This window comes from Salimicrobium jeotgali, from assembly GCF_001685435.2.
Classification (GTDB): domain Bacteria; phylum Bacillota; class Bacilli; order Bacillales; family Halobacillaceae; genus Salimicrobium; species Salimicrobium album.
The window spans coordinates 285,410-343,080 of sequence record NZ_CP011361.2; the positions used below are offsets into that span (position 1 = coordinate 285,410).

The 57,671-nt window shown below is 48.8% G+C and carries 51 protein-coding genes (1 of these 51 cut by a window edge); 35 read left to right on the plus strand and 16 right to left on the minus strand.

Annotation, left to right across the window (positions count from 1 at the left end; genetic code table 11):
• Positions 1-50: 50 nt before the first annotated feature.
• The 16 genes from AAV35_RS01515 (at position 51) to AAV35_RS01590 (ending at position 21,048) form a co-directional block, all read left to right on the plus strand.
• Positions 51-650 (plus strand): hypothetical protein, encoded by a 600-nt coding sequence (locus AAV35_RS01515; RefSeq protein ID WP_008589219.1) that lies wholly within the window; start codon positions 51-53, stop codon positions 648-650.
• On the plus strand, positions 635-1,399 hold the full coding sequence (locus tag AAV35_RS01520) for a cytochrome c biogenesis CcdA family protein (RefSeq protein WP_008589221.1): 765 nt from the start codon (positions 635-637) through the stop codon (positions 1,397-1,399). The genes AAV35_RS01515 and AAV35_RS01520 overlap by 16 nt, the downstream gene beginning before the upstream one ends.
• On the plus strand, positions 1,399-1,971 hold the full coding sequence (locus tag AAV35_RS01525) for a redoxin domain-containing protein (protein WP_008589223.1): 573 nt from the start codon (positions 1,399-1,401) through the stop codon (positions 1,969-1,971). The genes AAV35_RS01520 and AAV35_RS01525 overlap by 1 nt, the downstream gene beginning before the upstream one ends.
• An 80-nt stretch (positions 1,972-2,051) precedes the next feature.
• Positions 2,052-3,461 carry an MBL fold metallo-hydrolase gene (locus tag AAV35_RS01530; RefSeq protein WP_008589225.1) on the plus strand — a complete coding sequence of 470 codons (1,410 nt, stop codon included), beginning with the start codon at positions 2,052-2,054 and terminating at the stop codon, positions 3,459-3,461.
• Positions 3,462-3,580: 119 nt separating this feature from the next.
• Positions 3,581-4,336: a Cof-type HAD-IIB family hydrolase gene (locus AAV35_RS01535; RefSeq protein ID WP_008589227.1), complete on the plus strand. Its 756-nt coding sequence runs from the start codon at positions 3,581-3,583 to the stop codon at positions 4,334-4,336.
• Positions 4,337-4,429: 93 nt separating this feature from the next.
• A complete protein-coding gene (locus AAV35_RS01540) occupies positions 4,430-5,974 on the plus strand; it encodes a fatty acid--CoA ligase (protein ID WP_008589229.1) in 1,545 nt (514 codons plus the stop codon).
• Positions 5,975-6,108: 134 nt separating this feature from the next.
• Positions 6,109-7,236, plus strand: coding sequence for a peptide-methionine (S)-S-oxide reductase MsrA (gene msrA / locus AAV35_RS01545; protein WP_008589232.1), 1,128 nt, complete (start codon positions 6,109-6,111; stop codon positions 7,234-7,236).
• A 136-nt stretch (positions 7,237-7,372) separates the two neighbouring features.
• Positions 7,373-8,356 (plus strand): Gfo/Idh/MocA family protein, encoded by a 984-nt coding sequence (locus AAV35_RS01550; RefSeq protein WP_008589234.1) that lies wholly within the window; start codon positions 7,373-7,375, stop codon positions 8,354-8,356.
• A gap of 18 nt (positions 8,357-8,374) precedes the next feature.
• Positions 8,375-10,084 (plus strand): ABC transporter ATP-binding protein, encoded by a 1,710-nt coding sequence (locus AAV35_RS01555; RefSeq protein WP_008589236.1) that lies wholly within the window; start codon positions 8,375-8,377, stop codon positions 10,082-10,084.
• Positions 10,084-11,868 (plus strand): ABC transporter ATP-binding protein, encoded by a 1,785-nt coding sequence (locus AAV35_RS01560; RefSeq protein ID WP_008589238.1) that lies wholly within the window; start codon positions 10,084-10,086, stop codon positions 11,866-11,868. The genes AAV35_RS01555 and AAV35_RS01560 overlap by 1 nt, the downstream gene beginning before the upstream one ends.
• 104 nt (positions 11,869-11,972) lie before the next feature.
• The gene (locus AAV35_RS01565) at positions 11,973-13,265 is read left to right on the plus strand and encodes a lysine N(6)-hydroxylase/L-ornithine N(5)-oxygenase family protein (protein WP_008589240.1); all 1,293 of its coding nucleotides are present in this window, start codon (positions 11,973-11,975) and stop codon (positions 13,263-13,265) included.
• Positions 13,266-13,578: 313 nt separating this feature from the next.
• Positions 13,579-14,640, plus strand: a complete 1,062-nt coding sequence (locus AAV35_RS01570; protein ID WP_008589242.1) for a carbamoyl phosphate synthase small subunit — start codon at positions 13,579-13,581, stop codon at positions 14,638-14,640.
• Positions 14,633-17,620 carry a carbamoyl-phosphate synthase (glutamine-hydrolyzing) large subunit gene (locus tag AAV35_RS01575; protein ID WP_008589244.1) on the plus strand — a complete coding sequence of 996 codons (2,988 nt, stop codon included), beginning with the start codon at positions 14,633-14,635 and terminating at the stop codon, positions 17,618-17,620. The genes AAV35_RS01570 and AAV35_RS01575 overlap by 8 nt, the downstream gene beginning before the upstream one ends.
• A complete protein-coding gene (gene argF, locus AAV35_RS01580; protein ID WP_008589246.1) occupies positions 17,617-18,564 on the plus strand; it encodes an ornithine carbamoyltransferase in 948 nt (315 codons plus the stop codon). The genes AAV35_RS01575 and argF overlap by 4 nt, the downstream gene beginning before the upstream one ends.
• A 244-nt stretch (positions 18,565-18,808) precedes the next feature.
• Positions 18,809-19,555 carry a CAP domain-containing protein gene (locus tag AAV35_RS01585; protein ID WP_008589248.1) on the plus strand — a complete coding sequence of 249 codons (747 nt, stop codon included), beginning with the start codon at positions 18,809-18,811 and terminating at the stop codon, positions 19,553-19,555.
• Between the two features lie 95 nt (positions 19,556-19,650).
• Positions 19,651-21,048 carry an amidase gene (locus AAV35_RS01590; RefSeq protein ID WP_008589251.1) on the plus strand — a complete coding sequence of 466 codons (1,398 nt, stop codon included), beginning with the start codon at positions 19,651-19,653 and terminating at the stop codon, positions 21,046-21,048.
• 66 nt (positions 21,049-21,114) lie between these two features.
• Here the strand turns inward: AAV35_RS01590 and AAV35_RS01595 are convergent, their stop codons facing one another.
• From AAV35_RS01595 to exaC, 4 genes are all read right to left on the minus strand, one after another.
• A complete protein-coding gene (locus AAV35_RS01595) occupies positions 21,115-21,735 on the minus strand; it encodes a response regulator (RefSeq protein WP_008589253.1) in 621 nt (206 codons plus the stop codon).
• Positions 21,713-23,047 carry a sensor histidine kinase gene (locus tag AAV35_RS01600; RefSeq protein WP_008589255.1) on the minus strand — a complete coding sequence of 445 codons (1,335 nt, stop codon included), beginning with the start codon at positions 23,045-23,047 and terminating at the stop codon, positions 21,713-21,715. Before AAV35_RS01600 ends, AAV35_RS01595 begins: the two co-directional genes overlap by 23 nt.
• 168 nt (positions 23,048-23,215) lie before the next feature.
• Entirely contained in the window at positions 23,216-23,581 is a 366-nt protein-coding gene (locus AAV35_RS01605) for a DUF779 domain-containing protein (RefSeq protein WP_008589257.1), read from the minus strand.
• Between the two features lie 341 nt (positions 23,582-23,922).
• Positions 23,923-25,443 (minus strand): acetaldehyde dehydrogenase ExaC, encoded by a 1,521-nt coding sequence (gene exaC, locus AAV35_RS01615; protein ID WP_008589261.1) that lies wholly within the window; start codon positions 25,441-25,443, stop codon positions 23,923-23,925.
• A 140-nt stretch (positions 25,444-25,583) separates the two neighbouring features.
• Here exaC and AAV35_RS01620 point away from each other — a divergent pair, with 140 nt between their 5' ends.
• Positions 25,584-26,447, plus strand: a complete 864-nt coding sequence (locus AAV35_RS01620) for a 5'-3' exonuclease (protein WP_008589264.1) — start codon at positions 25,584-25,586, stop codon at positions 26,445-26,447.
• Positions 26,448-26,555: 108 nt separating this feature from the next.
• Here AAV35_RS01620 and AAV35_RS01625 read toward each other — a convergent pair whose 3' ends face one another.
• Both AAV35_RS01625 and AAV35_RS01630 read right to left on the minus strand, forming a co-directional pair.
• On the minus strand, positions 26,556-27,191 hold the full coding sequence (locus tag AAV35_RS01625) for an SDR family oxidoreductase (protein WP_008589297.1): 636 nt from the start codon (positions 27,189-27,191) through the stop codon (positions 26,556-26,558).
• A 66-nt stretch (positions 27,192-27,257) separates the two neighbouring features.
• Positions 27,258-28,190: a PD-(D/E)XK nuclease family protein gene (locus AAV35_RS01630; RefSeq protein ID WP_008589300.1), complete on the minus strand. Its 933-nt coding sequence runs from the start codon at positions 28,188-28,190 to the stop codon at positions 27,258-27,260.
• Between the two features lie 54 nt (positions 28,191-28,244).
• On the opposite strand from AAV35_RS01630, the gene thiD reads away from it, so the two are divergent.
• Entirely contained in the window at positions 28,245-29,051 is an 807-nt protein-coding gene (gene thiD / locus AAV35_RS01635) for a bifunctional hydroxymethylpyrimidine kinase/phosphomethylpyrimidine kinase (protein WP_008589304.1), read from the plus strand.
• 83 nt (positions 29,052-29,134) lie between these two features.
• Here the strand turns inward: thiD and trhO are convergent, their stop codons facing one another.
• Both trhO and AAV35_RS01645 read right to left on the minus strand, forming a co-directional pair.
• Positions 29,135-30,094: an oxygen-dependent tRNA uridine(34) hydroxylase TrhO gene (trhO, locus tag AAV35_RS01640; protein WP_008589305.1), complete on the minus strand. Its 960-nt coding sequence runs from the start codon at positions 30,092-30,094 to the stop codon at positions 29,135-29,137.
• Between the two features lie 118 nt (positions 30,095-30,212).
• Positions 30,213-30,764, minus strand: coding sequence for a cysteine hydrolase family protein (locus AAV35_RS01645; protein WP_008589307.1), 552 nt, complete (start codon positions 30,762-30,764; stop codon positions 30,213-30,215).
• Positions 30,765-30,948: 184 nt separating this feature from the next.
• Here AAV35_RS01645 and treP point away from each other — a divergent pair, with 184 nt between their 5' ends.
• The 5 genes from treP (at position 30,949) to AAV35_RS01670 (ending at position 37,524) form a co-directional block, all read left to right on the plus strand.
• Positions 30,949-32,358, plus strand: coding sequence for a PTS system trehalose-specific EIIBC component (treP, locus tag AAV35_RS01650; protein ID WP_008589310.1), 1,410 nt, complete (start codon positions 30,949-30,951; stop codon positions 32,356-32,358).
• Positions 32,359-32,434: 76 nt separating this feature from the next.
• Positions 32,435-34,102, plus strand: coding sequence for an alpha,alpha-phosphotrehalase (treC, locus tag AAV35_RS01655; protein ID WP_008589312.1), 1,668 nt, complete (start codon positions 32,435-32,437; stop codon positions 34,100-34,102).
• 23 nt (positions 34,103-34,125) lie between these two features.
• On the plus strand, positions 34,126-34,839 hold the full coding sequence (treR, locus tag AAV35_RS01660) for a trehalose operon repressor (RefSeq protein WP_008589314.1): 714 nt from the start codon (positions 34,126-34,128) through the stop codon (positions 34,837-34,839).
• A gap of 69 nt (positions 34,840-34,908) precedes the next feature.
• On the plus strand, positions 34,909-35,424 hold the full coding sequence (locus tag AAV35_RS01665) for a DUF6933 domain-containing protein (RefSeq protein WP_008589316.1): 516 nt from the start codon (positions 34,909-34,911) through the stop codon (positions 35,422-35,424).
• Between the two features lie 150 nt (positions 35,425-35,574).
• The gene (locus AAV35_RS01670) at positions 35,575-37,524 is read left to right on the plus strand and encodes an aconitate hydratase (protein WP_008589318.1); all 1,950 of its coding nucleotides are present in this window, start codon (positions 35,575-35,577) and stop codon (positions 37,522-37,524) included.
• A 49-nt stretch (positions 37,525-37,573) separates the two neighbouring features.
• Here AAV35_RS01670 and AAV35_RS01675 read toward each other — a convergent pair whose 3' ends face one another.
• Positions 37,574-38,422 carry a GAF domain-containing protein gene (locus tag AAV35_RS01675; RefSeq protein WP_008589321.1) on the minus strand — a complete coding sequence of 283 codons (849 nt, stop codon included), beginning with the start codon at positions 38,420-38,422 and terminating at the stop codon, positions 37,574-37,576.
• Between the two features lie 259 nt (positions 38,423-38,681).
• A complete protein-coding gene (locus AAV35_RS01680; RefSeq protein WP_008589323.1) occupies positions 38,682-39,635 on the minus strand; it encodes a ring-cleaving dioxygenase in 954 nt (317 codons plus the stop codon).
• 127 nt (positions 39,636-39,762) lie between these two features.
• Between AAV35_RS01680 and AAV35_RS01685 the strand changes: the two genes are divergently transcribed.
• On the plus strand, positions 39,763-40,374 hold the full coding sequence (locus AAV35_RS01685; protein ID WP_008589325.1) for a trimeric intracellular cation channel family protein: 612 nt from the start codon (positions 39,763-39,765) through the stop codon (positions 40,372-40,374).
• A gap of 54 nt (positions 40,375-40,428) precedes the next feature.
• Here AAV35_RS01685 and cysK read toward each other — a convergent pair whose 3' ends face one another.
• Genes cysK through AAV35_RS01700 form a run of 3 tightly spaced genes read right to left on the minus strand, consistent with a single transcriptional unit; the run spans position 40,429 to position 42,964 of the window.
• Positions 40,429-41,358: a cysteine synthase A gene (cysK, locus tag AAV35_RS01690; protein WP_008589328.1), complete on the minus strand. Its 930-nt coding sequence runs from the start codon at positions 41,356-41,358 to the stop codon at positions 40,429-40,431.
• Between the two features lie 23 nt (positions 41,359-41,381).
• Positions 41,382-42,038, minus strand: a complete 657-nt coding sequence (locus tag AAV35_RS01695; RefSeq protein ID WP_008589330.1) for a YpmS family protein — start codon at positions 42,036-42,038, stop codon at positions 41,382-41,384.
• Between the two features lie 20 nt (positions 42,039-42,058).
• Positions 42,059-42,964, minus strand: coding sequence for an SGNH/GDSL hydrolase family protein (locus AAV35_RS01700; RefSeq protein ID WP_008589332.1), 906 nt, complete (start codon positions 42,962-42,964; stop codon positions 42,059-42,061).
• A gap of 430 nt (positions 42,965-43,394) precedes the next feature.
• On the opposite strand from AAV35_RS01700, the gene AAV35_RS01705 reads away from it, so the two are divergent.
• Both AAV35_RS01705 and AAV35_RS01710 read left to right on the plus strand, forming a co-directional pair.
• Positions 43,395-45,638 carry an ATP-dependent DNA helicase gene (locus AAV35_RS01705; RefSeq protein WP_008589334.1) on the plus strand — a complete coding sequence of 748 codons (2,244 nt, stop codon included), beginning with the start codon at positions 43,395-43,397 and terminating at the stop codon, positions 45,636-45,638.
• A gap of 77 nt (positions 45,639-45,715) precedes the next feature.
• Positions 45,716-46,309, plus strand: coding sequence for a biotin transporter BioY (locus AAV35_RS01710; protein ID WP_008589335.1), 594 nt, complete (start codon positions 45,716-45,718; stop codon positions 46,307-46,309).
• Positions 46,310-46,320: 11 nt separating this feature from the next.
• Here AAV35_RS01710 and AAV35_RS01715 read toward each other — a convergent pair whose 3' ends face one another.
• Positions 46,321-46,983, minus strand: coding sequence for a TetR/AcrR family transcriptional regulator (locus AAV35_RS01715; protein WP_008589337.1), 663 nt, complete (start codon positions 46,981-46,983; stop codon positions 46,321-46,323).
• A gap of 128 nt (positions 46,984-47,111) precedes the next feature.
• On the opposite strand from AAV35_RS01715, the gene AAV35_RS01720 reads away from it, so the two are divergent.
• A complete protein-coding gene (locus tag AAV35_RS01720) occupies positions 47,112-49,316 on the plus strand; it encodes an MMPL family transporter (protein WP_008589339.1) in 2,205 nt (734 codons plus the stop codon).
• A 74-nt stretch (positions 49,317-49,390) separates the two neighbouring features.
• Here the strand turns inward: AAV35_RS01720 and AAV35_RS01725 are convergent, their stop codons facing one another.
• A complete protein-coding gene (locus AAV35_RS01725) occupies positions 49,391-49,789 on the minus strand; it encodes a hypothetical protein (protein WP_008589341.1) in 399 nt (132 codons plus the stop codon).
• 137 nt (positions 49,790-49,926) lie between these two features.
• On the opposite strand from AAV35_RS01725, the gene AAV35_RS01730 reads away from it, so the two are divergent.
• The 8 genes from AAV35_RS01730 to AAV35_RS01765 all read left to right on the plus strand — a co-directional run bounded on the left by AAV35_RS01730 (position 49,927) and on the right by AAV35_RS01765 (position 56,693).
• Positions 49,927-51,009, plus strand: coding sequence for a M24 family metallopeptidase (locus AAV35_RS01730; RefSeq protein WP_008589342.1), 1,083 nt, complete (start codon positions 49,927-49,929; stop codon positions 51,007-51,009).
• A 254-nt stretch (positions 51,010-51,263) separates the two neighbouring features.
• On the plus strand, positions 51,264-51,596 hold the full coding sequence (locus AAV35_RS01735; protein WP_008589343.1) for a lmo0954 family membrane protein: 333 nt from the start codon (positions 51,264-51,266) through the stop codon (positions 51,594-51,596).
• Between the two features lie 12 nt (positions 51,597-51,608).
• On the plus strand, positions 51,609-52,223 hold the full coding sequence (locus AAV35_RS01740) for a PspA/IM30 family protein (protein WP_008589344.1): 615 nt from the start codon (positions 51,609-51,611) through the stop codon (positions 52,221-52,223).
• Positions 52,224-52,283: 60 nt separating this feature from the next.
• Complete coding sequence (liaF, locus tag AAV35_RS01745; protein ID WP_008589345.1) at positions 52,284-52,988, plus strand: cell wall-active antibiotics response protein LiaF; 705 nt, start codon at positions 52,284-52,286, stop codon at positions 52,986-52,988.
• On the plus strand, positions 52,985-53,983 hold the full coding sequence (locus AAV35_RS01750; RefSeq protein WP_008589346.1) for a sensor histidine kinase: 999 nt from the start codon (positions 52,985-52,987) through the stop codon (positions 53,981-53,983). Before liaF ends, AAV35_RS01750 begins: the two co-directional genes overlap by 4 nt.
• Positions 53,980-54,603, plus strand: coding sequence for a response regulator transcription factor (locus tag AAV35_RS01755; RefSeq protein ID WP_008589347.1), 624 nt, complete (start codon positions 53,980-53,982; stop codon positions 54,601-54,603). Before AAV35_RS01750 ends, AAV35_RS01755 begins: the two co-directional genes overlap by 4 nt.
• Before the next feature lie 52 nt (positions 54,604-54,655).
• The gene (gene rpiA, locus AAV35_RS01760; protein ID WP_008589348.1) at positions 54,656-55,357 is read left to right on the plus strand and encodes a ribose 5-phosphate isomerase A; all 702 of its coding nucleotides are present in this window, start codon (positions 54,656-54,658) and stop codon (positions 55,355-55,357) included.
• 73 nt (positions 55,358-55,430) lie between these two features.
• Positions 55,431-56,693 (plus strand): polysaccharide deacetylase family protein, encoded by a 1,263-nt coding sequence (locus tag AAV35_RS01765; RefSeq protein WP_082409511.1) that lies wholly within the window; start codon positions 55,431-55,433, stop codon positions 56,691-56,693.
• Between the two features lie 95 nt (positions 56,694-56,788).
• Here AAV35_RS01765 and metX read toward each other — a convergent pair whose 3' ends face one another.
• On the minus strand, positions 56,789-57,671 hold the 3' portion of the coding sequence (gene metX, locus AAV35_RS01770) for a homoserine O-acetyltransferase MetX (protein WP_040609275.1). It continues 170 nt past the right edge of the window; 883 of the gene's 1,053 nt are visible here — the last part of the coding sequence; its start codon lies beyond the right edge, outside the window; it ends in the stop codon at positions 56,789-56,791.

Genomic DNA, 57,671 nt, shown 5'->3' on the forward strand with positions numbered 1-57,671 from the left:
ATTCACAAAAGGAAAAGAGTATTATGGTATAAAGGAGAGGGAGGGAGATTATGTTTGTGCCTCCATATTTAATTATAAGATTGACTGCTTTACTGGTAAGCGCAGGTGTGTTCCGGTTTGCACGGACAGGTATGGAGGGAAAAAAAGAGGTCTTTTCAAAGGGAACGACCCTGCTGACTACGTTTTTCCTCGTGTTTTTCAGCAGTAAACTGGTTACCACCTTTCCTATGGTACTTGATTACCCGGTGACGGTATTGAGTTATCCGAGCGGTACGCTTGAGTTCTACATAGCGTCGGTCGCCGCGGCTATTCATGCTTTCCGGCTGAAGTTGAGCAAGGACGAACTGTACGGAATGACTGTTCTTCTTTCGGGTTCGTTTTTCTTCTACTATATTGGAAGTATAATAATTATGGAAGATAACGTATTACATGAACTCGTTATATGGTTTATTATCTATGCGGGAAGTCTTTTATGGAAGAATTACTGGTCAGCCCTGTTTGGAAGTGTGATGCTTGCTGCGGGTGCTGTCAGTCTGATCGTCCCGGTACTTGACGTTATGGGAGTGCCGGTGGACGCCGGGTATTATTTTGTAATCGCTGCCGGCGTGTTCATTATGGACAGGGGGGTATTTAAATGGAAGCGGACGTAACGTTTTGGCTGGCTTTCGGGGCAGGCGTTTTATCTTTTCTTTCGCCGTGCACGCTGCCGATTTTTCCGGCCTATTTATCATATATTACAGGTATGAGTGTGAAAGATATACAGGATCAGAACAATCCTCAAATAAGAAAAAAAGTCCTTCTGCATTCGGTTTTCTTCCTGATCGGAGTGGCAACGGTTTTCCTGAGCCTCGGGTTCGGGGCATCGCTTGCCGGACAATGGATGCAGGGAGTGCTGACCGGGGATTCCGGAGTTTTCCTGCAGCGGATCGCCGGCGTTTTCATTATCGTGATGGGGCTGTTTGTAGCAGGATGGATCAATTTCTCCTGGCTGATGCGGGAAAAACGGTTCTCTGTAAAGCCTAAGAGAACCCTGGGGTATACCGGTTCTGTTTTTACAGGTCTCGGATTTGCAGCCGGATGGACGCCGTGTATCGGCCCGATTTTCGGTTCGATTCTCGTACTTGCAGCCAGTAACCCCACGCAGGGGATGGTTTACAGCGTATTTTACGTACTCGGTTTCGCTTTGCCGTTTCTGATTTTCTCATTCTTCGTTGGTTCTGCAAGAGCGGTAGTGCGCTACAGCCAGATATTCATGAAAGTGGGAGGCAGCCTCATGGTTGTGATGGGGATAATGCTATATACGGGTCAGCTCACGAGAATATCCAATATGCTTCTCCGTATGGTGCAGGACACCTGGCTTTCTAACCTGGGTACAATTATATTCAGGGGGATATTGTAGTGAAGAAATGGATTGTAATTGCAGTCGTTGTAGTATTGTTCGGATGGGCTCTTTACGACCTTCTATATGAACCGGAAGAGACGGCGACACAGGAAAGTGGAGATACAGTGATGACAGCCGAAGGACCGGATGGCCAGAACGATTCTTCAAGTTTCGAAAAAGGGGAACCGGCTCCTGACTTTACGCTTCCGACATTAAGTGGAAAAGAGGTGAGTCTCTCCGACTATCGGGGAACCCCGGTAATTGTGAACTTCTGGGGCACGTGGTGCCCGCCGTGTCGTGCAGAAATGCCGGATATGGAAGAAGTGTACAGCTCCAGGGATGATTTTGAAATACTTGCGGTGAACCTTACGGAAACAGAAGCGACAAGAAATGATGTAAGCCAGTTTGCGGGAGAGTTCGACCTTTCATTTCCTGTATTACTTGATCGCAATTCGGACGTGATGGCTAAATACGAAGTAGGGCCTGTACCGACTTCCGTGTTTATAGATAAGGAAGGGAAAGTCCAGTCTGTGATTCTCGGAGGTATGAACAAAGATTTGATGGAACAGAGGCTCGAAGAAATGAAATAGGTTTAATGATTTTCCGGAACGGATATACCTCTAATATACCCCGTACGGTAGTTAAAAATAACAATAGGAGGTCAATTTCTATGTTACTGAAACATTTTTATGATGATAATCTGGCGCAGGCGTCTTATCTCGTCGGTTGTCAGGCAACCGGTGAGGCAGTAGTCATCGACCCTGCACGCGAGATTGAACCTTATATCAAAGAAGCGAACGAAAACGGTTTGACAATCAACGGTGCCCTTGAAACTCACATCCACGCGGATTTCGTTTCCGGAGGCCGTGAAATGGCAGAGCGTCTCGGAGCTGTACTGTACGTCTCCGATGAAGGAGATGACGACTGGAAGTACGAAAATATCGACCACCTTCCCCATCAGCTTCTGAAAGACGGAGACGAAGTGAAAGTGGGAAACGTCACGATAGGCGTTCTTCATACTCCGGGCCACACACCGGAGAGTCTGTCGTTCACTCTGAAAGACGGAGGAACGGATAACGCCATGGGCGTCTTCACCGGTGATTTCCTCTTTGTCGGCGACGTCGGCCGTCCGGATCTTCTGGATAAAGCTGCAGGGGCTGAAGGTACTGCAGAAAAAGGCGGACAGCAGATGTTTGAATCTCTTCAGAAGTTCAGTGAACTTCCGGGTTACCTTCAAATCTGGCCCGGTCACGGAGCAGGCAGTGCCTGCGGTAAGTCTCTCGGTGCCGTGCCACAGTCCACCCTCGGTTATGAAAAGAAAGAAAACTGGGTGTTCAGTCATGCGGACGCCGATGAATTCGTTAAAGAACTGACGGATGGACAGCCGGCGCCTCCGGTATATTTCGCCGAAATGAAGAAGGTGAACAAATCCGGAGCGGAAATCGTACGCGACCTTAATGATCCGAAACGTATCGATAACCCGAAAGAACTTGAAGAAGCGATCGATAACGGTGTCCAGGTTCTTGATACCCGTGACTCCGCCCGTTTTGCGAAGAATCACGTGAAAGGGACATTTAATATCCCGATTAATAAATCCTTCGCCAACTGGGCCGGATGGCTCGTGGATTACGACCGGGATCTTTATATCCTTACCGATGAGAAAGATCACCACGAAGTTCTGACAGCCCTCCGCTCGATCGGAATCGACAATGTCACCCATTATATGGATGCTACTCAGGCAGTCACTATGAGTGACCGTACGGAGCACTATCACAACGTAACTCCGGAAGAGTCGGTATCGATGATCGAGAATGGAGAAGCGAAAGTGCTCGACGTCCGTTCCGAGGAAGAATATGAAGAAGCGCACATTGAAGGTGCCGCTCACATTTATCTCGGAGAATTACCGGATAAGATCGATGAAGTGCCGGCAGACCGGCCGCTCGTTGTTCAGTGCGGCTCCGGCGTGCGCTCGGCTATCGCTGCAAGTGTTCTCCAGGCGAACGGCATCACCGATATCCGTAATATGGATGGGGGTTTCGGTCTATGGAAGAAACAGGTCAATAAACTGATTGAAGCATAATACTGCAAAAAGTCCCCGGACCGGGGACTTTTTTTTGGTCGCCTGGTAGAAGCTCCGTTCCGGTGGACGAAGGGGTGTGTATGTATTAGAATATAGTCGTAGAGAGGACGTGAATAACAATGGAAGATAATATAAGATTGATTGCTCTGGATATGGACGGAACGCTTTTGAAAAATGAGTTCGAAATATCCGAGGAAAATAAAAGAGCTATAGAGCGGGCGAAAGACGCAGGAATCCACGTTATCGTGAGTACCGGGCGTCCGATAGGTCACTGTCGCAGCCTGGTCCGGTCGCTCGGGGATTCCGAGTACATCGTTACTGTCAACGGCGGGGAAATATACGACGGAGATTTTAATCTGGTGACACGTGAAGTACTCGGCATGGAAGAAGTGAAGCGGCTGTGGGAAATACAGAAAGAACACGGCGTACGTCTCTGGACTTCCACGGTGGAAGGAGCTTTTGACTCCGATTATAAATTTGAGAAACCGATCGAAGAGTATGAATGGCTGAAAATCGGTCTGGAAGTGCCGGATGAAGACGTCCGGGACGTCATTCTTAAAGAAGTGACGGCCAACCCTGCGCTTGAAGTGACGAATTCGAGTCCTGTAAATATAGAAATCAACCCGGCCGGAGTGAGTAAGGCGGCTGCTCTTCATAAAATCAGCGGATTACTCGGTTTCTCCCTGAACGAAGTGATGGCAGTGGGAGACAGTCTGAATGACCTTGCCATGATTAAAGAAGCGGGGATCGGTGTAGCGATGGGGAACGCTCAGGAAGAAGTGAAACAGGAAGCGGATCTGGTTACGGAAACGAACGTGGAGAACGGAGTGGCCAGCGTTATAAACCGTGTGGTAGATGCAAAAGCGGGAGTTTAATACTCCTGCTTTTTTTTTGAAGGAAAATGTAACTTACCTGTCGAATAGATACTATATGAAAGAAATCTGAATTTTTAGATAAGGGGTGGAGAGATGGGACCGACACTAAAGTCGATGTTCGATCAGACAGCAGCTAAATTTCCCGAAAGAGAAGGACTGGTGGATGAACGTATCAATGTAAGGTGGACGTATGGAGAATGGAAGGAAGAAGTGAACAGATTTGCCCATACACTGCAGGATAACGGTATATCAAAAGGGGATGTAGTATCCACTGTTCTTTTTAACACGTCGGAGTTTATGACTGTTTTATTTGCCTGTGCCAGGCTGGGCGCGGTGTTTAATCCGATTAACTTCAGACTGACAGAAAAGGAGATCGCATTTATTCTGGCGGATGCAGAACCGAAAGTGGTTCTGTATGAACGGGCGACGAGTCCTCAGGTTGATCCCGTTCAGGCAGATATGACAGATGTTCAATTCTGGTCCATTGATGAGAAAGACGGGAAAGGGGAGTATCTCTACAGCAAACTCTCTTCCGACGTGACGAATGTGGAAACGGAGCTCGACGAAGACGACACGTATGCAATCATGTACACATCGGGCACGACAGGGAAACCGAAAGGCGTACTTCATACGCACAGGGATATGGTGGATCAGGCGATGGCTATGGCTTTGACCATGCGTCTCACTGCAGCCGATAAAGGCCTGTCCATCGGTCCTATGTTTCACTGTGCCGAACTTCACTGTGCGATTTTCCCGAGAATTCTTGTAGGTGCCGGGAATGCGATTCTGCATCACTACGACCCGAAAGAAACGATAAGGCTGGTGAGGGAAGAAGGAATCACCACGATGTTCGGGGCTCCGACTATGTGGCACATGATGATTCAGGAGGAATTTACGAAAGAGGATATAACTACGCTGCGTCAGGGCCTCTACGGCGGAGCACCCATGCCCCCGTCCCTTACGAGAGAGTTGTATGACGTGCTCGGTATCGGTCTTGTACAGGCTTATGGGATGACGGAAATGGGTCCTGCCATTACGGTACAGATGGAGGATGAACAGATAAAGAAAGCCGGTTCGGCCGGTAAACCCCTGGTGAATCAGGAAATCCGTATCATCAGATCGGAAGATGAGGAGAGCGGGACCCCCGACGACATATGCGCCCCCGGCGAACTTGGTGAAATCATCGTGCGCGGGCCGAGTATGATGAAAGGATATTATAAACGACCGGAAGCGACAGAGAAGTCGATACGGGACGGATGGTATTACTCCGGAGATGTAGGGATGATGGACGAGGAAGGCTACCTCTGGGTCCGGGACCGGGTGAAAGATATGATCATTTCCGGAGGAGAGAATATCTATTCCCGGGAAGTGGAAGATGCTCTGAGCGACCACCCGGCTGTCGAAGATGCTGCCGTAGTAGGGGAGCCGGATGCGAAATGGGGAGAACAGGTCGTAGCTTTTATCGTGAAAAAAGAGGAGGTTTCCGCTCAGGAAATCGATGAATTTCTTTTGTCGGGGAATAGGCTTTCCCGGTACAAGCGGCCGAAACGGTACGAGTTTGTTGAAGAGCTGCCGAGAAATGCCAGTGGAAAACTTCAGAAATTCAAATTACGGGAAGAAGCTGTCAAAACGAAATAAGTCGATGCTACAGAACCTGGTGCGGGGAAATTATTCTTTCTGCACCAGATTTTCTAGTCAGAATAGGCGTAATGTTTTTTGTTTTCCTTCTTTTTCCTTATAATTGAGAAAAAGAGACGGAAAAGAGGCGGATTATGAATAAAAGACGCTGGATACTCAGTATAGTAACGTTAACCCTGCTGGCGGGGGGATGGTTTTTATACCAGACGTTCACAGCTAATGAATATGAAGAAGTGCTTGCGACGGAACAGTCGGAACTGCAGGGAGACCTTGAAGGAATGGAGCAGGCGACGTTTGCCGGCGGCTGCTTCTGGTGTATGGAGCCTCCCTTCGAATCAAAACCCGGCGTGATCCGTGCGGTGTCGGGGTACACGGGTGGAGAAACGGAAAATCCTACTTATGAAGAAGTTTCGGGTAAAGAAACAGAGCACCAGGAAGCCGTTCAAATAACGTACGATCCGGACCAGATCAGCTACGAAGATCTTCTGCAGATTTTCTGGCGCCAAATAAACCCGACAGATGACGAAGGGCAGTTCGTGGACAGGGGAGAGCCTTATTTATCGGCGATTTTTTATCACGACGAAGCACAGCGTCAGGCTGCTGAGTCTTCTCTGATGGAAATGGAAGACTCCGGGAGATTCGATGGTGATATCGTGACTTCCGTCGAAGAATACGACACGTTTTATAAAGCAGAAGAATACCATCAGGACTACTACAAGAAAAACCCGGGCCGTTATGAGCATTACAGAGATAACTCAGGGCGTGATGATTATCTGAAGCAGACGTGGGGAGAGGACCGTGAATATGAAATAAGTAAACCCTCTCCGTTTGCGGTGGAAGATAAAGCATCAGCTGTTTCCGAACTGAGCAGTATACAGTATAAAGTGACTCAGGAAGACGGGACGGAGCCTGCGTACGACAACAAATATCATGACAATGAGAGAGACGGTATATACGTGGACATCGTTTCGGGAGAGCCGCTGTTCAGTTCCAGGGACCAGTACGATTCCGGAACAGGATGGCCGAGTTTCACGAAGCCTCTGGAACTCGCGAATATCACCTATGAAGAAGACACAGGGGTTTTCGGTACAAATGTGGAAGTCCGCAGTAAACAGGCGGATTCCCATCTGGGCCACGTCTTCCAGGACGGTCCTGAGCCACACGGCCTCAGATACTGCATGAATTCGGCGGCTATGAAGTTCATACCGGCCGATGAGCTGCCTGGAACAGAGTATGAAGAATATGCAGACGACTTCAAGTAAGAGAGAGACCGTTTCATTACAGACCAAAGACAGGTCATGAAAATCACTTTATACATTCCACCTGAAGAGCGGGGAGAGCACCTCCTGCTCTTCTTTTTGTTATAATGAGGGGAAATCAATGAAGGAGGTTTTTGTTATGCGACTGGGAATTATCGGAACGAATTTTATAACTGACAAGTTGCTGGAGGCAGCGGCACATCTGGAGGAAGTGCAGACGGCGGCCGTATATTCACGTACGCAGGAGAAAGCGGATGAATTTGCCGGGAAACACGGAATCTCCCTTACATATACTGATCTGGAAGCTTTTGCTGCCAGTGACGAAATTGATGCTGTATACATAGCGAGCCCCAATGCCCTGCATTACAGCCAGGCGGTCCTTTGTATGAGGAACGGGAAACACGTGTTGTGCGAGAAGCCTCTGGCTTCCAATTACCGGGAAGCTGCAGAAATGTTCCGTATAGCCGAGGAAGAAGGGGTTGTTCTTCTGGAGGCGATAAAATCGCTGTTTATGCCAGGATTTGAGGAAATCAGGGAAAATCTTCATAAAATCGGGAAAGTACGACGTTATGTCGGGAATTACTGCAAATTCTCCTCCCGCTATGAAGCCTACAGAAAAGGGGAAGTATTGAATGCTTTCAAGAGAGAATTATCAAACGGGGCGCTGATGGACCTCGGTGTATATGGAATTTATCCAATGGTTACGCTATTCGGAACGCCTTCTTCCACCAGGGCGACAGGTGTCCTTCTGGAGACAGGCGTAGACGGTGAAGGCACGGCATTTTTTCAATACGATGATATGGAAGGGGTCGTCTCTTTCTCTAAAATCCACAATTCTTACGCCCCCTCGGAGATTCAGGGGGAGGAAGGTTCTATAGTGATACCCGACATCTCCACACCTGAGGGGATGACGATCAGGTACAGAGACGGGTCCGTTGAAGAACTGCCGGGTACTTTGTCGAAACCTTCGATGTATGGAGAACTGAAAGCTTTTACGAATATGGTCCAGGAAGGGAACTTGTCTGAATCTTCCGCAGCTGCGCCGGAGCACTCCCTGGAAACGGCCTGCCTGATGGAAGAGGTGAGAAAACAGATAGGAGTCGTATTCCCGGCTGATGCGTGACAGAAATGAGTGGGATATATGAGATTATTACTGCAGTATGTATCTATCTATAAACGGGCGGCTCTGATTGCGATTGCCCTTATGTTCGTAGAGCTGACAGTCGAGCTGTTTCAGCCGTTGATCATGGGTAAAATCATAGACGAAGGGATTTTGCAGGAAGATTACCGGACCGTACTTGTTTGGGGGACGGTCCTCATCGTTCTTTCTCTCCTGGCTTTCTCGGCAGGAATCATCAACTCCTTTTTCGCCGGAAAAGCGAGTCAGGGGACAGGGTATGATCTTCGCAGAGATATATTCAACAAAGTCCAGAAATTCACCGGAGAGAACTTCGATCGGTATTCGACTCCCGATCTTGTGACGAGAATCACGACGGACGTCGTACAGATACAAAACTTTCTTTTTCTGTTTACGAGAATCGGGTTAAGAGCCCCATTATTCATCATTTTTTCATTAGTGATGGCTTTTACGGTACATAGAGGGATGGCTCTCATTCTTCTGCTTGCTGCTCCGGTGCTCGTTGTATTTATGGTGGTCGTCAGTCTGAAAGGGGTGAAGCTGTTTCGCTTCGTGCAGAACAAGCTGGACGGGGTGAACAGAATTATCCGGGAGAACCTGACGGCGATTCGGCTGATCAAAGGGTTCAATCGCACCTCCTATGAAGAAAGCCGTTTCCACGATATCAACACTTCACTCCGGCACACGAATAAACAGGCGCTGTGGCTGATGGAGTTCGCGATGCCGGCCCTTATGCTTATGATGAATACAGTCATACTTATCGTATTGTGGTTCGGGGGCGAGGCCATCTTAGCCGGTACTGCGGAACCGGGAGAACTGGTCGCTATCGTCAATTATGCTACCAGAATGCTCGTAAACTTCTCTATGTTCACGTTTCTGATCATGGTTTTCTCGAGAAGTCAGGCATCTTCCGGCCGTATAGCCTGGGTGCTGACAGAGGGTACTCCCGCCTATCTGGAGGAAACGGATAATTTCAAAACGGAACTCGAAGGAAATATAGAATTCCGTAACGTTTCCGTCCGGCGCGCCGGAGATCCGGTGCTCCATAATATATCCTTTCATATCGATGCCGGGGAGATGATAGGAATCCTCGGGGAAACGGGGTCGGGGAAATCGACGCTTTTGCAACTGATACCCCGACTGCTTGAAAAAGAGGAAGGAACTATCCTTTTTGAAAATGAAGAAGTGGAAAACATCGATATCCACCATCTCAGACACCGGGTCAGTATGGTACCGCAGGAGGTCCACCTCTTCTCCGGAACAATCGGGGAAAACATCCGCTTCGGGAAACCGGAGGCTGCCGAAGAGGAAATTGAGAAGGCGGCACGGCAAGCCCGTATTGATGAATTCATTAAGACGCTGCCCGAAGAGTATGATACGAAAATCGGTCAGAAAGGCGTGAATTTTTCCGGAGGACAGAAACAGCGGCTCTCTATCGCCCGGGCACTCGTCCGTAATCCTGCGATTCTTATTCTGGACGACAGTACAAGTGCGCTGGACGCGAACACGGAAGAAGAACTCCTCGACACGCTGCAGTCGGAAAAGCGTACGGTACTTATGACCGCCCAGAAGATCAGTTCGCTTAAACGGGCGGATCGTATTTTCGTTATGCAGGAAGGGCGACTGATCGGGGAAGGGAGTCACGAACGACTGCTGAAAGATAACGATTATTACAGGAGCGTCTATGAGTCACAGAGAGAGGAGGGGAGCTGATGGCTGAAAGGAAACATCCGCACAGTGCTTCTTTTTCGGCACGACCGAAAGTGGATGATATGAAAACGACGGTCGGGCGGGTCTGGTCGTATATGATGAAAGAAAAAAGAAGGTTCTACTTCGTCCTCTTTGCGATTCTCATCAGTTCCGCCCTGTCTCTTGCCGGGCCTTATCTGCTCGGAGTGGTCATCGATACTATAATCGGGGCTTCCGACAAAGGAAGAGTATTTACGCTTCTGCTGCTGCTCGGCACTGTTTATATTTTTCAGTCCGTATTCATGTGGATACAGAGCTACTCGATGATCCAGCTTTCCCAGAATACGGTTTATCGCATGCGGGAACACTTATTCAACCATCTCCAGCATCTTCCCGTTTCCTTTTTTCAAAAATATCAGCAGGGAGAGCTGATGAGCCGTCTTACCAATGATATGGAAAACGTGAGTCGTACACTGAACTCGGCTGTCATCCAGCTTGTGACGAGTGCTCTCACCATTTCGGGGACGCTGATCATTATGTTCGTGCTCAGTCCACTGCTCACGCTGCTGACACTGACAGTCGTCCCTCTTATGTACTACGGGATGAAGTGGATTACGAAGCGGACAGGGCCGTATTTCAAAGCCCAGCAGAAGGACCTCGGCGAAGTCAATGGCTACGCCGAGGAGATGTTTTCCGGCCAGCCGGTCATCGCCCTGTTTTCCAAAGAGGCGGACGTGGAGGAGGACTTTGCCGGAAGGAACCGTGCCCTTTATGAATCGGGTTACTGGGCTCAGGTGTACACCGGATTCATTCCGAAACTGATGAATATGCTTAATAACCTGAGCTTCGCCATCATTGTCGGCGGGGGAGCGGTGCTTGCTCTGAACGGGTTCGTGACGGTCGGTCTGATTGTTACGTTTACGACGTACTCAAGACAGTTCACTCGGCCTCTGAATGATCTCGCCAACCAATTCAATATGATCCTTTCTGCTGTTGCAGGGGCTGAAAGAGTGTTCAGCATCATCGATGAGGATGAGGAAAGGATCGATGAAAAGGGGGCGAAGACGGTGGATTTCATAAACGGAGAAGTGGAATTTGAACGCGTCCATTTTTATTACGATGAAGATGAAAAAGCACTGGATGATGTATCGTTTCACGTGAAACCGGGCGATACCGTAGCATTAGTGGGACCGACAGGAGCCGGCAAAACGACGGTAGTCTCATTATTGTCAAGGTTTTATGATGCGACGGAAGGCCTCGTACTCGTGGACGGCGAGGACATGCGCTCCCTGAAGAGGGAGACGCTCAGAGAACATATGGGTCTCGTGCTGCAGGATGCGATTCTGTTTCACACGACCATCCGTGAAAACATCCGGTACGGGCGACTGGAAGCGACGGACGAGGAAGTGGAAGAAGCTGCAAAAGCAGCCAGAGCCGACGGTTTCATCCGCAATTTCCCGGACGGATACGAGACGATGCTCGATTCCGAAGGGAAAGGGGTGAGCCAGGGGCAGCGCCAGTTGTTATCGATTGCCCGCGCTATACTGAAAAATCCTTCCCTGTTTATTCTTGATGAAGCCACGAGCAGTGTCGATACGGTGACGGAAACGAAAATAAACGAAGCATTGCAGACGCTCATGGAAGGGCGCACCAGTTTCGTAATCGCTCACAGACTCAATACGATCCGTAATGCCGATCTTATTCTCGTTATGGAAGAAGGACGTATTGCTGAACGAGGCAGTCACGATGAACTGGTATCTTTCGGCGGGAAGTATGCGGATCTTGTAACTAAACAGGCCACTTCCTGAATAGTTTTCGGAATTTTCGTCCTGTTCTCCTTTTGATGTGATACCATTAACAAAGGAAAACTTCAGAAATACTTGTCTTTTCTGAAAAAAGGGGTCGAAGTTAATTGAAACAAAATAGGGAAGTTTATGACGTCATAGGGGTCGGCATCGGTCCTTTCAACTTAAGTCTAGCCGCTCTCCTTGATACACAGGAGACGAAGGCGCTGTTTTTTGAGCAAAAACCTGAGTTTGCCTGGCATCCGGGTATGCTGATTGAAGGGACGAAACTTCAGGTTCCTTTTCTTGCGGACCTTGTAACGATGGCGGATCCGACGAACCCGCACAGTTTTTTGAATTATATCAGCCAGCAGGGACGGATGTATCAGTTCTATATTTTACAGCGTCTTGATATTCCGCGGAGAGAATATAACGACTATTGTAAATGGGCCTCCGAACGGATCGGGAGTTGCCGGTTCGGGAAACAGGTTACGGCTGTCCATCGTCTGCAGGACGGGCGCCACCAGGTGGATGTGCAGGATGCAAGCACCGGGGAAGTTGAAACTTTTTATACGAAACACGTAGTGCTCGGAACCGGAAGTACGCCCGCTCTCCCGGAGGCGTTCCAGAACATGCCACGGCAGGATGTATTCCATACAGCCGACTTCGAAATGCAGCGGCAGACGTGCCGGGAAGCGGAAAGTGTGACGGTCGTCGGATCGGGACAAAGCGCCGCGGAGGCTTTCCGGGAGCTGCTGAAAGAACAGAGGACGTGCGGTTTCCGCCTGGACTGGATCACCCGTTCTCCGGGTTTTGCCTCTATGGAAGAATCGAAGCTGAATCTTGAGCACTTTTCGCCCGACTATATTGACTATTTCTATCCCCTTCCGCAGGAGAAGAAAGATGAGATTTTTGCCTCGCAGGGACTGTACTACAAAGGGATCAGCGAACATACTATTACGGATATATATAACCTTATGTATGAATATACAGTAGGCAGGGAAAAGATCGATGTTTCCCTGCTGCCTTTGACGAAGGTGACAGGTATAGAGCGGAAGGAAGGCCGGTATGAACTGAGCTGCCATCATTATCAGAAAGAAGAAGGTTATTCACACCGGACCGATAAAGTGATCGTCGCGACAGGATACCAGCCGAACGTCCCTTCTTTTATAAAAGAGCTTTCGGACGTAATTGAGTTTGATGATTACGGCCGTTACAAAGTAACGAAGGACTACAGACTGGTGAACAAAGGAGAAAATGCTTATAACATTTTTGCCAACAGCTGTATTGCCCATACTCACGGCGTCGGGTCCACCAACCTCGGTCTCGCCGTCTTCCGCAGTAAAGTGATCGTCAACCAGCTGCTTGGTAAAGAGGTGTACCCGGTGCAGGACTCCTATGTGTTCCAGTCCTTCGAGTAAAGCTGTGAAAACCTGAATAGCAACCACTGAACCGGACGTCGATGTCCGGTTTTTTGTTGTATAAAGAAGTGGCGGTAGAGTTGTAATGGTTTTGATACGTGTATATTTTTTCTCTTCCCTTCGGACAGGAAGAACCGGGTGGAAAGAAAGGTGAAATTTACACAAAAGGGAGCTCATTCTCCTTTTTTTAAGCCGTTCTCCAGTATTTTTCGTTCTGACTTTCATGGGCCCCCTTGACAAATTTTATATTTCACCGGATAATAGCATAAATATTCATAAACTATAATAATTATGCAATAGAAGGGATGGTCATATGAAAGGTGTCATTCAGCTCGAAGACGGCCGGTCCTTCGAAGGAACGGCTTCCGGGGAGTGGAACGTGCCGCTCGAAGGAGAGGTCGTATTTTATACCGGGATGACCGGGTACCAGGAAGTTTTGACAGATCCTTCTTACAGGGGACAGATCGTCGTATTCACTTACCCTCTCATCGGTAATTACGGAGTATCGGAAACGGCGAATGAAAGCGCCACACCCCAGGTGAAGGGGGCAGTGATGTGGCAGTGCTCCGACGAGGACAGTCATTATCAGGCGGAACAGTCGTTATCCTCCTATATGAACGATATGAATATTCCATACTTAACGGGAGTTGATACGAGGGCACTGACGAAGGCGATTCGAGCGAAAGGGACGTGTCGGGCGAGTTTAAGTAAGGAAGGATCTACTCCTTCTTCCGTGGAAGCAGTTGGGGAAGTGTACGAAGTAAGTGGTGAGAAAAGTGAAGTATATGGAGAGGGAGACATTCATCTTGCACTTATCGATTTCGGCTGGAAAAGCTCCATTCTTCAGAAACTGCTGGACAGAGGAGCAAAAGTTACTGTTGTACCATTTTCGCAGGCAGCTGACATCCATTCCATTGAACCGGATGGAATTGTATTGTCCAACGGGCCGGGTGATCCGAAAGATGTAAGTGGAAAACTTGCAGAATTCAAGGACCTTTTCGATATATTCCCCGTGTTCGGTATCTGCTATGGCCACCAGGTGATTTCCTTAGCTTACGGAGCGGATACGGAAAAGCTTCCGTTCGGTCACCGGGGCGCCAACCACCCGGTGAAAGACCTGGAGAACGGCCGGGTATTCATTACTTCTCAGAATCACAACTACGTAGTCACCGCGGAAAGCCTTGAATTCACACCTCTAAAAGTGCGGATGGTAAACGTAAATGACGGTTCGGTTGAAGGGGTAGTCCATGATTCCATGCCGATTTTCAGTGCCCAGTTTCATCCGGAGGCGAATCCCGGACCTGAGGATGCCGAGTGGATGTTCGAGGAGTTTTTTGCAATTCTGCGTAAGAAAGAGGTGAAAGCATATGTCTGAAAAAGTGTTGGTTCTCGGTTCCGGGCCCATCATTATCGGTCAGGCGGCGGAATTCGATTATTCCGGTACGCAGGGATGTATCGCCCTGAAGGAAGAAGGTTACGAGGTAGTACTCGTTAATAACAATCCGGCCACGATTATGACGGATCCCGCTATTGCAGACAGCGTCTATTGCGAGCCGCTCACAGTCGAAAGTGTGGAAGCTATTATTAAAAAAGAAAGGCCCGATGCCCTGCTTGCAGGACTGGGAGGGCAGACGGCACTGAACCTTGCGGTGGAACTTCAACAGAAAGGAGTCATGGATGCGCATGAGCTGAAAGTGCTCGGAACCTCCATCGACTCTATTCAAAAAGGGGAAGACCGGGAACAGTTCAGACAGGTGATGCGTGATACGGAGCAGCCGGTCGTGGAAAGCCAGGTGATTACCACCTTCGATGCCGCCCGGGCTTTTACGGAAAAAACAGGCTTTCCGGTTATCAGCCGTCCGGCCTACACGCTTGGCGGGCGCGGGGGAGGCATCGCGCATAACGAGGAAGAGCTTCGCTCCCTCATGAAAGACGGGCTGAAAGCGAGTCCTATTTCCCAGGTAATACTCGAGAAAAGCATCGCGGGGTTCAAGGAACTGGAATACGAAGTGATGCGCGATACAAATGGTACGTGTATATCTGTATGCAACATGGAAAACGTGGATCCGGTAGGGGTGCATACAGGAGATTCGATTGTTACGGCCCCTTCCCAGACACTTACGGATAAAGAATATCAGATGCTGCGTACGTCAGCTCTGAAAATCGTGGACATTCTCGAGGTGATCGGAGGCTGTAACGTGCAGTTCGCTCTCGACCCTGCCAGCCGGCAATATTACGTCATCGAAGTCAATCCGCGGGTAAGCCGCTCTTCCGCTCTCGCCTCGAAAGCTACCGGGTACCCGATTGCAAAACTGGCGGCAAAGCTGGCTCTCGGGTATCGGCTTGATGAACTGCTCAATCCTCTTACCGGTTATACGTACGCAAGCTTCGAACCGGCTCTGGACTATGTCGTTGTGAAGTTTCCCCGCTGGCCTTTCGATAAATTCGCAGGAGCAGATCGTACCCTCGGCACTAAAATGAAGGCGACAGGTGAAGTGATGGCAATCGACCGGACACTGGAAGCGGCTTTTCAGAAAGCGATCGATTCGCTGGATCAGTCAGCGCCGGTGTTCAATGAAGAAAGGGACGCATGGGAACACGTAAAGAAACCGACTGATGCGAGATTTTTCGCCCTCCTTCATCTGATGCGGAAGGGCACGACCACAGAAGAACTGTTTGCAGCTACGCAGATTGATCCTTTCTTCCTGCATACTTTTGAACGTATGCTTTCGTGGGAGCAGCGCCTGGCGGAGGACACCTCCGTACGTACGATAAAGGAAGCGAAACTCTACGGAGTGTCAGATGCGAAAATTGCTGAAGTCACCGGCACTAATGAAAGGGAATGGATAAAATTCAGAGAAGAGAATAGCATAAAACCGTCCTACAAAATTGTTGATACGTGCGCAGGTGAATTCGAAGCCGAAACAAACTACGCCTACAGCACGTATGCAGGCGTGACGGAAATCAGTCCACTCCGGGCGGGCAAGAAAGCCCTGATCGTCGGAGCGGGACCGATACGTATCGGCCAGGGCGTAGAGTTCGATTATAGTTCGGTCAAAGCGATTGAAAGCCTGCAGAAATCAGGGTATACAACGATTATGATCAATAATAATCCGGAAACGGTCAGCACCGATTTCGAAACGGCAGACAGGCTGTACTTTGAACCTTTGAAACTGGAGAATATTCTCGATGTAGCCGCTTTTGAGAAAGTGGATGTCGTTTTCACAGCGTTCGGCGGCCAGACGGCTCTTAACGTAACGGAAGCTGTGGAAAAAGCCGGATATAAGGTGGCCGGAGCATCTTCCGAAACCATCGCTAAACTCGAAGATCGGGAGGCTTTCTATGAATTACTGCAGATGATAGATGTTCCCCACGTCCCCGGCGAGATGTGTCACTCACCGGAAGAAGCACGTGCAGCCGCACATACGTATCAGTATCCGCTTCTCTGTCGTCCCTCCTACGTTATAGGTGGACAGGGGATGGTCGTGATCCATTCGAAGAATGAACTTGAGTCGGCTCTTCAGGAGATGGAGCAGAGACATTACCCGCTGGTGATGGACCAGTTCATCTCCGGAGAGGAAGTAGAAGTGGAACTTGTCAGTAATGGTTCGGAAGTATTCATTCCCGGTCTCATGGCACACATTGAAAAAGCAGGCGTCCATTCGGGGGACAGCATGGCCGTGTTCCCTGCAGAGGTAGAGGGGACGATCCGGCATCAGGTAGAAACATTTGCGAAGAAGATTGCAACTTCCATAAATTATAAAGGAATCATGAATATACAGTTCCTTGTGAGCGGGACGAATGTCTTCGTTTTGGAAGTGAACCCGCGTTCGAGCCGTACGGTCCCGATTGTGAGTAAAACCGCAGCACTTCCGCTCATCGACTGGGCGGTCCGGGCGATGGTCGGGGAATCGATATGTTTCCCGGAAAAAACGCTCCACATACCCTGTGTGGCAGTGAAATTTCCGGTATTCTCCTCTCATGCTCTGGCGGAACTCGATCACAAACTCGGAGCTAACATGATGTCCACCGGAGAGGGGATGTATATCGGTGAAACGAAAGAAGAGGCGCTTGCAAAAGTGTTCGAACACTTACCTCCAGCCGGAAGTCCGGCATGTTTCGATGAAGATCACGACGATGATTTCGATACGTGGCTGAACACGCCGGAAGCTGCGGTCTACCATAACGAAGGTGAAACGGAAGAAGCGAGAGAGAAGAGGGTGAAAGCATTAAAAGCAGGCATCACTATTTTCAGTGACCCGGATGCATACAGAGCTTATAAGGAGAACCGGAAGGATGGCAGCAGGACAAGGATCGCTCTTAGAAAATCCGTAGAGGAAGAGGTGATAGTGTGAGGACGGAAACCACGGATCCAAAGGAAGAAATTTCTTTGAAAGGGAAGCACCTGCTTACCTGGAAAGACTACAGCAGAAAAGAAATCATTCATTTACTTGAAAGAGCGCTGGTATTGAAACAGTCTCCCTACTCTGGTGCGTTATCTCAAAAAACTCTGGCTATGATTTTCGAAAAATCGTCGACCCGGACCCGCGTCTCCTTCGAAGTGGGGATGACGCAGCTCGGAGGGACAGCCATCAATCTGAACAGCCGGGACATGCAGCTTGGACGCGGAGAAACAATCGGGGATACGGCGAAGGTTCTGTCGCGGTACGTGGATGGTATTATGATCCGCACCGATGCGCATCAGAAACTCGAAGAGCTGGCCGGGAACGGGAGTGTCCCCGTTATCAGCGGACTTTGTGATTTGTACCATCCGTGCCAGGCACTGGCCGATATGCTCACTGTTTATGAGCAGAAAGGTCAATTAGCCGGGGTGAAACTCGTTTATACCGGAGATGGAAATAATGTAGCCCACTCTCTTATGACGATAGGAGCAATTCTCGGTCTCGAGGTCGTGGTAGCCTCTCCCTCCGGCTATTGGCCGCTTGATTTTATAACAGGGAATGCAAAGAAGCTGGCGGCAAAACATGGGGGCAGTGTTACAGTAACAGAAAACGTGGAAGAAGCTGCCGCGGGTGCCGATATCCTTTATACCGATGTCTGGACCAGTATGGGACAGGACGGAGAAGAAAAAGAAAGAAAAGAGGCGCTTTTCCCCTATCAGATTAATGAAAGGCTTGTGACAGCAGCAAAGCCGGACGTAAGTGTTCTTCACTGTCTGCCGGCACACCGGGAAGAGGAGATCACTAAAGAGGTGATGGAAGGGGAACATTCTTTTGTCTTTGAACAGGCCGAAAATCGCCTTCATGTACAAAAAGCAATTTTGGAAGCATTACTTTAAAACAGTACTGTCCCGTTTTTTCAAGCGGGGCAGTTTTTTATGTTTAATGTATATAAAGAAAAGGAACCAGTTCTGCAGGCAATCAGTAATTATAAATTGTAAAACTTAGTGATTAAGTAGGAGTTTTGACCCTTGTCTAAAGTTCCCTTATATGGGATTCTTAAAGAAGAATACTTTTATTGTGAACAGTATAAGATCTGGGGAAAATGAACTGTTTTTAACATTACACAGGAGGTCGTTCAGGATGCACAAATACTGGATAAGCGGGTTAATAATGGTGCTGCTTGGAGTAGTCAACCCTATTAAGGGAGAAACGGAAACGTTACCGGGGAAAGAAGTACCGATAGACAAAGCCTGGACGATCGAGTTTACGGAAAATGTGGATGAAGATATTCTTTCAAGCAATAACTACGTGGGTATCAAGAGAGAAGACGGTACATTCGTCCCTCTGGAAAGAACAATCGGGGAAGCTTCAATCAGGCTGGAACCCGAAGAATTCTATAAGGACGGAGAAACCTATGAATTATACCTTTCTCCCGAACTCCGCTCCGAGACAAAAACGGAGACAGCCCGTAATTTCAGGGCTGTGTATGAAGTATCCGCTTTTGAACGGGAAGTGGTGGAACTTACCAACGAAAAAAGAGCAGCGTACGGTCTTCCTCCTCTGGAACTGAACGAAGAGCTCAGTCGTGTAGCGAAACAGAAATCATTTGATATGCATGAGAATTCCTATTTCGCCCACCAGTCACCGACGTATGGGTCTCCGTTCAATATGATGAATATGTTCGGACTCAATTATCAGTATGCCGGGGAAAACATTGCTGCCGGACAGATTTCTCCGGAAGAAGTAGTGGAAGCGTGGATGAACAGTGAAGGTCACCGCGCCAACATTTTAAATGAAAATTATGATGAAATCGGTGTCGGTTACGTCGATAGCGACGGTTATTATGTCACGTACTGGACGCAATTTTTCTATACATCCGGAGAATAATCCAGGTGATGTAAAGGCAATACCCGTCTCCTGCTTTCCCGGTGAGGAAAACAGGAGACGGGTTCTTTTTTTATTTAAGAGAGGAGAATGGACAGATGTACATAAAAGAGCTGAGTGAAATAGATGGAATAGCCCAGGCCCGTATGGTGAAAGAGGGAGCGGTATCGCAAGAAGAGGTGCTGCTTCATTATCGCATGATTCAGGAGGAGAGAAATCCGGAGCTGAATGCGATCGTTCATGAAGTGAAGAATGCCGATTACCGGAAGGACGGTTTCTTCGCAGGGCTGCCGTTCCTCATCAAAGATTTGAATGCGGTCAAAGGAGCACCGTTGACTTACGGTTCCAAAGTGATGGAAGGATTCACGGCACCCGGGGATGAAGAGATCGTCAGGCGCTACAAAAAAGCGGGCCTCAACATTACCGGGAAAACGAACACTCCCGAGTTCGGATTCACTCCTGCTACGGAATCACAGTTTCTCGGGGAGACGATCAATCCGTGGGATCGGACGAGATCTCCGGGCGGATCAAGCGGAGGTGCTGCGGTAGCTGTAGCTGCAGGAATGGTACCTTTCGCTCACGGGAGTGACGGAGGAGGATCCCTTCGTATACCTGCATCAAATACCGGCACGTTCGGTTTTAAACCGACACGGGGCCGCTCTCCGCTTACGATGTATCTTAACAGCCTTTCTGTTCAGCATGCGCTGACGACTTCCGTACGGGACAGTGCCGCCCTGCTTGATGTCATTGAAGGGCCGGTCCCGGGGACGGGTTACGGTTTCCCGGAGAAAGATCTTCCTTTTTTTGACACCATCGGTGAGTCTCCGGGGAAACTGAAAATAGCTTATGCCCCGAACGTACACGGCAATATCGAGATCGACGAAGAAGTACAGGAAGTGGTGCGGGATGCGGCAGAAAAGTGCGCTTCTCTCGGTCATGAAGTGGAAGAAGTATATCCGGATTTTGACCACGACGGTATGATGGAAGCTTATATTTACCTGTGGGTCGTCGGAGGAGCGCTCAGTGTAGATAAAGCAGCCAGTGCGAACAATAAGGCCCCGGCTGACCCTTTTATCGAAAAAATGTTATCTACGCTGAAGGAAAAAGCTGCCGGCTACAGTGCTCTTGAATATGAGAAAGCCAGGGAGAAAGTTTTTCTCGAGACGCAGAAGCTCGATCGTTTCTTTGAAGAATATGACGTGCTGATTAATCCGGTGAATCATAAAAAAGCCCTGCCCCTCGGTCGTTATAACGGAGAAGAGAAAACAATTGATGAAATATTATCCGTTTCGGAAATATACGCCTACTTGACTCCCATAGCAAATATGACGGGACAGCCGGCCATGAGTGTACCGACGTACTGGACGAAAGAAAACCTGCCGATCGGTTCTCATTTCCAGGCCCGATACGGACGCGACAAAGTTCTGTTCCAGCTTGCGCGTCAACTTGAAGAAGCTTTTCCCTGGAAAGAAAAATATAAAGAAATCAGAGGGTAGAACAAAAAAGTGTTCCCGCCAGTCGATTTCTCGGGAAACAAATAATAGCCGGGGGGTGTCCTCCGGCTATTTTGTATACCATTTATACAGTTTCTTCGGCCTTCCTATCTTCTGGTGGCTGATCACCTGTTTTACCTGCCCTTCCTCAAGCAGGTGCATCAGGTATCGATAGACGGTAGGGTAGGCAAGACCGATTTCTTTGGAAACGACATCGACGGACGCAGGTTCTTCTTCTTTTTTCAGGTGCTCCGCAATAATACTTAAAGTATTTTTGCTGATCCCTTTGGCGGAGTAGATTTCCTCACTTTCTTCGTGCACGGAACGCATATTTGCAAGCTTTACGTGCAGCTGGATACGGGAAATCAAATCCGGGGCTTTGACCGGTTTTAAGGCGAAATCCGTCGCGCCTTCTTCGAGAAAGCGATCCGCAATTTCCTGGCGCTCATCCACCGTAAGGACGAGGATGGGTACCTGCTGATTCTGTTTTCTTATTTCTTTGACCGTCTGCAGCCCGTCCATCTCCGGCATATGATAGTCGACCAGAATAATGTCGAATTTCTCCCGCTGAAATAAATCGACTCCCTCGCGACCGTTCACGGCCGTATTTGATTGCCATCCCGCATGGTTACAGAATTCCGTCAGCATATAACGCAAGGATTCGTCATTATCGATGATCAGTATGTTCATAGCGTGTCCTCTCCTTCGGAAAATGTATCCAGAATGTTGTGCCGACCCCCGGTTCGCTTTCGATATCGAGGGAGGCCCCGTGTTCTTCAATTACGTTTTTGACGAATGATAAACCGAGCCCCGGGTGCTCTTTCGTACTGAATCCGGCATTCCAGATTTTTTGGATGTCCCGATTTTTGATGCCGGGCCCGTTGTCTTCGATACCGATCCATATGCCCGCATGGACTTCCGAACGGATGACGACCTGGGCGTTTTTCTGACCTTCGACAGCGTCTCCGGCGTTATCAATCAGGTTGACGATTGCCCTTGTCATCCGGATTTTGTTAATGTAGATCTCTATATCACTCGGAGCCTGGAGTTCGAACTGGTAAATGGTAGAGGATTCGGACAATTTGTTTTGCCTCACGTATTCGATCAGCGTGTGCAGGGAGCACCAGTTCTTCTTTTCATCATATAGTATTTCAGAGACCATGTCGCTCGTAGCCTCTATAGAATCGGATATTTTTCCGGTATATGTCTGGATATCCGGATCGTCCGTTTTCATCTGGATAAGAGAATTCAGCCCCTCCATCAGAGAGAGTGGTGTTTTCAGGTCGTGGACGAGATGAAGGGCTTCCCGGCCGCTTCTTGCTTCCACCATTTCGAGCCGCGCCGACTCCAGATCTTTGCGCATTTTCCACTTCTGTTCGACCACTGTTAAATAGACGGCAAACACGAGGGCATGGACGATGAAGACAGCTGAAAATAAAAGGCTGTAGATAGATAGAGTGTTTTCAAAACCGATAGCGGACGATGTACTTTTAACCAGTACGGAAACTTCTCCGCCGCCGAACCCGAAAGAAGTGAGAGCAGGGACGATATCCAGCCACTGGTAACCGAACAGAAGCTGGGAGAAAACGAAAGACATAAACAGCGGACGCATATTTTGTCTGCCGAACAGCTGAAGAAATAAAATGGATAGTAACAGAAGAATGGCAGGTCCCCCGAAATGATAGTTCATGGAATAATAAGAGTTGATAAGCAGATATACTGCAGGAATAATCACGACCGGAACGGCGATTTTCAGTATGGGACGGTTATATTTTCTTCCAAGAGCATCCCCGAGGAGCAGAGCCCCGAGATAGTGGGGAAGAGCTCTCAATGTATTCAGAAAAACGAGAATAAGTGCGGTAAGCATTAAAGTACTGCCGTCGGGGTTGTTTTTGAGTTTTTCAATCATATGATGCAGCCCGACATGTTCAATGTCGAATAGAAGTGGAAAGAAGACTCCGAAAATGATCAGCAGTATCGGTATCCAGAAGCGTTTTCTCACAGATCCCTTCCCCCCTTATGATGTATATAGCCGGTTTCCTGCATGAATCTTTTCTCTTTATTATAACCGTGATGATCGGGAGGTGCCATATGAAGAATGAAGTGCCGGTTCAAAAACCATAAAAAGCAGCCGGGAGCGCTGCTCCGGCTGCTTTTGAAAAACAGGCAGTTATACTTTCCGTTTGTTCAGTTCATCATTCTCTTCCTTCGTGAAAGCACGCGAGCGAGTCAGGAACCGTTTCCCTTCTACACCTTCAAGAGAAAACATACCTCCGCGTCCATCCACGACATCAATGATCAGCTGGGTGTGCTTCCAGTACTCAAATTGTTTCTTGTGAATATAAAAGGGGACTCCGGCGATTTCACCGAGTTTTATATCCTGAGCCCCGACCATAAGATCACCTTCCGGGTAACACATCGGTGAACTGCCGTCGCAGCAGCCGCCGGACTGGTGGAACATCAGGGCTCCATGTTTTTCCTTCAGGGTGTCGATAAGTGCAAGAGCGTCTTCTGTTGCCGTAACTCGTTCAGCCATAAGGCTCATCCTTTCTGGTGTAGGTAATTCTTGTCCAGATGGCGGGGTTTCCTGCTTACGACAGCGCTTCTAACCGGAAGTTTCCGCTTTTGGTCGTCCAGCTGCACCACCCAGAAGTCCACGGTCCAAGCCATAGCTTCTTTTTCAGGATAATGCACCTGAAAAGCGAACCTCCGACTTAGCCCGGAACTTCTAAACGGGCGGTTCCGCTTTTGTTCATCCAGCTGCAACTTCCAGAAGCTCATGCCGCAAGCAGTACCCTTATTTTCGGGGGAGGGCACCCGAAAAGTAAGCCTCTTGCTTACGACAGTGCTTCTAACCGGAAGTTTCCGCTTTTGTTCTTAAAAGAATCCAAGTTTTTGCGGGCTGTAGCTGACGAGCATGTTTTTCGTCTGCTGATAGTGGCCGAGCATCATTTTGTGGTTCTCGCGGCCGATACCGGACATCTTGTAACCGCCAAAGGCAGCGTGAGCAGGGTAGGCGTGGTAGCAGTTCGTCCATACGCGTCCCGCCTGGATGCCGCGTCCGAAGCGGTAGGCCGTATTCACGTTGCGGGTCCAGATACCGGCGCCGAGACCGTACAGGGTATCATTGGCAATTTCCATGGCTTCATCTTCATCCTTGAACGTAGTGACGGACAGGACAGGGCCGAAAATCTCCTCCTGGAATATACGCATATCGTTTGTCCCTTTGAATATCGTCGGTTTCACGTAGTAGCCGTCGGAAAATTCCCCGTCCATTTTATTCTGTTCTCCTCCGACGAGCAGTTCGGCACCTTCATCTTTACCTATTTCAAGATACGAAAGTATTTTTTCCAGTTGTTCGGAAGAAGCTTGCGCTCCCATAGCTGTGTTCGGATCAAGCGGATTCCCTGTCTTGATTTCTTTCACCCGTTTAATGGCTCTCTCCATAAATTCATCGTAAATGGATTCATGCACAAGGGCACGTGACGGACATGTACATACTTCACCCTGGTTCAGCGCGAACATGACGAGACCTTCCACCGCTTTGTCGAGAAAATCATCGTCTTCCTGCATAATATCCGGGAAGAATACGTTCGGGGACTTTCCACCAAGTTCCAGTGTTACCGGAATGATATTCTGGGAAGCGTACTGCATAATCATCCGGCCGGTCGTCGTTTCGCCGGTGAAAGCAATCTTCTGAATATCAGGATGCTGGGCAAGAGGTTTCCCGGTCTCGAGACCGAACCCGTTAACGATATTCAATACTCCGGCAGGAAGCAGATCTTCAATCATTTCCATCAGAAAAAGGATGGAGGCAGGAGTCTGTTCCGCCGGCTTCAGTACTACGCAGTTGCCGGTGGCGAGGGCAGGAGCCAGTTTCCAGGTCGCCATGAGGATAGGGAAGTTCCATGGAATGATCTGACCGACGACACCCAGAGGCTCATTGAAATGATAGGCTACCGTGTCTTCATCAATCTGGCCGATGGAGCCTTCCTGAGCACGAATTGCGCCTGCAAAATAGCGGAAGTGGTCGATGGCAAGTGGTATATCTGCGTTGAGGGTTTCGCGGACCGCTTTTCCGTTGTCCCAGGTTTCTGCGACAGCGAGAAGTTCAAGGTTCTCCTCCATGCGATCGGCAATTTTATTTAATATATTGGCTCTTTCCGCAACGGAAGTGGAGCCCCAGGCTTTTTGAGCTTTATGTCCTGCTTCAATGGCTTTATTTATATCTTCTTCTGTAGAGCGGGGGATTCTGGTGAAGTTTTTGCCGGTTACCGGAGTTACGTTGTCGAAGTATTGCCCTTTTTCGGGCGGCGTCCATTCCCCTCCGATGTAGTTCTCATACTGTTCTTTGAATTGAACCGGGGACCCTTCTGTGTTTGGGTTTTGATATACCATTTAATCAATCCTCCTGTGCTTTATTGAAAACGCTTACAGATAAAATTTAGCACGAAGGTGGAATATTGTCAATTATCTGACGGATATATAGCGGACCCTGTTTCTGGTATAATGACCGGAGATAGGAAAGGAGTGGGAAGATGTCTAAAAGAGTGATGCTCGTGGACGGGATGGCGCTGCTGTTCCGGGCCTTCTATGCTACAGCTGTGAGTAATTATTATATGATCAATTCGAAAGGTGTACCGACAAACGCCGTGTACGGAATGGTGAAGCATCTGTTTTCGGCGGTGAGGGAATATGAACCGACTCACGTCGTCGCCTGCTGGGATATGGGCAGCAAAACATTCAGAAACGATATGCTCGAGAGCTACAAAGCAAACAGGAGCGCACCTCCGGAAGAGATGGTTCCACAGTTCGATCTGGCAAAAGAAGTGATGGAAGCTCTACATATACCGAACGTCGGCTTGGCAGGGTATGAAGCGGACGACTGTATAGGGACATTAAGTCATCATTACCGGGAAGAAGCCGAAGTGCTGATTCTGACTGGTGATCAGGATATGCTGCAGCTGCTTGAACCGAATGTTTCTGTAGTATTACTGAAAAAAGGGTACGGTAACTATGCCGAGTATACGGAAGAAAGGCTGAAAGAGGAAAAAGGGATCACCCCGAAACAGCTCATTGATCTGAAGGCTTTCATGGGAGACAGCAGCGACAACTACGCCGGAGTGAAAGGGATAGGGGAGAAGACCGCTCTGAAGCTGTTGCATCAGTACGGTACGATTGAAGGGATACTTGAAAACATAAGCGCTCTTACAAAAGCACAGCGAAGTAAAATCGAGACGGACCTCGATATGCTGCATCTTTCGAGGGATTTAGCCGCAATCCGCTGCAACGTCGAAATTGATTTTCCACTGGAGGAAGCTCTCCTTCAGGTGGATGAAGAGAAAATGGCATGGAAATTCAATGAACTCGAATTTAAAAACTGGAGAAAAAACCTGATATGACGGTGATATACGGAAGAAAATAAGTGTTATACATTAAAAAGTCTCCCGCCTGCAGATATCTGCAGGCGGGAGACTTTTCTCGTAATAGATACTTTTACATTCTCGATTTTATCTCAATGTTTTAAGAGCTTCTTCGATTTGAGTATCGCCGCTGATCACTTCGAAAGCCTTGTGGAAAGCGTTCGGTTCCTGAAGCGCCGCGATGATAGTTTTAGCTACGTCCGCACGAGGGATTTCACCAAAATCAACTGTGTCGCCCACTGTAATCTTGGAAGTGGAATCGCCGTCTGTCAGACCGCCTGGACGTACGATTGTGTAATCCAGTTCCGTACTTTGCAGATACTCATCCGCTTTACCTTTCGCTTCCATGTAATGGCGCATATCTTCACCTACACGGCTCGGGTCTCCTGCGGCAATAGAGCTCAGCATAACGAATTTGGTCATGCCGAATTCTTCCGTATGCTTAATCAGATTGATGGCGCCTTCCTGGTCGACTCTTACCGTCTCTTCAGGTCCTGTGCTTGAGCCGGAGCCTGCTGCAAATATGACAGCGTCCATGCCTTTTACACCGTGACCGACATCTTTCGTTACGTCAGCAAGAACCGGGATACCGCCGAGTGATTCGATTGTACCTTTCTGTTCTTCTTTACGAACCATGCCGTACGGTTCGTGTCCATCTTCTTTTAGATATTGTATGAGCAAACGTCCTGTTTTTCCGTTTGCACCAGCTACTAGTACTTTCATAAATTGATCAAAGCTCCCTTCGATTTGTTTGTCTACTTTATAATACATATCCTGTTCGCTGCCGTTTTAAACATAACCCTCCGGAAAACATAGTTCCTGAAAGTTGCAGGAGGCGCAAATACTCCTGTTTTGCTGCATAGGGAAAGAGGTGATGGGTTTCGGTATGTTTTTTCCCCTGTCTTCCATATATTCTTCCATTTCCCGGAGGCTGAGATTGAACATATCCTGCACGCGGACGATTTCTTCTTCGGTAAGCTTATGTTCTTCGGTGCTCCCGTCAAGAAGATATTCGTTCCGGATCGTAATCTCATCAAGGGACTCTACAGGAAAAGTATGCTTCACATACATGGCATAAAGGGCCAGCTGGTTACGGTCCTCTTCTGTCTGTTTCCCCGTCTTCCAGTCGACGATAACCCACTTGCCTGACTGATGATGGTAGTAAAGAAGGTCCATAACGACCCAGACTTTCACCCCGTCGATCAGTAAGTAGCGAAACTTCTCGGATTCCACAAAGTCCGTGTTTTCCGTATCGAGCATATCGCGAAAAGTGGGGCTGGAAAGAAAATTTTTAAGAACGGTGTCGAGGCGGTACTTGATTTTATCTATTTTTTCTTCCGGAATCGTGTTTCCGTAATATACCTCATGGAGCATGATGTAGCCTTTCGGCCGCCGCCACCAGCTATACTCCCGGTGATAGGAATCCCGGTAGGCGAGGTTGAGTTTCTGACGGATGTAGTTTTTCATCTTATCCTCCCCCGGCAGTTCACCGGTGGTGCGGTAATGGGCAACGGCTTTTTCAACTGTTTCGTGAACGATACTTCCGAAATACATTTCCAGGTTCGTTATTTTTTTGAGCCTGTATGCCTGATGCTGTAAACTGTCTATATTACTGATCCATCCATTATGGGAAGTGTAGTAATGATAAACGTATTTACGTGCGCAGGTCATAAGTGTATTGTGTCTGGCAATGGACCAGGATAACTCGGGATATTTAGCCATAGGCAACCTCCTGATTTACATTATAGTAGAAAACAGAAGAAAGGTGGAACGATAATGATACCAAGGGTGTTAAGCATTGCCGGCTCGGCCAGTCAGGGGAGTGCAGGTATTCAGGCGGACCTGAAAACGTTTGAAGAACACAACGTATATGGAATGAGTGCGGTCACGGCTCTCGTTGCCAACAATTCGGTGACGGATACAGGGGTGTTCACCCAGCCGGTCGAATCTGTGCAGGCTCAGGTTCACGCGTCGATGGAGCATGTGGGAGCCGACGCCCTGAAGACGGGTATGCTGTTTACAAAAGAGATTATTGAAGCGACGGCAGAACTCCTGAAAAGGTATAAACAGGTTCCGTACGTTCTGGATCCGGTCATGATCGGTAAGATGGGAACCCAGCTCCTGAAGGAGGAGGCGGTGGAAAGTTTGAAAGAAGAACTGATTCCGCTTGCTGCAGTGATCACTCCGAATTTACAGGAAGCAGGAAAGCTTCTCGGCAGAAGGGCTTCCGAAACGATTGAAGAGATGGAGAGGGACGTGAAGCAGCTGCACAGTTTCGGGGCGGACTACGTCCTTTTGAAAGGCGGAGGGTTGTCCGATTATCCGGCCGTCGACCTCCTGTTCGATGGAACGGAAGTGAAGGAATACCGTTCCGAGCGGATTGATACGATTCATACAAGCGGGGCCGGATGCACGTATTCGGCTTCCATTGCAGCTGGCCTTGCCAAAGGACTGCCGATGGATAGAGCCGTGGAGGAAGCGAAATATTTCGTTACGGAAGCTATTCGTCATGCGTTATCTTTCGGTGAAGGAATCGGCTCCACCTATCACGCAGCCGAGCGTATTTTTGGAAGGAAAAGATGAAAATACCTAAATAAAAACCCCTGCAGAAAGCCGGTCAGGCACATCTGCAGGGGTTTTGCTGATTATTGGAAGACTGAGAAGCTTTAAGCTTTCTGTCTCATTTTCTCCTGTTGCATACGCGTATATTTATCAATCTGCGTTCCGAGCTCGGGGCTCCAGCGGTTTTCCGGATGTTCTTTGCATTCAATCGTGCAGGCGGCATGGTATGTCTGTTCACAATCTTCGCAGCAGACGTACTGACGGTTGCAGCCCGGGTTAGAACAGTTGATCATACGGTCTTCTTTCTTGCCGCAGTGCTCGCATTCAGCTACGATCACTTCTTCTTTCTGGTTCACCGGAACGGTAACCCGTTCATCAAATACGTACATTTTGCCATCGAACAGCTCACCCTGGACTTCCGGGTCTTTTCCGTACGTAGTAATTCCGCCTTCGAGCTGATAAACATCTTCTACTCCGTTTTTCTTCAGTATGCCGGTGAGTTTTTCACAACGGATACCGCCAGTGCAATAAGTCAGCACCTTTTTGTCCTTCCATTCTTCGGCTTTCTCCGCTATCCACTCCGGAAACTCCCGGGAGAAGTTCACGTCGGGACGTATCGCATTACGGAAATGGCCGATACGATATTCGTATTCATTACGTCCGTCAATGACGATGGTATCTTCGTCTTCAAGCATTTCACGGAACTCTTTCGGTTTCAGATGCTGCCCTCCGAACGTTTTCGGGTCGATGTCGTCTTCCTCGATATTCCAGTTGACGAGTTCCGGCTTCACACGGCAGTGCATTTTCTTGAAAGCGTGACCTTCATGTTCATCGATTTTAAAATGGATGTCAGCGAACCGTTCATCTGAACGCACATATTCCATGTATTCCTCTACCTGTTCGACCGTCCCCGATACTGTTCCGTTAATACCTTCCGGAGCTACAATAATACGACCCCGGAGACCAAGATCTTTACAGAAATGTAAGTGATTGGCACAGTATTCTTCGTAGTCTGGTAAATCAACGTATTTGTAATAGAGAAGAACCCGGTAATCTGAGCTCATGGTGATTCCTCCTGTTTTCTATTCTCTGACTGATAAAAATCATTAAGTCGTTATTATCCATCATTTATAATATGCGATTTCCACCTTAAATTCAAACAGAAAAACTTGTAAACGCTTCTCAGTAGACGGTAGCACCGAGACAGGAGGCGAAGTGCCCGAGCGCCCACTCATGTCCCTGCTGATTAAATGAAGCCACTGCGTTTCGATTGATGACCGTCGGGTAACTTAAATTGTAAGCATCCACAGCAGTATGAAGGATACAGATATCCGTACAGACACCGGTTATGTGAAGTTCCCGTATTCCTCTTTCTTTCAGAAGAAGATCGAGCGGGGTACCGGCGAAAGCGCTGTACCTCGTTTTATCCAGGTAGTGCACGAACGGTTCGTTCTTGTATTGTCCCGACGCTTTCTCCACTTCTCCGTATAAGTCGCGTCCCGAGGTACCGATGATATTGTGGGGCGGGAAAAGATCGGTCTCCGGGTGACGGGTGTCTTTTTCGTGATGAGCATCCGTCAGGAAGAATATATCTTCCCGGTTGTGCGCAAATTCGTGAATATGGCCGGCTATGTTTCCGTCTATCTCCTGTCCCGGTTCCCCGCAGGTGAGTGCCCCGTTTTCGTGAACGAAATCGTTGGTATAATCGATGACCAGTAAAGCTTTTTTCAACATTTCAACCATCCACCTTTACATGTGTATATACACATAGTAGCAGAAATTTCTGTTTTTTGAAATGTAAGGGTTGTCATTCCTGTATATACAAATTATAATAATTAACACAATTTGTATATACAGGACGCCAGAAAATGAAAGCGGTTGTAGTATATCAGTCAAAATATTTTAAGGAGGGAATGACGTGGACTATCGTAAAGAAGCAGAACAGATCCTCGAAGCTCTGGGCGGTAAAGAAAACGTGGAGGCGGCTACTCACTGCGTAACACGCTTACGGCTTGCACTGGGAGATGAGGGGATTGTAGATCAGAAAAGGCTGGATGAGCTAGATGTTGTAAAAGGATCGTTCTCTGCCAACAATCAGTTTCAGGTCGTTATCGGTCAGGGTACAGTGGACAAAGTTTACAACGAATTTATAGAACTTGCCGGAATCGGGGAAGCCTCGAAGGAAGAAGTTAAAGAACAGACAGAAGGCAAGATGAACCCCCTTCAACGCGGTGTGAAGACACTTGCGGATATATTCATTCCGATTCTGCCGGCTATCATCACGGCAGGGCTCCTGCTTGGTCTGAATAACCTGCTCACTGGACCGGGGATTTTCTTCGAGGAGCAGTCGATTATTGATGTTTATCCGCAGTGGTCCGGTTTCGCGAACATGATTATAGTCATCGCGAATACGGCATTCGTCTTCCTGCCGGCGCTCATAGGGTGGTCAGCTGCCAAGAAATTCGGAGGTACACCTCTTCTTGGTATACTGATTGGTCTCGTTCTTGTTAACCCGGAACTGTTGAGTGCTTACGGTTACGGGGAGGCTGTCAAAGAAGGGACGGTTCCCGTCTGGAACCTGTTCGGATTCGAAGTCGATAAGATCGGTTATCAGGGTCAGGTACTTCCGGTACTTGTAGCTGCATGGGTTCTTACGAAAATAGAACTGTTCCTGCGCAAAAGAATTCCGGAAAGTATCCAGCTGCTTATCGTGGCCCCGGTCGCTCTTCTCGTAACAGGATTTCTTACGTTCATCTTTATCGGACCGGTCACTTTCGCTATCGGTAATGGAATCAGCGACGGTTTTATCGCACTCTTTGATATGGCAGCCTGGGCCGGTGGTCTTTTGTACGGCGGGCTTTACGGAGCACTCGTTATTACGGGTATGCACCATACGTTCCTGGCCGTCGATATTCAGCTCGTCGGCAGTACCGGGAGTACGTTCCTTTGGCCGATGCTTGCTCTGTCGAACATCGCTCAGGGGTCGGCGGCTTTCGCGATTTTCCTTGCTACGAAAGACGAGAAACTTAAAGGGTTGAGCGGTTCTTCCGGACTTTCCGCATGGCTCGGTATTACAGAACCGGCACTGTTCGGGGTCAACCTGCGCTTTAAGTATCCGTTCGTCATTTCCCTTATCTCTTCTGGAATAGCCGGACTTTATATAGCTTCAAGAGGCGTGCTGGCCACATCGATCGGTGTCGGCGGGGTGCCCGGTATTTTCTCGATCATGAACGAGTACTGGGGCGACTTTCTGATCGGCATGGCGATTGTCATCGTTCTTCCTCTTACGGCGACATATCTTTACGCCAAACGTAAACGCGACGTTTAATAACTCAGCCAGCCGTGTGGGTCCTGATACCTTCACGGCTTCCGGTTTATCGTAAACAAAAAAAGGAGGTATTTGTATGGAAACGGCACCATGGTGGCAGAAAGCGGTTGTTTATCAGATTTATCCAAAGAGTTTCAATGATACTACCGGCAATGGTACGGGTGATATTCAGGGAATCATTGAAAAACTCGACTATATCAGGGAACTCGGGGCGGATGTGATCTGGCTCACACCTGTCTATAAGTCTCCGCAGAATGACAACGGGTACGATATAAGTGATTATTTTGACATCCACGAAGAATACGGAACGATGGAAGACTTCGAACGTCTGCTGGAAGAAGCGCACCGGCGTGGTATCAAAGTGATCATGGATATAGTTGTTAACCATACGTCAACCGAACACAGGTGGTTCCGGGAGTCTCTGACATCGAAGGATAACCCTTATCGCGATTACTATATATGGAAGGATCCGGTGAACGGAGAGGAACCGACGAACTGGCAGTCGAAATTCGGGGGTAATGCGTGGAAATACGATGAGGATACAGGTCAGTATTATCTCCATCTTTTCGACGTAACGCAGGCGGATCTGAACTGGGAAAATGAAGACGTACGCCGGGACGTGTACGATATGATGAGACACTGGGCGGAGAAAGGCATCGACGGGTTCCGTCTTGATGTAATCAATCTCGTATCAAAAGACCAGCGTTTTCCGGACGACGATACGGGAGACGGGCGGAAGTTCTACACGGACGGGCCCCGGGTGCATGAATTCATGCATGAAATGAACCGAGAAGTATTTGCACCGCACGATCTGATGACCGTAGGGGAGATGTCCTCGACCACCATCGCCCACTGCATCAAGTACACCCGTCCGGAGCGTCAGGAACTGAGCATGACGTTCAATTTCCATCATTTGAAAGTCGACTATCCGAACGGTGAGAAGTGGACGAAGGCGCCTTTCGACCTTCAGGAGTTGAAACGTATATTGAGCGAGTGGCAGACAGGAATGCATGAAGGGGGAGGGTGGAACGCGCTCTTCTGGTGCAACCACGATCAGCCGCGCGTCGTCTCCCGCTTCGGGGATGACGGGGAGTACCGGGTCACTTCTGCGAAGATGCTGGCTGCTACTATGCATATGATGAAAGGCACCCCTTACATCTATCAGGGAGAAGAGATAGGAATGCCGAATCCGGGCTTCGAATCGATCGAAGAGTATCGGGACGTGGAATCCCTCAACAGTTATGAGATGATGAAGGAACAGGGGAAATCGGAAGAGGAGATCATCGGCATTCTTAAACAGAAATCACGGGATAACAGTCGTACACCGATGCAGTGGGACAGCGGGAAGAACGCCGGTTTTACGACAGGCACGCCCTGGATCGGTGTCCCGGATAATTATAAATACATCAACGCTGAAAAGGAACTTCAGCAGGAAGATTCGGTTTTCCAATATTATCAGAAGCTGATCCGTCTGCGGAAAGAGTACGACATTATCACTCATGGGGACTATGAACTTCTGCTTGAAGAGGACCCTTCTCTTTTCGCTTATAAACGCGAAACGGAGAACGAACGTCTCGTTACCGTCAGTAACTTTTACGGCACAGAAACGAAGGCCGCGTTGCCGGAACGGGTGCAGGGAGAAGGGGTCGTGCTGATCTCGAACTATGACACACCTCCTTCCATGAGTACAAGTATCGATCTGAGACCTTATGAGTCCGTCGTTTATCTTATTAAAAAATACTGATATACTGATGAATGGTGAAAAAAATGCAGAATAAATTTCTTACTATCTATAATGAACTTGTTCGTCAGATTCAGCGCGGGGAATATCACGCCGGGGAAATTCTTCCTTCGGAGCATGAGCTGAAGGAAGCGTATGCGACATCGAGAGAAACGATAAGAAAAGCGTTGAACCTGCTTGTGCAGAATGGTTATATCCACAAAGTCCGGGGGAAAGGTTCGGTCGTGCTTGATCACAGCAAGTTCGAATTCCCGGTCTCCGGCCTCACTAGCTTCAAGGAGCTCTCCGAACAGTTCGGCGGCGACATCGTCACGAACGTAGAGCAGCTCTTCCTTTCAGAGCCGGAAGAAGAACTGCAGCAGGCCCTCGGCTGTGACAGGGACGTGCGCGTGTGGAATATTATCCGCAGCAGGGAGATCAACGGCGAGCGCATTATTCTCGACAAGGATTACGTAAGGCAGGACTATGTGAAGGGTCTTACGAAACAGATTGCCGAAGAGTCGATCTATGAATTCATTGAAGAGGAGCTGGGTCTTGAAATCAGTTTCGCAAAAAAACAGATTGTAGTGGAGGATGCGACCGCTGAAGATGAAAGGTACCTGGACCTGTTGGAGCACGCCCAGGTAGTGGTGATCAGAAGTTACGTCTATCTCTCCGATGCCACTTTATTTCAGTATACGGAATCAAGACACAGGCCGGATAAGTTCCAGTTCGTCGATTTTGCGAGGCGGGTCAAATGAATTCTGCGGTTTTTCCGGACTGCAGGATTCATTTTTGCATGCTACACTGGAAGGGAAGAGGTGAGACACATGTTTACTATCGGCGTCACGGAAAAGATGGCGGAATCACTGCCTATGGAAAGAGAAGAATTTGATAAAAGAGATCTGCCCGAGATTTATCGCTGGCAGATGAACCGGTTCTCTGTGAGGGATAAAGAAGGCCTTCTCCTCATGAATGACCGCACGGCACTTACACTTGTACTGTTCGGGCTTGAGGCCGAACAGTATGAAAACATCGATAATGTGCTGCGCGGCTCATTAAAACAGCTTCTTCAGATGCTCGACATCAACGAAGAATACAAAAGAGATCTGCTTGATAACTCCAAAAAGATTATACTTACGAAAACAGACAATCGACGCACGCTCGGCAGAATGAAAGAGTCGCTGAAGTTGCTCGAAGGCTTTACGGAAGAAAGAGAATTCGAGGAAATAGACGCCGTCGAAGTAAATCGCTGGATGAATGAAAACATGGTGTTTTCGACTCTTGCAAACATCACCCCGATCAAGGAATTGAACGATTACTATGAAAACAATCATGGCCAGTAAATGATTGTTTTTCTGTTTCCTCACTGCCCTGACAACAAAGGCATTAGTCGCTTTTTCATAACTGAATGAATAAATTTGCCATAATTCGGGTAAAGGTATAGGAGGAACGGTAAACATAGAAGACTTAATTGTGATAAGGAGGGTTTTTGCGTGAGTTATAACGTCACACAAAAATTAATCAAAGATCATTTAGTTGAAGGGGAAATGACACCGGGGGCCGAGGTCGCCCTCAAAATCGACCAGACACTTACACAGGATGCCACAGGAACGATGGTTATGCTGGAGCTCGAAGCGATGGATATCGACCGGGCTAAAACGGAAGCTTCCGCCCAGTACGTGGACCACAACCTGATCCAGGAAGACAGTAAGAACCCGGATGACCACTTATTTCTGGAAAGTGCCGCAAAGAAATATGGACTTTATTACAGCCGTCCGGGTAACGGAGTAAGTCACCCGGTACACATGCAGCGTCTGGCCCGTCCCGGCAGAACGCTTCTCGGATCCGACAGCCACACATGTGCAAACGGATGTATGGGTATGCTCGCCATCGGCGCCGGCGGTATTGACGTAGCCATGGCCATCGCCGGTGAACCGTTCCACGTTAAGATGCCGAAAGTGTGGGGCGTCAAAGTGACGGGAGAGCTTCCTGACTGGGTAAGCGCGAAAGACGCGGTTCTCGAAATGCTTCGTCGCCATGGGGTAAAAGGCGGAGTGAACCACGTATTCGAATATTACGGTCCCGGTCTTAAAAACTTGTCAGCTATGGACAGACACGTAATCGCCAACATGGGTGCAGAACTTGGTGCCACCGGTACTGTCTTCCCGTCCGATGAAGAAACGAAGCGCTATATGACAGAAGAAGGCCGCGAAGACGAATGGATTGAACTGAAAGCGGACGAAGGTGCGGAATACGACCGCCACGAAGAGCTCAATCTTTCTGAACTTGAGCCGATGATTGCGAAACCTACAAGCCCCGGTAACGTAGTTCCGGTCAGTGAAGTTGAAGGCGAACCGATCTATCAGTCTTACATTGGTTCTTCCGCAAACCCGGGCTATCGTGATTTCGCCATTGCTTCGAAAATCGTGGAGGGGCGTCACATTGCCGAAGGACTGTCACTCGACCTGAACCCGACGTCCCGTCAGATGCTTATTGACTTGTCGCAGCACGGTCATATCGCGAACTTCCTTCAGGCCGGTGCACGTCTTCACCAGGCCGGGTGTAACGGTTGTATCGGTATGGGTCAGGCCCCTGCGACAGGACGCAACAGTCTCCGTACGACTCCAAGAAACTTCCCGGGACGCTCCGGCACGAAAGAAGACAGTGTCTTCCTCTCCAGTCCGGAAACGGCAGCGGTTTCTGCACTTTTCGGTAAAATAACCGACCCGAGAAATGCAGGGTTCGATTATCCGAAAGTCGATATGCCGGAAGAGCCGACCGTCGATACCCGTCTGCTGGAACGCCCGGTGTCGGAAGAAGAATCGAAAGAGTACGAACTGGTGAAAGGACCGAACATCGCTTCCATTCCGAAGATGGATGAGCTTCCGAATGATATGGAGCTTCCTGTCCTTCTTAAGATGGGTGATGACATTTCTACGGATGAGATACTTGCAGGGGGAGCGCGCGTGCTTCCATACCGCAGTAACCTTCCGGAAATCAGTAAATTCACATTTGAAATAGTGGACGAGACATACTATGACAGAGCTATGGAATCCCGTGAGGACGGTGGTCACGCTGTAGTCGGGGGTACCAACTACGGACAGGGGTCCAGCCGTGAGCACGCAGCCCTTGCTCCGCGCTTCCTCGGTATGAAAGTGGCGATTGTTAAGGACTTTGCACGTATTCACTGGCAGAACCTTGCAAACTTCGGTATTCTTCCGCTCACTTTTGTGAATGAAAGTGACTGGGACGAAATAAGCCAGGGAGATACTCTCGTATTTACGGGTCTACGTGACAAAATACGGGAAGGTAACGAACTGGAAGTCGAAATAAAAGGTAAGGATAAGAAGATAAAAGTAGAGCACGCTCTATCCGAGCGCCAAATCGAAATTATGGAAACAGGCGGATTGATCAACTGGGTAAAAGACCGCCTGAACCAGTAAAGTCTAAATAGAGGATAAAAAGAAAACCGCCGGGAGTCCGGCGGTTTTTTTACGATTCGATAAGGCTGAAACCGATATACTCAAGGGCTTCCTCTATATTGGAAACAGTTTTAATTCCAAGATTCCGTAAAGCCACCGTGCCTGCCTCCTGCATGGCGATAGCCGGCGTGACACCGGTCAGAATCGGTTCCACTCCCATCACCTTGAGAGCCTGGAGAATTTCCACTACGACATAAGGAAATTCATTATCAATGATGACAAGTCCCGACAGCTCTATTACAAAAAAGTCGATATCGTTCTGAGAAGCGTAGCGGAGGACTTCTGCGGTCAGTTTGTCTGCCCGTTGTTCATCCACGATACCCTGCAGCGTCAGAACCGATACTCCTTTTGTTATAGGAAGGATGGGAACGTTGAGCAGGGACATATTGAACTGGGTATGATCAAGTTCAATCAAGTAGGACAGAACGTTTGCGATAGACTGCAAAAACTGAACGTCTTCTTCCGAGAAATTTTTCTCCTCCTGGTCGAGAACGCAGAGAGTGCCGAATACCTCGCCTTTCTGATCGCGGAGCGTTACCCCGAGGAAGCCTTTCATTTTCAGGTCTTTTGCTATTTCAAGTTCTCTCGTGAGTTCATCCTTTTCCAGATTCGAAGAATTCAGCGTATTACCTTCACCGGAAATAACCACACGGCAAACGGCACCGCTGTAGGTGACCTCCAGACCTTCAGGTACGAGTTCCTCTTTATTGTTTATGGAGCTCAGCACTGTCATAGCAGTATCGCCACGTTTAGCTACATAAGCAGTCTGGACGTTAAGGTGAGCTGTAACGAGTTCAAAGATTTTTTCGGACGCTTTTTTCAGTGACTGAAACGTTTCCGGAGCTTTCAGATCATCCATAATGAGTATAGATTCCTTCCTTCTTTAAATTGTCAGTATCTCTATTTTAGTCTTTTTCCACAGTATTAATCAAATGTCTGACAGGGAGAATGGAAATGAAAGTTAAAGTATTGACACCGGCCTTTGAAAAATAGAGGGGGTAAAACAGAGTTTCATAACAGTACGGAATAAGCAGAAAGGAATAAAAAACCGGGAGTCCGTCAGCTTAACGAAAGCAAACGGTCTGACCCGGTATAAAAAGCAAAACGAGGATGATTGATTAATTTTTGTGTTGGCGGATAGGTTTAAGGTTTTCCTCTATTTCTTCGCGACGGTTCTCGAGAAAAGGCGGAAGGGAGAGGGCTTCTCCAAGAGAGTCCATAGGTTCGTCCACGTCGAAGCCGGGACCGTCTGTAGCCAGTTCAATGAGAATATGGTTCGGTTCCCGAAAATAGAGGGATTGAAAGTAATGACGGTCTACAAGTCCGGAATTGATAAGTCCGGCATCCTGAACCCGCTCTACCCACTGTTCGAGTTCCTCCCTGTCTTTCACACGGAAAGCGGCATGGTGAACACTTCCCTGGCCGGGACGTTCTTTTGGAAGGGAAGCATCGGCGATGACGTGTATTTCCCCTCCTGTACCTCCTTTTCCTGCCTGGAAACGGTAGATGTTCGATTCATTGTCCAGCTGCTTGAAGCCGAGCGTCTCTGTCAGTACCTGAGCGGTAGGTTCAAGGTGAGGTACGGTAAAATAGACGGGGCCGAGGCCCTGGATAGCTTTTGATACGGGAATGTCGGACGATTCCCATCTTACACCCGGGGCTACACCTTCGTTATTCTCGTCCGAAACCAGACCGAGACGCTGGCCCTCCGGATCGCGGAAGAATAACATACGACGACCGAACCGTTCGGTTACCGGGTCGACTTCCAGCTCTTCGGAATGAAGCCTTTCCTGCCAGAAATCAATGGCTTCATCGTCCGGAACGCGGAGAGTGGTGGTGGAGATGCTATTTGTTCCCTCGTACGTGTTCCCGAGCATCGGTATTTCAAAGAAAGTGAAATCTGTTCCGGCGCTTCCTTCGGCGTCGGCATAAAACAGATGATACATCGAAGGGTCATCCTGATTTACGGTTTTTTTGACGAGACGCATGCCGAGAACATTTGTGTAAAAATCATGATTTTCCTGGGCATATTTAGTTATAGCTGACACGTGGTGGATCCCTTTGATTTCCATGAGATCTCCTCCTTATCTCGAATTCAAGATAATTGTATAAGAAAAATGGAAAAATGTCAAAGGACCTCCTTTTTGCATAAAAAGTGTGATATATTTCCAAACAGACATGAGAATTGGGGGCGCGATTATGGCCTGGGATATAATGAATATGATAGCGGTCATGGCTTTCGCTTTCAGCGGAGCCATCGTAGCCATGAGTGAACGATACGACTTTTTTGGTACGTATATGCTCGGTATCGCAACAGCGTTTGCCGGAGGGATTATACGAAATATTGCACTCGATGTCCCTGTAGTTCACGTATGGGAACAGGGGATATTCTTTTACGTGGCGGTAACGATTATCACCATCGCTTACTTTTTTCCGAAGAGCTGGGTCATGTTTATGGACAGGTGGAACGTATACACGGATGCGGTAGGTCTGTCCGCATTTGCTGTAGGGGGAGCTATGTTCGCATTGGAACAGGGCTTCCCTCTCGGAGGGGTCATGTTTGCTTCTTTATTGACCGGAGTAGGAGGAGGAATAACAAGAGACGTACTTGCTCAGCGCCGTCCCATGGTATTACATCAGGAGATATATGCGGTGTGGGCGATGGGAGCAGGATTTGTTGCAGGTATGGGCTGGTTGGATCTGGATAGTGTCATACAGATGTACGGTTTATTTATAGTAATCCTCTGTCTGCGCCTGCTTTCCTTTCACATGGGCTGGCATCTGCGTTTCCGTGATTTTTACAGGATGTAAAAAAACCCCTGAACCGGGTATGTATACGGCTCAGGGGTTTGTGCTGTCCAGGTATTAAAATCGGAATAAGTCTCCGGAGAGATACCGTTCTCCCGTGTCCGGGGAGATGACGACAATTACATCTTCGGGGCTCATTCTTTTGGCTACTTCCATCGCAGCCCAGCAGCTGGCGCCGCCTGAGGTGCCGAGAAGAATGCCTTCTTCCCGGGCCAGTCTTCGCGTCACTTCATAGGCGTCCTCATCCGTGACCTGAAGAATTTCATCGTAAATCTCCCTGTTCAGAATATCGGGGATGAACCCGGGGCTGGTACCGACCAGTTTATGCTTGCCCGGTTTTCCACCGGAGAGTACGGGTGATCCTGCAGGTTCTGCTACGTGGATGCTCAGTTCCGGAAAGAATTTTTTCAGCTCTTCTCCGGTTCCGGTAATCGTACCGCCGGTTCCTGCAGTCGATACAAAAGCGGACAGTGGTTTTCCCAGTGCTTCCATCGCTTCTTTGATTTCGACTGCCGTCGTGTGCCGGTGGGCATCCGGGTTGGCGAAGTTTTCAAACTGCATCGGCATAAAACTGTTTTCCATTTCTGCAGTCAGTTCTTTCGCTTTGGCGATAGCTCCGGGCATCTTTTCTTCCCCCGGAGTAAGGACGATTTCAGCGCCGTAAGCTTTGAGAAGGTTGATGCGTTCCTGAGTCATAGTATCAGGCATGACGAGAATCGCTCTGTATCCGCGGGCTGCTGCGTTCATCGCCAGGCCGATACCGGTGTTTCCGCTTGTCGGTTCGATAATGGTGGCCCCCGGCTGGAGATGACCGTCTTCTTCCGCCTGTCTTATCATTTCAAAGGCGGCCCGGTCTTTCACACTTCCGCTCGGGTTGAAACTTTCGAGTTTCAAATAGATGGTGGCGCCGTTTTCCGGAGCCACACGATTCAGTTTGACAAGAGGCGTATCTCCAATCAGATCGGCGATGTTATTTACTACGTCCATATGCTCACATCCTTCATTCGGGATTAATTCTGAAATTCCAGATCGTTGTTGGTTACGACTTTCTGTGCAAGTTCGAAACTGTCTTTAGGTACCGCTATTTTAAAGGCGAGCTGGTCAGAATTCAAATTAAAACGTTCTGCCGCCAGCCGGAAATTGCTCTCCGTCTCCATTTGCGTAAGGGCTACGTAGATGTTCTCCTCCTCAGGGTTCACCCGCACCCAGTCCGGAAGATCATAGTTGTCAGCGACGAACTCCAGCACCTTATTGCTTGGAAGCGGAAGTTTTCCGAGAGAAATACCCTGCTGTTCCAAAATGAGGTCCCCGTTTTCCTGCACTACCGGCTCAAGTTCCACCGTTATGGGGATAACCTGGTCGAAAGCCCGGATATTTCCCCGGAGTTTCACGAATTTATCCAGGGAAATCGAATAATCGAAAATAGTGTTTGATGACATTTCATTTAAGTATTCATTCGTTAACTGTTCCAGATTTTTCTTGGTTGAGACGATCGTAAATTCGGCATCCGTGTTCGTCCGTTCTCTGTCGACATTGACAAGGGCGTAGTCCGTCGGGATGAAGATGAGAGCAAGCACCCAGAGGACAATGCCGAGATTAAGGAGAATGACTCCGAAAAAAGCACTGCGCCATTTATTTTCGAAAATAATGTGTTTCAATCTCTTCACTGCACACTCCACCTATACTGCTATTCTTCAATCTCTTCTCTAATATATTCTAACACGCGTTCGGCCATCCGTTTATACCCGGCTTCGTTCGGATGGAAATTGTCCTCCCACAATATATCTTCGTCAGCACCTTCGAATATGTCGCGGATAGGGATGAACCCTGTATTGTCGAATTCGGTAAGTACCTGTCTGCTTATTCTGTTCCAGTCGCTTATAATCTGATTCAGTTCGGGGATATCTTTGAAATATTTATCAAAGGGGTTATATACTCCGAGCAGGTAAATACTTGCCTCGGGGTTGAGTTCTCTTATTTTTTCGAGAATGCTGCGCAGGTTCTGCTCGTAATTTGCCTGCGCTTCGACGAACTGCTCGTAATCAAGAGAAGAAGTGACGTTATCTTTCACTACTTTTATCACATCGTTGGCGCCGATGGTTATAAGAATAAGGTCCGCTTCCCGGATGGATCCCTGCAAGTCCTCATTGTCCAGTCTTTCCAGAAGGTGATCGGTACGGTTTCCTCTTTTTCCGAAATTATCGACCTGGACGGTTTCTGCGGCTGTGTCACTGTTCTGGTTAATGGACTCCTCGAGAATACCTACATAACCTCCATTATCCGTCGTATCACCGACTCCCTGCGTCAGTGAATCTCCCAGTGCAGTAATGTGAAGGTCCTGTTGCACAAACAGGCTTCTTGCACTATCGAGGGCGTCAGAGAAAGACTCTCTTATATTTTCACTTATATCATCTTTTCCCTCTGCATTACGGTCTCCCGGATCGGAACCTGATGCATCATCTTGAGAAGGTTCACCGGTCCGGGGAGGGGAGGGAGCGTCCTGTTTATCTGAATCTGTCAGTGAGAACCACAGAAATCCGGCGAGGACCACTGTGAGTACCAGAATTCCGATTATCCACCATTTTTTTGTCATTACTATCCACCCGACATTTCATTTATTACATTTATTGATTTTATTGTAAGCACCCGGAACGTAAGATTTCTGTTTACGCCAGTGTTTCTGAACGGAAACTTCCGCTTTCTTTTTTAGTCCAGCTGCAACCCCCGGCTCCTTTGGTCATAAGCATTCCTCCCTAAAGGGTAGGGCACCTTTTCGGCAGTCCTGCTTATGCCTTTGGAGCCAGGCGGGGGTCTCCGCTTTCTGTTTTAGTCCAGCTGCAGTTTCCAGAAACTCGTGACCTAAGCAGTCCTCTCAGTTCCGGGGAAAAGCACCCGGAACGTGAGATTTCTGCTTACGCCAGTGTTTCTGAACGGAAACTTCCGCTTTCTTTTGTTATTATATCACTTTTCCGAGGGTGTATAATATACATACGAAATACGACAGGGAAATGGGGTGATGTGTGATGAAATCGATGAAGATTTCCGTTCGGGAGCTGGCGGAATATGCTTATAAACGTGGCAGTATCGATGAAAAATTCCGTTCTTCCAAAGCACTGAGTGAAGGAACGGCCATCCACCAGGCGGTACAGAAGGAATACAAAGAGACAGAGGAAAAAGAAGTATATCTCGACTTTCTGTATGAAATGGAAGAGATGACCCTTCACATTCACGGTCGTTGTGACGGGGTGTTGAGGAGTGAGGAGGGGCTTGTCATTGATGAAATCAAGTCCACTTCGCTGGAAGCGGAAGAACTCGAGGAAGATTTTTTCCCCGAACACTGGGGGCAGGCTTACGGCTATGCGTACATGTATTGTGAACGGGAACAGCTCGAGGGTATCAATGTTCAGCTTACTTACGTACAGAAAGCATCGAAAAAGAAAATCAGGTACTTGCGGTATCTTACTGTGGAACAGCTGGCGGAAGAAGTCCGTTTCATGGTGGAAGCATACACACCTTATGCCCTTACTCTTGTCCGTATGCGGGCACAAAAACATGAAACGCTTCCGAAACTCGGCTTCCCTTATCCTTCGTACCGTGAAGGTCAGCGGACGTTTGCCGGGAGCGTCTACCGCACCGCCAGGGAAGGAAGAACCCTGTTTGCCCAGGCACCGACAGGTATTGGGAAGACTATTTCTTCTCTGTTCCCCGGTGTGAAAGCGATGGAAGAAGGAGATTTTGAACAGCTTTATTATGCGACGGCCAAAACGACGACCCGCGAGACGGCCGAAGAGGCGATCCGTCTGATGCAGGAGGAGGGAGCGTCCCTTACTGCGGTGACACTGACGGCCAAGGACAAAATCTGCTTTCAGGAAGAAACGATATGTCAGCCCGAATACTGTTCTTTTGCGGATGGTTATTACGACCGTATCAATGACGCCCTGGTGGACATCCTTACGAATGAGTCGCTGCTGGACCGGAGCACGATTGAGACCTATGCCAGAAAGCACCACATCTGTCCGTTCGAATACTCTCTGGACCTTACGAATGCTGCTGATATCGTAATCGGAGACTATAACTACGTGTATGACCCGAGAGTCGCCCTGAAGAGACTGTCCCGTGACAGGACGAAGAAAATGGGACTGCTGGTGGATGAAGCCCATAATCTCGTGGAACGGGCGCGGGACATGTACTCCGCTTCCCTTTCCGCCTCTGACTTTGAAACGCTGCCCTCCCTGGTGGAATCTGACCGGGCAGGGAGTTTGGCTGCTTCCATAGCCTCCGACATCAGTTCTCTCTTTCCGGAAAACCAGAGGGAAGTTTCTATCGATGAAATACCGGGGGTGATGGAAGAACGTCTCGAAGCATTTGTGGAAGAAACGGAGTCATTCCTGCGTGATCTGCTGCCGGAGGAACAGAATGAGACGGTGATGAACGTCTACTTCGGAAGCCAGCATTTCCTGAATATGCTTGAACAGAAAGATGATAACTTCGTTTACATCGGTAAAGAAAAGGAAGAGTTGAAGCTTTACTGCCTCAACCCGCGTACAGTAGTTAAGAGAATTACCGATGCCTACCGGTTCTCTGTCTATTTTTCGGCCACACTATCTCCCTTTGCTTACTATAAAGAAATGCTCGGAGGGACGCCTGAAGACTATATTTTGAAGTTGCCTTCCCCCTTCAGCAGAGAACAGATCGACACGATATTCACCCCTTTGTCCACCCGGTTCAGGGACCGGGAGAGAACTGCCCGGGACGTGAGTGACAGTTTAAAAAAACAGACAGAAACCTGGCCGGGCAATCATCTGTTCTTTTTTCCTTCCTATTCATATCTGGAACTGATTCACTCCTATGCTAAAGAATGGGGGAAGGAAATAGTTGTTCAGGAACGGAATATGGACGAGGAAAGAAAGTCAGAGTTTCTGGCCCAGTTCACCGAAGAAAGTGAAATCATCGGCTTTGCCGTCCTTGGGGGTGTTTTCTCGGAGGGCGTCGATCTGAAAGGGGACAGGCTGCGCGGGGTTGCCGTGGTAGGGGTGGCCCTCCCGCCGAGAGATATAGAAAAAGAGCTGATTCATCGTTACTTCGAAAACCAGGACAGGAACGGCTACAACTATGCCTATGTCTATCCGGGTATGAACAAAGTTCTGCAGGCCGGAGGCAGACTGATCCGGTCCGAAGAAGATCACGGAGTGCTGCAGTTTATCGATGACCGTTTTATGACGCCGGTGTACAGGGGGCTCCTCCCGGAAGAATGGAAAAACAAATGAGTTAACCTTTGAAAAACAAGGTTGACACAAAAAACTTTTTTTATTAAAGTTAACGTAACGAACGGGAGGGTTAACACATGCGTACATATGATATTACAATCGGTTCGATGTTCGTGGCTCTTATGGCCATCGGAGCAAACATCACTGCTATAGCACCATTTCTTTCGGTAATGGGAGTGCCGCTTACGCTTCAGACTTTTGTGGCTATATTAAGCGGACTGATTCTCGGGAAAAAACGCGGGGCATTCGCTATGTTTGTCTACACCGTAGTGGGGTTGATCGGCGTACCCGTATTTGCAGGTTTTAGCGGGGGGCTCGGGAGTTTTGTTTCGCCCACTTTCGGTTTTGTATTATCTTTTATGGGGATCGCTTATGCAGCGGGAGCGGTCGTTGAGAAGAGACAGGCCTTCAATCAGTATGTAATGGCCTCTCTGGCCGGTCTTGCCGTAAATTATCTGATTGGAGTCACCTGGCTTTACGCCGCTTTATCCCTTTGGGCCGGAGAAGGTGCGGGTATCAGTTATACTGCTGCCTGGGCGAGTATGCTTCCGTTTCTTCTGAAAGATGGAGCATTAGCTTTCGTAGCGGCTCTCACCGCGGTCCGTCTGGAAGGGTCATATCTCAGGAATACAAGATGGCGGCAACATCAAAAACAGGCATCCTCCACGTGAGGGTGCCTGTTTCAATTTTCAGAAGGATGGGTATCAGTATTATTATTCAGCGGTCGGGCGAACAGTCCGTTCCAGTAAAAAGTGACAAGGGTCTCTGCCGTTTCTTCTGTAGTGGGAAAAAGAGGAAGGTTGGCATGATCCCGGTAATTCCCCACCCGGAGCAGAGTCACGTACGTCTGGACGGCGAATTTTAAAGGCACTTCCGGAATCTCCCCTGAAGTTACAGCGTCCATAAAAGCTTTTTCAAGAGTGGTGTGGAGCATTTCTTCCGCATTTTTCGTAGCTTTTCTCTGTTTTTCGGACAGAGAGGACCTCGTCTCCCGCATAAGCCCCTCCATGTCTATGTGGAAGGTAGCCTTCAGGTGAGCATCCGCAATCCGCAGGAGTTTATTGTAGAGCGACGTTTCCTCTCTCAGTATCTTCTCCATCTGGAGACTTATCATCTCCATCGTATGTTCCATCGTTTTAGTGAAGAGGTCTGCTTTTGTGGCATAGTAGTAATAGACAGTCGCTTTCGTCACACCGGAGTGTCCGGCTACGTCATCGATAGACACGCGCTGGTATCCGTACTCCATAAACAGAGTGGAAGCAGACTGGAGGATGGCTTCATAAGTGGGCTGTTTCTGTTCGGAAACCTTTGGTCTGCCCACAGATCTTTTTGGTCCCTCCGGCATAAGCCCTCCTCCTTTCCTGATGCGTAAACGTTTTTTTTGATTATACCATAGAAAAAATTACTAGATAATTAACTGACCAGTATATATAATTATAAATAACTAATAAAAAAGGAAGAGCAGGTGAGGGCATGAAAAACTTACTGAAAAATTGGGGGAAGACTATAGCGGGTTCAAAAACGAGGTGGGTGACTCTCCTCATTTGGATTGCTCTCGTAGCGGTCGTCTCTGTCGTGTGGCCCCAGGTGAACGACGAAACAACCGGGGGGAGTCAGCTTTTGCCGGAAGAGACGATGTCGGTGGAGGCTTCGAATATTGCAGACGAACAGTTTCCGAATGATGCGGGTGTACCTCTTCTGCTCGTATGGCACAGAGATGGCGGACTCGAACAGAAAGATCTGCAAAACATAAATACGTTATATCAGAATCTGGATGAGGATCCGCTTGAATACCAGTCCATGATTCCTCCTTTCGGAGAACTTCCGCCTCAGGCGCTGCTCGATTCCGCTTCCGGGGACGAAGAGGCTCTGACGACACCGGTGTTTTTCAGCGAGGAGGTCACCACGGACGATCTGCAGCCGGTCCTTTCCAGCTTGCAGGAACGGATTACGGAAATCACGGGAGAGAACTATTTCGATACGGACTTATCCGAGGACGGTATGCATATCAGATATACAGGCGCGGTAGGGATACAAATCGATTCCACGGAGCTTTTCAGTACGGCTGATATCACTCTGCTCATTTCTACCGTACTTCTCGTATTGTTCCTGCTTGTCCTTTTATACCGTTCTCCTATTCTGGCGGTCGTCCCGCTGATCGGTGTCGGTTTCGCCTACGGTATAATAAGTCCGCTTCTCGGATTTATGGCAGACCAGGGGTGGATCGTCGTCGACAGCCAGGCGGTCTCGATTATGACTGTACTTCTGTTCGGGGCCGGGACGGACTATTGTCTGTTCCTTATCACCCGTTACCGTGACGAACTTCTCATGGAACCGAATAAATATACCGCTCTTACGAAAGCGATCGCTCATTCCGGGGGAGCGATTATGATCAGTGCGCTGACGACAGCCGCAGGTCTGTTTACGCTCGTGGCGGCACAATATGCTTCCTACGACCGTTTCGCCGTCCCGTTCAGTGTGGCTATCATCGTTATGGCTGTAGCGGTTCTGACGCTTCTTCCCGCACTTCTGGCTCTTCTTGGAAGAACGGCTTTCTTTCCGTTCATTCCGCGGACAGAAGAAATGATTCAGAAACTGGAAAATAAAAAAGGGAAAAAAGTGAGACGACCGAAAACGAAAAGCCGATTCAGTGAATGGGTGGGTCGGATCACGGTGAGAAAACCGTGGACCATTATCACGGTGACGGTAGTAGTGCTCGGTATCCTTGCTTTGTTCGTCCCCCGTATCAACTATACGTACGGAGTGTTCGATTCTTTTCCCGATGATATGCCTTCCCGCGAAGGATTTGCGATTATAGGCGAACACTATCCGGAAGGTACGGTAGCACCGATGCAGGTGCTTATCCGATCGGACAGGGAAGTTTCTCTCCGGGAAGATATTGCAGCTCTCGACGAGGTGGAGTCCGTCGGGGAAGCGGAGAAAGGAGAAGAGAACGAAGAGTATGAACAATACAGCGTCACGCTCTCCATAGATCCCTATTCAAGGGAAGCCGTGGCTTTCGTTCCCGAGCTTAAGAACAGAGTGGAAGACCGGCTTCAGGAAGAAGGAGTGGAGGACCCGGAAGACCAGGTATGGATCAACGGGGAAACGGCCGGTCTGTATGATACGGAGAAAGTGACGAGTCGTGATCAGAACATCGTCATCCCGGTAATTCTGGTCATCATAGCCCTCATCCTCGTCACTTATCTCAGGTCCATTACGGCGATGGGATATCTGCTGTTGACTGTCGGTCTCTCCTATCTTTCCGCTCTCGGACTCGGATGGCTCATCATCCACTACGTCATGGGAGAGCCTGCAATGCAGGGACTCATTCCTCTGTACTCTTTCGTGTTCCTGGTGGCACTCGGAAATGACTATAATATATTTATGATTTCGAGTATATGGAAGAACAGGGAGCAGATGAAACTCGATGCTGCCATCAGCAACGGGGTAAGCAGTACGAGCGGGGTTATTACTTCCGCCGGCCTGATTCTGGCAGGAACGTTTGCGGTTCTTGCCGTACTGCCTCTGCAGGTCCTCGTCCAGTTCGGTACGGTGACCGCCATAGGCGTTCTGATCGACACGTTCGTCGTGCGCCCGTTCCTCGTACCTTCCATAACGAAAGTTCTTGGTAAGTACGCGTTCTGGCCCGCTATGAAAAAAGATCCGGAGGAATAGGAACGTCTATATAAAAGCGCAATAAAAAAGCTGTCCCCCACTACTTTTACGGAGTAGCGGGCGGGCAGCTTTTTTTAGTCTTCCGAAATAAATTTGCTGTGCTTGAAGGCGATAACGAGAAAGATAGCAAAAGCTATCAGCAGAATAGTTCCGCCTACAATAAAAAAGACGGTGCTGAATGTTTCAAGGCCGGGGAACGGCTTCGCGTAGTAAAGCCACATTCCGACAGTCAGTCCGAAAACCCCGATGAACGACCCCCATACGTGAGCGATAGCGAGTTTGGAATCTTTTGGTATCGGAAACACTTTGTAAAAAATGCCGAAAGCGAAAAGGGACAGCCACCCGACGACAAGAATGTGAGCGTGGATAGCGGAAAGTTCCAGGCCGCCGCCTCCGGCCATATGAGAGCCTATAAATGCCCCGATAAACGCATAAACGGCTGAAGTTTTTATGAGAAAACGCGTACGATCCATAAACTTCACTCCTTTCTACATGCCTATTATACACGTTGGCTCCGGAGTGAGGATATGAAAAACGGATTTGTCGAAAATTTATCATTAAGTTGGCAATCTTCCGCTCGTTCGATAGGATAAAGGGAGGAGGGATGAAAATGACACAAAGAATGGAAACATTTTGTGAAAGTATGAAAAAAGAGAACATGGACGCGGCATTCGTAAGTTCGAAGGAGAACTTCTTTTACCTGACCGGTTTCCTGACCGACCCGCACGAACGACTTCTTGGTCTGCTCGTTTTCCCGGATGAGAAAGTGGTGGCTGTTTTGCCGGCAATGGAGAAAGGGCAGCTGAAAGAAACCGGATTCAAAGGAGATATCATCGCCTATCAGGACCATGAAAATCCGTGGGAGGCGCTTGCGGATTATAACGAATCTGTACATACTCTCGGGATAGAAGAAGAGCATCTTTCTTACGGAAGAGCCGGGCAGCTGATCGAAGCTTTCGCCACTCCCGAAATCAGGGACGTCACGGGACTGCTCGACCGACAGCGGCTCCTCAAGGACGAGAAGGAAATCAGTATTATGAGAAAGGCGGCCTCTCTTGCCGATGAGGGAGTGGAAGCAGGCATAGCGGCTCTCGAAGAAGGAGTTTCGGAGATGGAAGTCCTTGCCCGGATCGAGTTCGAAATGAAGAAACGGGGGGTACGGGAGATGTCCTTCTCCACGATGGTTCTGTTCGGCGAGAAGGCCGGGCACCCGCATGGAAATCCGGGAGACCGGACTTTGAAAAGGGGCGATCTTGTACTGTTCGACCTCGGAGTCGTGTGGGAAGGATACACTTCAGACATAACGAGAACGGTAGCCTTTGGAGAAGTAGATGAAAAACAGCGCGAAATATATGAAACGGTGAAGCGGGCGGAACAGGCATCTCTAGATATAAGTAAGCCTGGCACCAGGATCGGAGACCTTGACCAGGTGGCAAGAAATGTCATTGAAGAAGCAGGATACGGGGATTACTTCCCGCACCGTATCGGTCACGGTCTTGGCATTAATGTCCATGAGTTCCCTTCCATGAGTCATCTGAATGAAGATGTGCTGAAGCCGGGGATGACGTATACGATCGAGCCCGGTATCTACGATCCTGAAACCGGAGGTGTACGGATCGAGGATGATGTGCTTGTTACGGAGGGAGGATATGAAATTTTAACGAAAACTCCTAAAGACCTGCGGATTATTTGAACAGGTAAGAAACCTGGCCCGGAACAGAATGAATATCAGAAATAGCAGACACTGCAGTGACCGCATACTATCGTGAGGTCGTTGCGGTGTCTGTTTATTTCTGCGCTGCTTTTCCACTCAGGAACGCGCAGATCGACGGGGTTGCGGGACAGAAAGGAAATAAATACGCCTCCGGACCTAGGGGAAGATATGTCTCCGGCTCATTACGGGAAGTACCGGAGTGCCGTAATATTAGTGTTGAAGGAGGAGATGGTATGAAACAGTTCTTATTGTTCATCGGAGCTCTGGCGGCTCTGGCGATTATTCTGGCAAGTCTCGGACCATTGATTATGCTTGCTGTCGGGATCTGGCTGCTATATCTCGTTTATAGACAGTTTACCAGGACGGATTCTGCCGGCGGGAAAATAGGATGGCTGATCGTCGGACTGCTGGTTCTTGCTTTTATTACGCCTCACCTTCCGGCATTGATCGGGGTTGCCGCTGCTTACGGGCTGTACCTTGTCTATAGAAGCTGGAAGAAAGAAGAACCGGAACCTGAGGACGATCCGTTCACTAATTTCGAGAAACAGTGGAAACAATTACAATAAGGAGGGATACCCATGACGAACCTATTCACGAGAATGAAAGACACTTTTATGGCGGATATTCACGACGCTCTGGATAAAAAAGAAGAAAAAAATCCTATGGCCCTGCTGAACCAGTACTTGAGAGAAAGCGAACAGGAAACGGAAAATGTGCAGAAGCTGATTGAACGTCAGTACAAACTGAAACAGGAGTTCGAAAATGAGTACGAGCAGGCGAAGAACATGGCTGAAAAACGGGAACGGCAGGCTGTCGTAGCGGGAAATGCCGGAGAAGAAGAAATGAAAGAATTCGCTCTTGCGGAACAGGAAGCCTATACCAATCGGGCGGAACGTTTGCTACAATCGAAGCAGGAAACGGATCAGCAGTTGCAGGAACTTGAACACAAATATGAAGAAATGAAACATAAACTGAAGGATATGCACGTAAAGCGTATGGAGCTGATGGGACGCGAGAATATAGCGAGAGCCCATCACCGTATGGACCGTGTTTCAAAAGAAGCGTCCGAACAGCCGTACAGCCGTTTTACAGAACTGGATCGCCACATGGAAAGGCTGGAGGAGCAGATTCAGCGTTCTTACCGGAAATCGACATTCGACAGTAAGATCCGGCAGCTGGAAAAAAATCAGTGAACCAATATCTCTCCTGTATCGTCCGATACGGGAGAGTATTGTGTAGGGGGGAGGATTATTATGTTTGAGAAAGTGGGAACGAAAACGATTAATAAACTTCTGCTCATTGCTGCGGTACTTCTTATAGCCGAAATCATTCTTTTTGATGGAGGAATTCTCTTTTCCCTGCTGTTCAGCGGTATCCTCGTGTATGTCGGGCACCGTTCCTATGACAGAGCATTCGGGAAGGTAGTGTTCTGGATCGGGCTCGTATCTCTCGTTATGACTATTTTAAGTATGGCCGTCGTCCGCTTCCTCCTTTTTATACTCCTCGTCCTTTTCCTCTATAATTACTTCCAGGCAGGTCGACATCCTGCCCGGCCCGTTTTCTCTCGAGAACCCCCTTCCCCGAAGAAGGAACCGGTAATCAGCCAGAAAATGTGGGGAGATCAGACGACTCCCGAAGCTTACGCCTGGAACGATATCAACGTGCACGGCGGCATCGGTGACAGAACGATAGACCTGAGCCACACCGTACTTCCGGAAAAAGCGATCATTTCCGTCAGGCATTTGGCGGGTACACTTACAATTTACGTACCGTATGAAACGGAAGTGCTCGTTCATCACAGCGCTCTCATAGGGCGCGCGACTATTTTCGATTACCGGAGTACGCATCTGTGGAACGGAACGGTTCATTATCAGACAGAAGACTACGGATGGAAAGAGCCTGGCGTGCGGATTGTCACTTCAGTTCTGTCGGGAGACCTTGAGGTGAAGCGCATATGAAAAAACACCTTATATTCTACGTGCTGCTGTTTATTTCTTTTTCCGTTCTGCTGACAGGCATTACCTTCCTCACTTTTCCTCCGGAGAACTGGTCGCTGCTGTACAGGAAAGAGGTACTGGATATGCCTTTCCTTCTCGTCCCTGTACTGGCTGGCCTCACCTTTGGTATCGGCACCGGGCTGGCTCAGGGTGTTCAGGAAAAACAGAAGAAGAAACATCTCTACCGGCAGCTCGACTGCCTGGTGCAGGGCATTCCGGTGGATGCTAAGGAGACAGGGGAAGGAGTGCGCGCCCGTCTGGAAGCGATCGAAAGAAAAATGAGCCGGCAGACGGAACTTTCCCGAAAACAGGCATCCGAACGGGCGGACGAAAGGGAAAGAAGTATTCAGGAAGTGGTCACTCAGGAAAGGAGCCGGCTGGCCCGGGAACTGCACGATTCGGTCAGCCAGCAGCTGTTCGCGGCTTCGATGATGATGTCTGCAATCAGTGAGCAGGAAGAAAACAGCAAGCTCCGTATGGTGGAACAAATGATCCACCAGTCCCAACTTGAGATGAGGGCTCTTCTCCTTCATCTGCGGCCTGTCCCGTTAAAAGGAAAAACGCTGAAGGAAGGAACAAAAGACCTTCTTGAGGAACTGACACAGAAAGTCCCTCTTCAGGTGGATAAACAGCTGGAGGAAGTGTCTCTTGAAAAAGGAGAGGAAGATCAGCTGTTCCGTATTCTTCAGGAAGCTGTTTCGAATACGTTGCGTCATGCCGAGGCTGACCATCTTACAGTGCAGCTGCTGCAGAGAGATGACTTCGTTCTGCTCAGGGTTCTGGATGACGGGAAAGGCTTTGATACGGAAAGTGCAGGCACGAATTCCTATGGCCTGGTCAACATGAACGAGCGGGCTCTTGAAGTAGGGGGAGTGTTGAAAATAGTAAGCGTAAAAGATGACGGTACGAGGGTGGAAGTGAAATTACCACGGAAGGGAAGGGAGGAAAAAGTATGATCCGGGTCCTGTTCGTAGATGATCACGAAATGGTCAGAATCGGGGTGTCCGCCTATCTGTCCGCTCAGCCGGATATAGAAGTCGTTGCTGAAGCGGCGAATGGAAAGGAAGGAGTGGAGAAAGCGTTCGAGTGCAGACCGGACATTATTCTTATGGATCTCGTCATGGAAGGGATGGACGGCATCGAAGCTACCGGTAAAATAATTTCGGAGTGGCCGGAGGCGAAGATCATTATCGTTACAAGTTTTATCGATGATGAGAAAGTGTACCCCGCACTGGAGGCGGGGGCGGTGAGTTATCTGTTGAAAACGTCGACGGCCGATGAGATTGCCGGAGCGATAAGAGCTACATACGGAGGGCAGTCGATACTCGAACCGGAAGTCACCGGGAAACTGATGGGCAAAAGAAGGAAAGAACCGCTGCATGACCAGCTGACGAAACGGGAAAAGGAAGTATTGCTGCTCATGGCGGAGGGCAAAACGAATCAGGAAATCGCAGACCTTCTTTTTATCGCACCGAAAACGGTCAAAGTACACGTCAGCAACGTTCTCGGGAAACTGGAAGTCCAGGATCGTACCCAGGCTGTCGTTTACGCTTTCAGGCATCATTTAATTAAGTGAGCGGAATTTGATATACTTGGAAAGGCATACAATTCAAATGGGAGTGATAGTCATGCAATGGACAAATCAGTTAGCCGGTCAGTTGAATTGGTCCGGAGATATTTCGAACAGAGAAGAAAAACAGCGGGTGGCGGATCAGGTAGCGGGAAAAGTGAAAGATAAGGATGTTATAGGCATCGGCTCCGGCTCCACTGCTTTCCTGGCACTGCAGGCTATTGCGGAACGCGTGAACGTAGAAGGGCTTGATGTGAAAGGCATACCCACTTCCAAAGAAGCGGAAATAAACTGTGCAGTCTTAGGACTTGCAACTACGACGCTTATAGATTCCCGTCCCGACTGGGGATTTGACGGGGCGGACGAAGTGGACGGCGACCGTCGACTGATCAAAGGGCGCGGAGGAGCTATGCTCCGGGAGAAACTCGTGATGGCCAGCGCGGAAAAGACGTACATTCTTGCAGATAAAAGCAAGATGGTAGAGAGACTCGGAGAGAAGTTCGCTGTGCCGATTGAAGTGGATGCGAGAGCTATTCATCTGGTGGAAACAGGACTCGGAAATTTATCTTCGGTGAAGCGTGTCGAGATGCGGATGGCTGAGAAAAAAGACGGCCCTGTCATTACAGAAGGAGGCAATATCATTCTGGATGTAACCTTTGAAGATATCCCCGCTGACGCGGAAAGTACTCTTAAAGCAATGCCTGGTGTTGTGGAAACAGGACTGTTCATCGGCTATCCGGTAGAAATTCTTACCGTATAAATTCTCTCCCCCTCTTTACAGTTGTGTTACAATATATCTTGCGATGTAATATTTCAGGATATTGAGGGGAAAAATGAGACGACTAATACTGGGGTTTTTCATATTGATGAGCGGCTGTTCGCTTATGGCTAATGCCGGTGAAGAAAAAGAAAAGGAACCGGTAAAAAAAGAGAATTATGAGAAGTATGAAGCTGATATAGAAACGAAAGTTGAGAAATTCGACAAACTTTCCATTGTGATGCACTACCCGGAAACGCCGAATGACCAGATTGACCAGACGGTACTGGACTACGTGAATGAACAGCGTTCCGAATTCAAAAAAGACAGTTATGAACGCGTGAAGAAAAAAGGGATCTCTGCCGTGCAGGAGCTCCACATCGATTACGACGTCGTTTATGAAGACAGCGCTACTTATGTAGTCAAGTTCAACGAGACGGTGACGTGGGGGGAAAAGCGTAAGGCTTTTGATGAAACGGTGCTGCATTTTGAGAAATCGAACGGGAAGAAACTTTCACTTACCCATTTTCTTCGGAGTGAGAATGATTATGAAGAAATCCGGAACTATCTGGAACGCACCTTTGAACGCAAACTATCGGAGAAGGAACTTAACGGCTTTACGTATGAAGGGGACGCTTTCACTTTCTTTGCGGGGAATCAGTCCGTACGGGTGAATAAACAGGAGCACCCGGAATGGTTCAAAGAAAAGTTCATGAAGAAGCGTTCGGATATGACGGAAAGACCTGGGAGTTTTCATGCGGAGAAAGAAATCACCGAAATTCCCGTTACCGAAAAAATGTTGGAAGAGTATCCTGTCGCAGTGATGGGAGGACCCCATCCGAAGAGGACAGAAGAAATTCTCCGGGTGCTGGAGAAGAACGACCGGAAAGCTGTGTTCTTTTTAATCGGCAAACGTGTCGAACGTTATCCGGCCGCAGTGGAAGCTATAAAAGAACAGGGGCACGCTGTGGTGGCTCATACATGGAACCACAGGCTCCCGGAACGTCTCACGGAGAAGAAAGAAAGCGAATACCGGGAACGTTCCGTGAACCTGCTCAGCTCTATTACAGGTCAGCAGGAGGTGCTGGTCTCCGGCGACAGGGTCAGTCCGGAAAAAGCACTCATCAACCGCCCTGACTGGGCCGGGGAGTCCGAGGCGTGGGTGAAGGAACAGCTCGTAAATTCCGCCCGTTCGAACGGGCAGCTTGTCGTAAGCGGATTGAATGAAAATACTCCTGCGCTTTTACGGGAAGTGCTTCTTGAACTGAAGGACTCCGGGAGCCGGGAGAAGGACACAGGCAGGGAAGAGTCCGGAGCAGAACGGCTGGCCGGGATGTAATTTTCTAATAAACAGCACAGACACTTCCGGCGGAGGTAATGTGCTGTTTTTTATTGCGCTCCGGACCTCTTCTGGTAGAGGATCTTCCGCAGCCGCTAAACCAGTAAGTGATATCTGATGAACTCTCCCCACTTATCGAATTCGACAAGGAAGCCGTCGTGCCCGAATTCGGTATCTATATGGAAATGCAGAGCGTGAGGAGCAAGGAGTGAAAACTCTTCCATGGATTCCTTCGGGTATACGAGATCTTTCTCGAAGCTCATCGTATAAACGTCCGCGCTGTACTGTTGGGCCGTCTCCTCAAGGGTGCCTCTGTTCCTTGTGATGTCGTGATGGTTCATGGCATCGAGAAGGTAAAGATAGCTGTTGGCATCAAACCGTTTCTTAATCTTCTTCCCCTGATAATCCAGGTAGGACTGGATATGATAATTCTCTTCGTTCTGCCGGCGGTTGAAGCGCTGGTGGAAGAGGGACCTGCTTCTGTAAGTGACCATCCCCGTCATTCTGGCAAGCTCGAAACCGTCCAGATCCTCATTCGACTGATAATTACCGTTTTTCCACTGCGGGTCACGTTTTATCGCTTCTCCCCCTATATGATTGAATGCTATTCCATAATCGCTGAGGGCCGGAGTGGAAGCGAGAATAAACAGCTTATCCATCGCATCCGGATACATAAGCCCCCATTCATACACCTGCATACCACCGAGTGACCCGCCGAGCACGGCATGTATGTGCGTGAAACCGAGAACTTCCAGAGCCCGTTTCTGAGCCCGTACTATATCTCTGATTGTTATGGAAGGGAAGTCGAGACGATAGACCTCTCCATTTTCGGGGTTTACGCTCGCCGGGCCGGTAGAGCCGTGACAGCCGCCAAGTACGTTGAAGGTGACAGTCTGAAATTCTTCTTCCGGGACTATCCCTTCTTTTCCGAATAGACCTCTCCACCATCCGGGTTCTTCTTCCGTACCAACGGTGTAC

Excerpts from the sequence above, each read along its gene's own strand:
- AAV35_RS01515 (WP_008589219.1), top strand. The coding sequence starts at position 51 with ATGTTTGTGCCTCCATATTTAATTATAAGATTGACTGCTTTACTGGTA.
- AAV35_RS01520 (WP_008589221.1), top strand. The coding sequence starts at position 635 with ATGGAAGCGGACGTAACGTTTTGGCTGGCTTTCGGGGCAGGCGTTTTA.
- AAV35_RS01530 (WP_008589225.1), top strand. The coding sequence starts at position 2,052 with ATGTTACTGAAACATTTTTATGATGATAATCTGGCGCAGGCGTCTTAT.
- AAV35_RS01535 (WP_008589227.1), top strand. The coding sequence starts at position 3,581 with ATGGAAGATAATATAAGATTGATTGCTCTGGATATGGACGGAACGCTT.
- AAV35_RS01540 (WP_008589229.1), top strand. The coding sequence starts at position 4,430 with ATGGGACCGACACTAAAGTCGATGTTCGATCAGACAGCAGCTAAATTT.
- msrA (WP_008589232.1), top strand. The coding sequence starts at position 6,109 with ATGAATAAAAGACGCTGGATACTCAGTATAGTAACGTTAACCCTGCTG.
- AAV35_RS01550 (WP_008589234.1), top strand. The coding sequence starts at position 7,373 with ATGCGACTGGGAATTATCGGAACGAATTTTATAACTGACAAGTTGCTG.
- AAV35_RS01555 (WP_008589236.1), top strand. The coding sequence starts at position 8,375 with ATGAGATTATTACTGCAGTATGTATCTATCTATAAACGGGCGGCTCTG.
- AAV35_RS01560 (WP_008589238.1), top strand. The coding sequence starts at position 10,084 with ATGGCTGAAAGGAAACATCCGCACAGTGCTTCTTTTTCGGCACGACCG.
- AAV35_RS01570 (WP_008589242.1), top strand. The coding sequence starts at position 13,579 with ATGAAAGGTGTCATTCAGCTCGAAGACGGCCGGTCCTTCGAAGGAACG.
- AAV35_RS01575 (WP_008589244.1), top strand. The coding sequence starts at position 14,633 with ATGTCTGAAAAAGTGTTGGTTCTCGGTTCCGGGCCCATCATTATCGGT.
- AAV35_RS01585 (WP_008589248.1), top strand. The coding sequence starts at position 18,809 with ATGCACAAATACTGGATAAGCGGGTTAATAATGGTGCTGCTTGGAGTA.
- AAV35_RS01590 (WP_008589251.1), top strand. The coding sequence starts at position 19,651 with ATGTACATAAAAGAGCTGAGTGAAATAGATGGAATAGCCCAGGCCCGT.
- AAV35_RS01595 (WP_008589253.1), bottom strand. The coding sequence starts at position 21,735 with ATGAACATACTGATCATCGATAATGACGAATCCTTGCGTTATATGCTG.
- AAV35_RS01605 (WP_008589257.1), bottom strand. The coding sequence starts at position 23,581 with ATGGCTGAACGAGTTACGGCAACAGAAGACGCTCTTGCACTTATCGAC.
- exaC (WP_008589261.1), bottom strand. The coding sequence starts at position 25,443 with ATGGTATATCAAAACCCAAACACAGAAGGGTCCCCGGTTCAATTCAAA.
- AAV35_RS01620 (WP_008589264.1), top strand. The coding sequence starts at position 25,584 with ATGTCTAAAAGAGTGATGCTCGTGGACGGGATGGCGCTGCTGTTCCGG.
- AAV35_RS01625 (WP_008589297.1), bottom strand. The coding sequence starts at position 27,191 with ATGAAAGTACTAGTAGCTGGTGCAAACGGAAAAACAGGACGTTTGCTC.
- AAV35_RS01630 (WP_008589300.1), bottom strand. The coding sequence starts at position 28,190 with ATGGCTAAATATCCCGAGTTATCCTGGTCCATTGCCAGACACAATACA.
- thiD (WP_008589304.1), top strand. The coding sequence starts at position 28,245 with ATGATACCAAGGGTGTTAAGCATTGCCGGCTCGGCCAGTCAGGGGAGT.
- trhO (WP_008589305.1), bottom strand. The coding sequence starts at position 30,094 with ATGAGCTCAGATTACCGGGTTCTTCTCTATTACAAATACGTTGATTTA.
- AAV35_RS01645 (WP_008589307.1), bottom strand. The coding sequence starts at position 30,764 with ATGTTGAAAAAAGCTTTACTGGTCATCGATTATACCAACGATTTCGTT.
- treC (WP_008589312.1), top strand. The coding sequence starts at position 32,435 with ATGGAAACGGCACCATGGTGGCAGAAAGCGGTTGTTTATCAGATTTAT.
- treR (WP_008589314.1), top strand. The coding sequence starts at position 34,126 with ATGCAGAATAAATTTCTTACTATCTATAATGAACTTGTTCGTCAGATT.
- AAV35_RS01665 (WP_008589316.1), top strand. The coding sequence starts at position 34,909 with ATGTTTACTATCGGCGTCACGGAAAAGATGGCGGAATCACTGCCTATG.
- AAV35_RS01675 (WP_008589321.1), bottom strand. The coding sequence starts at position 38,422 with ATGGATGATCTGAAAGCTCCGGAAACGTTTCAGTCACTGAAAAAAGCG.
- AAV35_RS01680 (WP_008589323.1), bottom strand. The coding sequence starts at position 39,635 with ATGGAAATCAAAGGGATCCACCACGTGTCAGCTATAACTAAATATGCC.
- AAV35_RS01685 (WP_008589325.1), top strand. The coding sequence starts at position 39,763 with ATGGCCTGGGATATAATGAATATGATAGCGGTCATGGCTTTCGCTTTC.
- cysK (WP_008589328.1), bottom strand. The coding sequence starts at position 41,358 with ATGGACGTAGTAAATAACATCGCCGATCTGATTGGAGATACGCCTCTT.
- AAV35_RS01700 (WP_008589332.1), bottom strand. The coding sequence starts at position 42,964 with ATGACAAAAAAATGGTGGATAATCGGAATTCTGGTACTCACAGTGGTC.
- AAV35_RS01705 (WP_008589334.1), top strand. The coding sequence starts at position 43,395 with ATGAAATCGATGAAGATTTCCGTTCGGGAGCTGGCGGAATATGCTTAT.
- AAV35_RS01710 (WP_008589335.1), top strand. The coding sequence starts at position 45,716 with ATGCGTACATATGATATTACAATCGGTTCGATGTTCGTGGCTCTTATG.
- AAV35_RS01715 (WP_008589337.1), bottom strand. The coding sequence starts at position 46,983 with ATGCCGGAGGGACCAAAAAGATCTGTGGGCAGACCAAAGGTTTCCGAA.
- AAV35_RS01720 (WP_008589339.1), top strand. The coding sequence starts at position 47,112 with ATGAAAAACTTACTGAAAAATTGGGGGAAGACTATAGCGGGTTCAAAA.
- AAV35_RS01725 (WP_008589341.1), bottom strand. The coding sequence starts at position 49,789 with ATGGATCGTACGCGTTTTCTCATAAAAACTTCAGCCGTTTATGCGTTT.
- AAV35_RS01730 (WP_008589342.1), top strand. The coding sequence starts at position 49,927 with ATGACACAAAGAATGGAAACATTTTGTGAAAGTATGAAAAAAGAGAAC.
- AAV35_RS01735 (WP_008589343.1), top strand. The coding sequence starts at position 51,264 with ATGAAACAGTTCTTATTGTTCATCGGAGCTCTGGCGGCTCTGGCGATT.
- AAV35_RS01740 (WP_008589344.1), top strand. The coding sequence starts at position 51,609 with ATGACGAACCTATTCACGAGAATGAAAGACACTTTTATGGCGGATATT.
- liaF (WP_008589345.1), top strand. The coding sequence starts at position 52,284 with ATGTTTGAGAAAGTGGGAACGAAAACGATTAATAAACTTCTGCTCATT.
- AAV35_RS01750 (WP_008589346.1), top strand. The coding sequence starts at position 52,985 with ATGAAAAAACACCTTATATTCTACGTGCTGCTGTTTATTTCTTTTTCC.
- AAV35_RS01755 (WP_008589347.1), top strand. The coding sequence starts at position 53,980 with ATGATCCGGGTCCTGTTCGTAGATGATCACGAAATGGTCAGAATCGGG.
- rpiA (WP_008589348.1), top strand. The coding sequence starts at position 54,656 with ATGCAATGGACAAATCAGTTAGCCGGTCAGTTGAATTGGTCCGGAGAT.
- AAV35_RS01765 (WP_082409511.1), top strand. The coding sequence starts at position 55,431 with ATGAGACGACTAATACTGGGGTTTTTCATATTGATGAGCGGCTGTTCG.